Origin of the sequence: Methylobacterium sp. DB0501 (genome assembly GCF_011043735.1) — a bacterium.
Taxonomy (GTDB): domain Bacteria; phylum Pseudomonadota; class Alphaproteobacteria; order Rhizobiales; family Beijerinckiaceae; genus Methylobacterium; species Methylobacterium alsaeris.
The window spans coordinates 114702-169245 of sequence record NZ_JAAKGV010000011.1 but is presented as its reverse complement, the minus strand read 5'-3'; the positions used below and the strand labels follow the sequence as shown (position 1 = coordinate 169245).

The window sequence follows — 54544 nt, the reverse complement described above, 5'->3', positions numbered from 1 at the left end:
AGATGCCCAGCGCCGCCGACAGCTCGGTCTCGACGAGAGCCGCGCCGGCGGGCAGCGTGCCCGCGACGATCAGCGCCCGCAGCCGCTCCGCCGCCTGGTCATGCAGGCCGCGCCGCGGGCCGAGGCCGGCGGGTTCCAGCAGCACGGGCTTGCGCGGGCGCCCGCGGGGGCGCCGGACCGGATCCATGCGTGTCCTCTCCATCACTCGTCGGATCCGGACCATAACCGCCCGGCGCGGCGCCGGGCGCATCAATTCCGGGCAATTCTGCTGCCTGCCTCGGCATTTGGCATGAATTGCATGCAGAGCACCAAAAATGCGTTGCGATGTTTCCCAGGCCGTCCCACCCTGGATCGGACGGCGCTTCCCGCCGCCCGCCCCCAGAGCCGCCGCGGCGCCCGGACCAAGGCCGGCGCCCTTCACGAGCGAGGTCACCGACCATGCGCCGCCCTCTCGGCCCCCTGCTGGCCGCCGCCCTGTGGTTCGTCTCGCCGGCCTTCGCCGAGGATGCGCCGGTGAAGGTCGGCTACGCCAAATGCGCCCATTGCCTGCCGGTCGCCCTGCTGCCGGGGCTCGCCAAGGAAACCGGCAAGGGCGCGACGATCGAGGCCACCGGCTTCAATTCCGGCAACGACGTGCTGACGGCGCTGATCGCGAAAAGCCTCGACGTGGCACAGGTCACCTACCTCCACTACGTCACCGCCCTCGACAAAGGCTTCGACATCGTGGCGGTCGCCGGCGAGGTGAATGGCGGCTCGGAATGCCTGTCCGCGAAGGCGCTGAACCTGAAGGCCGAGGACTGGGCCGGGTTCAAGGCCGCGGTCGAGAAGGCCAAGGCGGCGGGCACGCCGCTCAAGGTCGCGGCCTCCCGCGGCAATGCGCAGGACATCCACATGCGCGGCGCCCTCCTCAAGCAGGGCATCAACCCGAACAAGGACGTGCAGTTCGTCAACATCCCGAACCCGTCCGACCACCTCGCGGCGATGCAGCGGGGCGAGATCGACATGGTCTGCTCGGTCGAGCCCTTCGCCTCGCAGATCCGCATGGCGGGCGCGGCCGCACATTTCGTGCTGCCCTACGACCAGGCCGCCGGCAACCTGACGAACCTCATCGTCACCCGCTCCGACGTGATCGCGAAAAACCGGGCCGGCGTGCAGGCGGTGGTCGATGCCGACGTGGCGTTGGTGGACCGGCTCAAGGCCGACCGGGGCATCTGGGTCGACGTCATCAACCAGAAGACCGGCCTGTCGAAGGAGGTCGCCGCCGAGGCGATCAGGAACGCCGAGCCCGACTACCGGATGCACCGGGGGAAGACCCTGGCCATCGCCGCGATGATGCGGGACCTGAAATACATCGGCCGCGACGTCTCGGCCGACGTGGAGAAGCACATGGACTTCTCGTTCCTCGAGGCCGCCACCAAGAAGACCCGCGATGGCCTCGGCTACTGAGACCGCGCCGCTCACCCCCGCGGCGGCCCCGCCCCGCCGGCTGCCCCGGCGCCTCGTCGCCTTCGCCGAGCGGGCGGCCCTGCCGCTCCTGCTCGTCGCCGGCTGGGAGGCTTTTGCCCGCTCCGGCGCCCTGCCGGCGGCCCTGCTGCCGGCGCCGACCGCGGTCCTGCACGCGCTGGGCGACTGGCTGCTGGGCCTCGACGAGAGCACCCAGACCTATTCCGGCCATTGGGTGCCCGACGCGCTCGCGAGCCTGACCCGGGTCGCCGCCGGCTACGCCATCGCGGCCGTCTCGGCCGTGCTGATCGGGGTCGCGATCGGCTGGTGGCGGCTCGTCGAGCGCACCGTCGAGCCGACCCTGCAGATGCTGCGCCCGATCCCGCCGGTCTCGTGGATCCCGCTCGCCATCATCTGGTTCGGCATCGCCGACAAGCCGGCGATCTTCCTGGTCTTCCTCGGCGCGTTCTTCCCCGTCCTGATGAACACCATCCACGGCGTGCGCGGGGTCGACCGCAACCTGATCCGGGCCGGGGCGATGATGGGCGCCTCCGAGCGCCAGCTCCTCACCGACATCGTGCTGCCGGCCGCCCTCCCGTCGATCTTCTCGGGCCTTCGCATCGCCATCGGCTCGGCCTGGATGCTGACGGTGACCGCCGAGATGGTCGCGGTGAAGAGCGGGCTGGGCTACGTCCTGTGGGATTCCTACTACTTCCTGCGTTACGACATCGTGCTCGCCGCGATGATCTCGATCGGGTTGCTCGGATACCTGTCCGACCTCGGCCTCAAGGCGCTGATGGCCTCGGTGCTGCACTGGCAGAAGGGCACGACGGTGCAGGGGCGGTGATCCGCCCCGCCCCTTCCCCCGGATTCCTTCGCCCACGGAGACTCCCATGAGCGCGATCGACCTCGCCGACGTCCAGAAAGTGTTCCGCGATCGCGACGGGCGCGACCTCGTGGCGGTGGACCGCACCCGGGCCACGATCGAGGCGGGCGAGTTCGTCTGCCTGCTGGGGCCCTCGGGCTGCGGCAAGTCCACCCTGCTCAACATGATCGCGGGCTTCGAGCAGCCGAGCGCCGGCGAAATCCGGGTGGCGGGCCGGCGGGTCGAGCGGCCCGGCGCCGATCGCGGCGTGGTGTTCCAGCAGCCGACGCTGATGCCCTGGCTCACGGTGATCGACAACGTCGCCTTCCACCTCAAGCTGAAGGGCGTCGCAAAGCCGGAGCGGCACGACCGGGCCAAGGCCTATATCGATCTCGTCGGGCTCGCCGGGTTCGAGCGGCACTACCCGGCGGAGCTGTCGGGCGGCATGAGCCAGCGGGTCGGCATCGCCCGGGCGCTGCTAATGAACCCGGCGGTGATCCTGATGGACGAGCCCTTCGCGGCGCTCGATGCCCAGACCAAGATCGAGATGCAGGAGGAACTGGTCACGATCTGGCAGCGGGTCGGCGCCACGGTGGTGTTCGTCACCCATTCGGTCGACGAGGCGCTGGTGCTCGGCAACCGCATCGCCGTGATGAGCCGGCGCCCGGGCCGCATCCGCGAGTTCATCCCCTTCGATCTGCCCCGGCCGCGGGACGTGACGAGTCCCGGGTTCAACGACATGAAGCGCCGGGTGCTCGCGATGATCCGCGAGGAATCGACCAGGAAGGCCGCCGCATGATCCGGCTCGGGATGCTGACCCCGTCGTCGAACACCCGGCTCGAACCGGCGACGGCGGCCCTGCTGCGCGACGCCACCGACATCACCGCGCATTTCTCGCGCTTCCGCGTCACCGAGATCACCCTCTCGGCGGCGGGGCTCGGGCAGTTCGACGAGGCCCCGATCCTGAATGCGGCCGCGCTCCTCGCCGACGCCAGGGTCGATGCCATCGCGTGGAACGGCACCTCGGCGGCCTGGCTGGGCTTCTCCCGCGACGAGGCCCTGTGCGCCCGCATCACGCAAGCCACCGGCATCCCGGCGGCGACCGCGGTGCTGGGCTTCCGCGAGGCCTTCACCCGGGCCGGAATCCGGCGGGTCGGCCTCGTCACACCCTATACCGGCGACGTGCAGGCGAAGATCCAGGCGAATTGGGCTGCTGCCGGGTTCGACTGCGCCGCCGAGCGCCATTGCGGGTTGTCCGACAACTTCTCCTTCGCGGAAGTGCCGGAGCGGGAGGTCGCCGCCATGGCCCGGGCGGTCGCCGCGGAGGGCGCGGAGGCGGTGGCGGTCGTCTGCACCAACATGGCGGGGACGGCGCTCGTCGAGGACCTCGAGGCCGAACTCGGCATCCCGGTCTTCGATTCGATCGCCGTCACCCTGTGGGCGGCCTTGCAGGCGGCGGGCGCCGATCCGGGCCGGATCGCCGGCGGGGGTCGGCTGTTTCGTCTCTGACGGCTACCGATCGGCCTTGCCGCCGCCGAGGGTGAGTTCGAGGTAGCGGCGCGTCGTCGGCCGCACGAGGTCGGCCATCGTCTGGGCCATCGCCAGTTCCTCCTTCAGCGACATCTCGAAGGCCGGAAGCCGGGCGCCTTGGCCGACGGCCTCGGCAAGCGTGATCAGCGCGTCGTAGGCCGCCGCCTCGTAATTCTCGAAGGCGCGGTTGGCGAAGGCGTTCTTCAGGATCTCGTCCTGAGCCGGGGTATGGGCGAGGGCCGCCATGTTGCCGACGAAGCCGAGCACGCCCTCCTTCAGGGTCGAGGGGCTTTCCGACATGGTGGACAAGGCCTCCTCGAGCCGGTCGCGCTGGCCGTGCGTCTCGGTGATGTGCCGGCGCAGCGCCGCCTCCATGTCGGGGTAGCGCTCCAGCCGCTCGACCTGCCGCTCCATGATCTGGAGCGCCTGGAGTTCGAGCGCGTGGGTGTTCCTCAGCGCGGTCACGTACAGCGAGCGGATGTCCTCGGCCATCGGGGGTTCCTTCCGGGTGGGGTGGATCGCGATCCTGGGCAATTACCCCAGGAGGGTATTTGACCCTCGAGCCAACGCCCCCCGCCGACGCCGGTTCGCCGAGACGGTACATACTGTGACAAAGTATCCAGGCGAGGTCTCCAAGGCGGCATGATGAGCCCGGAACGCCGGGTGGGTGCCGACGTTGCCCGCCCCCTCCACGGACGAGGCGCCGTGCCCGCCGCAACTCCGGGAGGACAGCCATGACCGCATTACCGCCTCCCGTGCCGCCGTTCGACCGCTTCGACAAGGGCTACGGCAGCGTCCCGACCGAGACCGGGCCGGACCCGGGATCCCGACAGCAAGGGCCATTATTCGCCGCAGCCGCACCGAACTCTTTTCCGACGACGCGGCGCCCGTCCGGCCGCAGGGGGCATCCCGCCGTTAAGGATGTTTCCCGTGAAACGCCGGATCGGCGCCGCCGTCACCCCGTTCCCGTCACCACCCCAGCGTATTGTCGCCAAGGTCTCTCATCATGAGAGCGTCCCTGACGATCCGTGCGCAGGGAGCCTGTGATGTCCCATCCCGCCCTTCATCAGCCCGTTTCCGGCCTCACCCGCCGCGCCGCCCTGATCGGGACCGCGCTCGCGGCCTGCGCCGTCCGCAGCGCGGCGGCAGCGGAGGATGCGGCGGCGCGGCTGGCGCAGCTCGAGCGGCGCGACGGCGGCATGCTCGGCGTCGAGGTGCGCGACACCGCGACGGGTCGTCGCTTCGGTCACCGGGCCGACGAGCGCTTCCCGATGTGCAGCACCTTCAAGGCGGTCGCCGCCGCCGCGGTGCTGGCCCGGGTCGACAAGGGCCAGGACGACCTCAACCGGCGGATCACCTATGGCCGCAACGCCCTCCTTAGCTACGCCCCGGTGACGGGCAAGCATGTCGAGACCGGCATGACCCTGGCCGAGCTCTGCGCCGCCGCGGTGGTATGGAGCGACAACACCGCCGCCAACCTGATGCTCGACACGCTCGGCGGCCCCGCCGGCATCACCGCCTTCGCGCGTGCCCACGGTGACACCGTCACCCGCCTCGACCGCACCGAGCCGACCCTGAACACGGCGCTTGCCGGCGACCCGCGCGACACGACGAGCCCGGCGGCGATGGTCGGCCTCCTCGACAACGTGCTGCTCGGCCGTGCCCTCTCGGGCGACTCGCGGGCCAAGCTCGTCGGCTGGATGCAGGAGAGCCCGACCGGTCTGAAGCGCGTGCGCGCCGGCCTGCCGGACGGGTGGCGGACCGCGGACAAGACCGGCACCGGCGACAACGGCACCGCCAACGTGGTGGCGCTGATCCACCGCCCGGACGGTGCGCCGATCCTCGCGGCGGTGTATCTCACCGGATCACCGGCCGAGCCCGCCGCGCGCGATGCCGTGCACGCCGAGATCGGCCGGTTGATCGCCCGGAGCTTCCCGGGCGGCGCCTGACCTCGCTCGCACCTCGCACCTCGCACCTGCCCGATGTCGAAGACCACCCGCGCCACGCAAGCCCTGACCCGGGCCGGCATCCCGCACAGCGTCCACGTCTACGACTACGACCCGGACGCGATCCGCATCGGCCTCCAGGCGGCGGAGGCAATGGGCGTCGTCCCGGGCGAGGTGTTCAAGACCCTGATGGCCGCCGTCGACGGCAAGCCGGTCTGCGTGCTGGTGCCCTCGGACCGCGAGATGTCGCTGAAGAAGCTCGCCGCCGCCTTCAACGGCAAGTCCGCCGCGATGATGCGCCCGGCCGACGCAGAGCGGCTGACCGGCTACCATGTCGGCGGCATCAGCCCGCTCGGTCAGAAGCGGGTGGTGCCGACCCTCGTCGATGCCGCCGCCCTCGCGCTCCCCGCGATCTTCGTCAATGGCGGCCAGCGCGGGCTCCAGGTCCGGCTGAAGCCCGACGACCTCGTGCGCGTGCTCGGGGCCCGGAGCGAGGCCGTGACCTGAGCGAAACGCCGCGTTAACCACGACCCCCCAAATGTCTTCCGGGAGCGAGGACAGGATCGGATGGGTGGGTTTGTGAGGCTCCTGGCAGGCATCGTCGCCTTCGGCCTCGCGGGGCCGGCCGCGGCGGCCGACATGCCGGAACCGGGCTACTGGCCGGCACCGCGCCCCGTGCCCGGCCCTGCCCCGGCCCCCCGCTACTTCCCCCGCGGCGACAGCGACGCCTCGACAGCCGCCCGGGTTCCGGCCGCCTGCATCGACTTCGTGCCGACCAACGCGCCCGGCGACCCGACCTATGTCGGCTCGCCCTTCGGCCTCGGCAAGCCAAGCTATTACGGCTTCCCGCCCCCGCGCGGCGTGGACGATCCGTATGGGCGCCGGCTGGCGCGGCGCTGCCTGTAGCGACGAGCGGGTCGCCGGAAGCTTGCCGGCGCGGCACCGCCGGGTTAGCGCGGGCCGCCTGCCCCGGGGCGCCGTCCAGGATCCGCACCGCATGACCCGCATCGCCTGCCTTCACACCGTCGACAGCAACGCCGCCCTCTTCGACGAGGCGCTGGCGGCGACCGGCCTGACCGGGATCAGCCTGCACCACACCGTGCGCACCGACCTGCTCGCCGCCGCCGAGCGGCAGGGACGGCTCACCCCCGAAATCGCCGACGAGACCGCCGCGATCCTGCGCCGCCTGTCGGCGGAGGCCGACGTGGTTCTGCTGACCTGCTCGACCCTCGGGCCGGCCACGGAGGCCGCGGCCGCGGACGCGCCGGTCCCGGTCCTGCGGGTCGACGAAGCGCTCGCCGCCGAGGCGGTGCGGGAGGGCGGCCGGGTCGTCGTGCTCTGTGCCGTCGAGACCACGGTCGAGCCGACCCGGCGCCTCTTCGAGACGGCGGCGCGGGCGACCGGCGCAACGATCGACGTGCGGGCCGTGCCCCAGGCCTGGACGGCGTTCAAGGCGGGCGACCGCGACCGCTACGGGGATCTGGTCGCCGAGGCCGCCGAGGCGGCACGGGCGGAGGGCGCCGCCCGGGTCGCCCTGGCGCAGGCCTCGATGGCCGGCGCCGCCGCGCGGCTGCCCGCGGATAGGCGCCCCCTCACCAGCCCGATGGTCGGCGTCGCGGCCGCCGCCCGGGCCGGGACCGGCGCCTGAAGCGCGAAGCCCGGCCGGCCCGCTCCTGCGCGGGCGAAAGGCGCTTGACCCGGCCCCGGCGGCCGGTCCGATGAAGGATGGGTTCGATCAGTCGAGGTGACCCATGACTTCATCGCTCCGGTGTCTCACGCCCGCGCAGGCCGGCGCGGCGCTCGGCGTCTCCGCCAAGGCCCTGCGCCTCTACGAGCAGCACGGCCTGCTCACGCCCGACCGGACCCGCACGGGCTGGCGCTGCTACGACGCCGCCACGATGGCGCGGGCGGCGGAGATCGTCGCCTTGCGCCGCCTCGGCCTGAGCCTCGCGCAGGTCGCGCGCGTGCTCGACGGCGAGCCGGCAGACCTCGATGCCGGCCTCGCCGCCCACGAAGCCGACTTACGCGCGACCGTCCGGCAGACGACCGCCGCCCTCGACCGCGTGAGGGCCTTGCGCGCCGACCTCGCCCAGGGGCACGCACCGAGTGCTGCAACGCTGGCGCGGGCCCTGGCCGAGCGGGCACCGCTGGGCGTCGGGTTCGCGCTGCCCTGGCCGTGGGGCGGCGAGTGGTTCGCGCTCCCCGACCTTCCCGCCCTGTCCTTCCTCGCCGGGCCGCTCGGGAGCGGCAAGACCCGGCTCGCGCGGCGACTCGCCGAGGCCCTGCCCGACGCCGCCTTCCTGGGTCTCGACCGTCTGCGCGGTTCCGCCATGGCTGACCGCCTCGCCGGTGATGCGGCCCTGGCGGACAGGGTCGAGCACCGGCTGGCCTGGCTCGCCCAGGACGGTGCGACGCGCTCGGAGGCCCTGGCAATCCTCCTCGTCGCGCTGGAATCCGAAGGCCCCGCCGCCCTCGTGATCGACACGGTGGAGGAGGGCCTGGATGCGGCCACGCAGGTGGCGTTGATGGCGCATCTGCGCCTGCGGGGAACCGACCGGCGCGCGCTCGTGCTGATGACGCGGTCCTCCTCCATCCTCGATCTCGACGCGCTCGAGCCTTCGGACCTCGTCATCCTGTGCCCGGCCAATCACAGCGTGCCGCTCCTCGCGGTGCCGCATCCCGGCGGGCGGGGCTACGAGGCCGTGGCGACCTGCCTCGCTCCGCCAGAAGTCAGGGCCCGCACCGCCGGGATCGTCGCGATGCGCCCGGCCTGGGCCGAGGCGTAGGGCCGTCGCGCCCGGGCCCACTACTCGGCAGGCGCCGCCATGCGCGCCCGCGTCTCCTCGTCCAGCACGGCGCGGACCGCCGCCGTCAGCGGGTGGCGGGCGGTGTGCGTCGCGCCGTAGGCGAGGTTGAAGCCGTAATCGAAGCCCGGCGGGTTGAGGCCCCGGTTGTGCTGGAGGATCGTCTCGAGCTTGTCGAAGGCCTTGGCCAGGATCGCCTCCGGCGACGCGGCGGCCTCGTACTCCTCCCACAGGCGCAGGATCTCGTCCCGCCGCGCCGGGGGCAGTTCTGCCGTGAGGGCGTGGAGGTCGCGCCGCTCCTGGGCGGCCTTGTCCGCCGCCCGGGGATCGGTCGCCGGGATGTCGCCGCCGACCGCCTCGCCGAGGTCGTGGATCAGGCACATCTTGAGGAGCTTCAGCCCGTCGATCCCCTCGATGCCGTCGCCCAGCACCATCGCCATCAGGCAGAGCCGCCAGCTGTGCTCGGCCGTGCTCTCCCGCCGGCCGGACGCCGTGGTGCCGCTGCGCAGGGTGCTCTTGAGCGCCTCGGTCCGCCGCAGGAACGCGAGGGTGCCGGCGAGGTCGTCGGGGGTCACGGGTGGCATCTCCTCGATCGCGTCGGGCGGGGGAGCTGCATCCCGGCCTTGCGCTGCGCCGCACATTGCGGGTGTCGATATCACGACCGACATCTCCGCCGCGAGACGGCGGGGCGGGGGGCGGCGCCCCGGTTCGATCTCGGCGACTGCCTGCATCACGCCGCGGCGAGATACGAGGGTGTGCCGATCCTGGGTGTGCCGATCCTGGCAGCTGCCGGCGCGTTTCGGCGGACCGGTCTCGACACCGTTTTGTAGCAGCACCCGAAAGGATGGGACGTAATTTGTTTCAGCACAATTCAGATCGCTTGGCCGTGGTTCATGGCATCTGACGCAAGGAGGCTGAAGGTACGGCCGAGGAACCCCGGCAAGATCAGCCTTCGGATACCAGGGCGACAGACAGCCCCCTCAAGGCGGAAGCGTGCTGCATCTTCGCACAACGTCCCCCTTGGCGCCCCGCCGCCGCCCCGATTACCCTCCCGCCGGCGCAACCGACCGGAGATCGACGATGGCACCATCGCCCACCCCTGCTGCACCGGTTCTCCGGTTCGGCGACGTCGCCGCCCTGCGGGCGCGGATCGGGGCATGGCGGGCGGCGGGCGAGGCGGTGGCTTTGGTGCCGACCATGGGGGCGCTGCACGAGGGGCACCTGTCGCTGGTGCGGCAGGCGCGGGAGACCTGCCGGCGGGTCGTGGTCAGCATCTTCGTCAACCCGACGCAGTTCGGCCCGAACGAGGATTTCTCCCGCTATCCCCGCGTCCTGGAGGCCGACCTCGCGCTCCTGGCCGAGGTCGGGGCGGATGCCGCCTACCTGCCCGACGTGGCGACGATGTACCCGCCGGGCTTCTCCACCACCGTGACGGTGGCGGGGTTGACCGACGTCCTGTGCGGCCCCCTGCGCCCTGGGCACTTCGCGGGCGTCGCCACCGTGGTGACGAAGCTGCTGCTGCAGAGCCTGCCCGACCGGGCGATGTTCGGCGAGAAGGACTTCCAGCAGCTCCAGGTGATCCGCCGCGCGACCCGGGACCTCGACATCCCGGTGGTGATCGAGGGCGTGCCGACCTTGCGCGAGGCCGACGGTCTCGCGATGTCGTCGCGCAACCGCTACCTCTCGGACGAGGAGCGCCGGGCGGCGCCGGCGATGTATCACGTGCTGCGGCAGGTGGCCGAGAGGGTGCGCGGCGGCGCGCCGACCGGCCCCGCCCTGGACGAGGGCCGGGCCGCCCTCGCGACGGCGGGATTCACGCCCGTCCAGTACCTTTCGGTCAACGATGCCGAGAGCCTGGCGCCGCTCGACCGCGTCGGGAGCCCGGCCCGGGTGCTGGCGGCGGCCTATCTCGGTCGCACGCGCCTCATCGACAACGTCGCGGTCTGAGAAGACCGCGACGCGGCGGAGCCTCGCGAGCATTTTCCGGCGAAGGGGATGCAGGTTCGTCTCAGGAAATGCGGCGGAACCAAAGACCGAGAGCACGGCCCGACTGCCACGCGATCGGGCTGTGCCCGACGCAGCTTTCGCAAAGGCGGCCGCCGGTTCCGCGACAAAAATCCGCGACTCAATAAGAGTCTAAGTGGACGCTGCGTTGGCCTGACCAACGTACATGACACAGCAGGTGCGGAGGCGACGGCCACCGCCCCGCCCCCCGCACCCCCCTGTGTCGTGTACCGTGTGGCCTGCCACGCAAGCCTGCTCAATCCCGCAGGAGCTCGTTGATGCCGGTCTTCGCCCGGGTGCCGGCATCGACGCGCTTGACGATCACGGCGCAGTAGAGCGACGGGCCGGGGGTGCCGTCCGGCAGTGCCTTGCCGGGCTGGGTGCCCGACACCACCACCGAGTAGGGCGGCACGCGGCCATACGTGACCTCGCCGGTGGCCCGGTCGATGATCTTGGTCGAGGCGCCGATATAGACGCCCATCGAGAGCACGCTGCCCTCGCCGACGATCACGCCCTCGGCCACCTCGGCGCGGGCGCCGATGAAGCAATTGTCCTCGATGATGACCGGGTTGGCCTGGAGCGGCTCGAGCACGCCGGCGATGCCGGCGCCGCCGGAGATGTGGCAGTTCTTGCCGACCTGGGCGCAGGAGCCGATCGTGGCCCAGGTGTCGACCATCGTGCCCTCGCCGACATGGGCGCCGAGATTGACGAAGGACGGCATCAGCACCGCGCCCGGCGCGATATGGGCGCCCCGGCGCACCACGGCGCCCGGCACGGCCCGGAAGCCGGCGGCGCGGAAGCGCGCGGCGTCCCAGCCCTCGAACTTCGACGGCACCTTGTCCCACCAGCCGCCGCCGCCGGGACCGCCCTCGATCAGCGCCATGTCGTTGAGGCGGAAGGAGAGCAGCACCGCCTTCTTGAGCCACTGGTTGACGTGCCAGTCCTGGTCGCCGGACTTCTCGGCGACCCGGGCCTCGCCGGAATCGAGCAGCGCCAGGGCGGCCTCGACCGCCTCGCGCACCGGTCCGCGCGTATCGGCGCCGACGCCCGCGCGGTCCTCCCAGGCGGCTTCGATGGTCCGGGCGAGATCGGCATGCGACATGGGAGGCGTCCAGGCAGGGAATGCGTTGCGGCGTCCCCTCTACCAAAGCTCCCGGGTTGCTGTCACGCCAGGGCTTTTAGGGTAGGCCGGGCTTTCAGGTCGGGTCGGCGGCGCGGCTGTCGGCGAAGCGGCGGGTCAGGTCGGCGAGTTCGTCGGCGAGCGCGTCGTGGATCACCGCGGCGGTATCGGGAAACACCTCGAGCACCCGGCGCATCACCGCCTGGGTGACGACCATGACCTCGACCGGCTCGGGGCCGGCCCGCGCGGCGGTCGGCCGCTCCCCCGGAAAGAACAAGGCGTTCTGGCCGATCAGCGCGGAGGGACCGGCCTCGATCGCCGCGCCCCGGGGCGAGCGCGGCTCCAGGATCACCCTGCCGCGCATCACCACGAAGCCGCCCTCGGCCGGGTCGCCGCGGGAGAACAGCACGGCGCCCGGCTCCAGCCGCCGGCGCTCGGCCGCGAACGAGATCAGCCGCAGGGCGTCCCGGCCCATCAATCCGAACAGCGGCGCCGCGGCCAGGATCGCGATGTCGTCGTCGAGCGCCAACGGCCCCGCTCTCCCCTGCCGCGGTCACGCGGTCGTCCGCACCTGCGCGGTCTTCCGCAACCGCGCCGCCCGGCCAAGCTCTAGCCGATCGGAAGTCCCCGCACCATGCGCAGGCGCCATCCCTCTTCGGGCAACCTCCTCCGTTTCAGGCGACCTTGACGCCGGCCGGAGCCTCCGGCCCCGCCACCACGCGGTTGCGGCCCTGGCGCTTGGCCTCGTAGAGCGCCGCGTCGGCGGCCGCGAAGCACTGGCCGCCGGCCTCGCCCGGGACCGCCTCGGCGACGCCGAGGCTCACGGTGACGATGCCGCCCTCGTTGCCGACATGCGGGATCTGCAGCCGCGCCAGCGCTTGCCGGATGTGCTCGGCCCGGGCGGCCGCCGGGCGGGCCGAGGCGCCCGGCAGCAGCACGGCGAATTCCTCGCCGCCGATCCGGCAGGCGGCCTCCTCCGGCTCGCGGACCTGGCGCTGCAGCACCCGGGCCACGGCGCGCAGGACCTCGTCCCCGGCGAGGTGGCCGTAGGTGTCGTTGTAGCGCTTGAACCGGTCGGCATCGAGGAGGACCAGCGCCAGCGGCCTGCGGTCGCGCGCCGCCTGCTCGCGGGCCCGCGCGAAGGCCTCGTCGAAGTGGCGTCGGTTCGGCAGGCCGGTGAGCCCGTCGGTATGGGCGAGGCGGGCGAGGTCGTGGTTGGCGGCGAGGGCCATTTCCTCGGCCCGGGCCCGCCGCTCGAGTTCGCGCTGGAGCACCAGGGTCAGGGCGATCATGCCGCCGCACAGGAGCGCCACCAGGCCGGCGATCGCTTCCGCCTTCGGCCGCCACAGGGCGGCGATCGCCGCCGTCGGCACCACCACCGTGGCGACGAGGGACCGGTCGCCGATCCGGCTGTAGGTGAACAGGCTCTCGATCGCCTCGGTGTGGCCGGTCGCCACGAACTGCCCGGCCCGGCGCTCGAAGTAGCGCCGGAAGTGGGCGGCCTTCGTCAGGCTCCGGCCGATCGCCCCCTCCCTCGCCGGGCTGCGGACGAGGAGTTCGCCGCTCTCGCGGAAGACGGCGATGCGGCTCCTGTCGCCGAGGCTGAGACGGGCGAACAGGGCGTTGAGGTAGTCGATGGCGATCGTGCCGACGACGACGCCCGCGAAGGCGCCGTCCGCGTAGGAGAGCCGGCGGCTGAGCGGGATCACCCGGCGCCCGCCCGGCCCCATCCGGAGCGGCTCGCCGATATAGAGCCCGGCATCCTCCCGCGCCTTGTGGACGAGGAAGAAATCCGCTTCGGGAAAGCGCAGCGGACGGGGCACCGGAGACGCCGAATCGACGAAGGCATGCCCCTGCGGGTCGAGGGCCAGGATCGCCCCGAGGCCGTTCGCGGTGGCGGCCCGATCGAACAGCACGAGCTGGCGCAGGTCCGGCGCGATCCCGTCGACCTCCGGGTTGCGCAGGCCCTCGACCACCCCCTGGAGCGACAGGTCGTAGATCTCGATGTTGCGGTCGACCAAGCGCTCGACCGATTCGAGCAGGTTCTGCGAGACGCGGCCGACCTGGTCCCAGGCGCTGCGGCGCATCTGCATGACCATCATTCCGCAGGCGGCTCCGATCACCAGGGTGACGCCGATGATCGACCCGGCCAGCATGCGCGACACGGCGGAGTGCCGCCGGCGGGATCGGGAATGCATCGACGCTCCGTTGCGCGGTGCCAGCGATCCTCCACCGATAGGACTAGAAGTCTAAGATTGGGTTGCACCCGAGCGAGAGCGAGGTGCCGTATGGCGATATGTCCTCGGGCACGAAGCGCGGCGCGGCGTTTCCGTCTATGGTCCGCCGCCGGCCGGGATTCGGCGCCGGAGGTCAGCCGGCGCGGAAAGGCCGGCGCAGGAGGGACGACGATGCGATCGATGCGAGTTTCGGACAGGGCCGGGACGGGCGGCCCGCGATGATCGCCCCCGCGCTCCGCGAGGAGATCGCCCGCCGCCACGGAACGCCGGCGGTCGTCATCGACCTCGATCGCGTCGCCCGCAACATCGCGCGGCTCCAGGCCGCCTGCGACGCCGCCGGCATCGCCAACCGCCCGCACATCAAGACGCACAAGAGCCCGATCCTCGCCCGGATGCAGATCGAGGCGGGGGCCCGCGGCATCACCTGCCAGAAGCTCGGCGAGGCCGAGGTGATGGCGGCGGCCGGGATCGACGACATCCTGGTGAGCTACAACCTCATCGGCCCGCACGTGGTCGGGCGCCTCGGCCGGCTCCTGCGCGAGAGCGCGGCCCGGATCACGGTCGCGGCCGACAACCCGGTGACGGTGGCGGGCCTGCCCGAGGCGGCGCAGGCCGGCGGGCGCACCCTCGACGTGGTGGTGGAATGCGATACCGGCCGCAAGCGCGCCGGCGTCGAGACACCGGGCGAGGCGGTGGCGCTCGCCCGCGACATCGCGAGCCGGCCGGGCCTCGCCTTCGCGGGCCTTCTTCTCTACCCGCCGCCCGGGGGCGTCGCGGTGGCGCAAGGATTCCTCGACGAGACGCAGGCGGGGCTGGCGGCGCACGGGCTCTCGGCCCGCATCGTCTCCACCGGCGGCACGCCGAACCTGCCGGAGATCGGCCGGGTCCGCGGCACCACCGAGCACCGGGCCGGCACGGTGATCTTCAACGACCGCATGATGATCGAGGCCGGCGTCGCGACCCTCGACGACTGCGCCCTGGCGGTGCTCGCCCGGGTGGTGAGCCGGGCGGGGCCGGAGCGCGGCATCCTGGATGCCGGCTCGAAGACGCTGACCAGCGACACCGGCGGCGGCCTCGACGGGCACGGGCTCCTGCCCGACCATCCGGGCGCCCGCATCGCGGGCTTCGCCGAGGAGCACGGCTTCCTGGATCTCGCCGCCTGCGCCGAGCGGCCCCCGGTCGGCACCCTGGTCGAGGTGGTGCCCAACCACGTCTGCGTCGTCGTCAACATGGTCGACGACTTGGTGGCGGTGCGGGACGGCGCGATCGTCGGCACGATCCCGGTCGCGGCGCGGGGGTTGATCGCGTAGGGCGCGTCCCGGAGACGGGACAGGGCCGGCGGCCTTCTCACCCGCAATGTCATCCTGGGGCTCGCCGAGGGCGAGACCCCGGGCCCGACGATGGAGGGTGGTCGAAACCGGCGAGGGTCTCGATCGTGCCTACGGCAACAGCTTGTACCCGCCTCCCTCCGTCACCAGGATCGACGCCGTCGCCGGGTTCGGCTCGATCTTCTGGCGCAGGCGGTAGATGTGGGTCTCGAGGGTGTGGGTGGTGACCTGGGCGTTGTAGCCCCACACCTCGGCGAGCAGCGTGTCGCGCCCCACCACCTGGCGCCCGGCGCGGTAGAGGAAGCGCAGGATCGCGGTCTCCTTCTCGGTGAGCTTCAGCTTCGAGCCGCGCTCGCCGACGAGCAGCTTGGCGCCCGGCCGGAAGGTGTAGGGGCCGATCTGGAACACCGCGTCCTCGCTCGCCTCGTACTGGCGCAGCTGGGCCCGGATGCGGGCGAGCAGGACGGCGAGCTTGAACGGCTTCGTCACGTAGTCGTTGGCGCCGGCATCGAGCCCCTGCACGGTGTCGGTATCCGAGGCCTGGCCGGTCAGCATGATGACCGGGCCGCGAAAGCCGCCCTGGCGCATCTGCCGGACCGCCTCGCGCCCGTCGAGATCGGGCAGGCCGACATCCATCACCACGAGATCCACCCGTTCGGCGGCGACGCGCTCCATCGCCCCCCGGGCGGTCTCGGCGGTGACGACCTCGAACGCGTCCGACAGGGCGAGCTGCTCGGTCAGGGTGTCGCGCAGGGTCGGATCGTCGTCGACGACGAGCAGGCGGTGGGCGTTCGACATCGAACCGGCACTCTCGAGGAAGGCGGACGGGCGCGAGGCCCGCCGCCGGCCGACGCCACGATCCCGGACGGATCGCAGCCTGGCAGGGTGCGAGGCAGAGTAGCGGAGCGACCCGCCGCGGCAAGGGCCGCGCTCCGTCCTGTCCACGGCGTGAGCCCCGGCCCCTGCCTCAGGCACGGGGCGGCAGCGGGCCCTCCGGGCGGGGCGGGGCGGGGCGCAGGTTGCTGGGCGGGGCGAGCATCGGACGGGCGACCGCCACCGGGCAGGCCTGGAGCCAGAGATAGGCCCGGAGCGCCAGCCAGGCATCCTCCAGGGCGCCGTGGCGAGCGCCGACCCTGGCGATGCCGATGCGCCGGCACACCGCATCGAGGGCCGCCCTCCCCTTCTCGCCCCGGCGACGATAGGCCTCCATGGTGCAGTAGACCTTGCCGGCGACCGGCGGCAGACCGGCCTCCCGCAACTCGCGGTTGACGAAGCCGAGATCGAAGGCGGCGTTGTGGGCGACGACGAGGTCGGCCCCGGCGATCAGCGCGGCGAGCGCGGCGGCGTGCAGCCCGGCCGGATCCTGGTGGCGCAGGAGCCAGTCGTCGTAGCCATGCACCGCCTCGGCCATCGGGTGGCTGGCGCGGCCGGGATCGAAGATCAGGTGGTGGCAGGCGATCTCCGGCCGGCCGGCGGCGAGGGAGGCGGTCGTCAGCACGACGGCGCCGAAGCTCACCACCCGGTCGGTCTCGGCGAGGCCCGTCGTCTCGACGTCGAGGGCGACGAGACGCGGCGGCAGCCAGGCGAGCCAGTCGGGATTCGGTTCGGGCGAGGGGTCCGGCTTGCGCATGAGGGTCGGGCGGCTCGTTGGATCGCTCCCGGCATTCTCGGCCGGTCCGGCCCGCCTGTCACGGTCTCGACGGCGACGGCGACGGCGCCCTACAGAGACGTCCCATGAAGCGCACCACCCTCCCGCATCTGCGGGTCCGCCCGAATCCCCTCGACCGCCGCCGCGGCACGCTGATCGCCGGCCCGGTCCTGGTCCCCTGCGCCCTCGGCAAGGGCGGCCAGACCCGCACCAAGCGCGAAGGCGACGGCGCCTCGCCCCGGGGCACGTTCCGCCTGCGCGGCGGCTTCTACCGGCCGGACCGGCTCGGGACCCGGCCCCCGACCGCCCTCCCCCTGCGCCGCATTCGCCCGGGCGACGGCTGGTGCGACGACCCGCGCGACCGGCGCTACAACCGCCCCATCCCCCTGCCCGCGCCCGGCATCAGCGCCGAGAACCTCTGGCGCGACGACGGGCTCTACGACCTCGTGATCGACCTCGACTACAATCGCGGCCCGATCCGGCGCGGGCATGGCAGCGCGATCTTCCTGCACGTCGCCCGCCCGGGCTTCAAACCCACCGAGGGCTGCGTCGCGCTGCGCCGCCCCGACTTGATCCGGCTCCTGCGCCGCCTCGGCCCCGGCACCCGCCTCACGATCTAAGAATGGTCTTGCTGAGCAAGGTCTTCCCCGTTCCAGCGGGCGGATCGCGAAAAATGTTCTCGATTCGTGATGCTGCAAGGCACAATAACATCTTTCATTTTGGTAACGCTACCACGCTCGCATCCCGCGAAAACATGCGCTAGGGTCCGACTGCCACACAAAAGCCTCATCGGACGCAGGGAGAGACGCATGCTCGACGCCTACACCGCGACCGAGATCGTACGCGCACGACAGATCCACGCCGCGGAGGGCGCCCGCGGCACTCTCTGGGACAGCTCCGCCCGCTACCGGGACGGGCTGCCGAATTCACCCGTTCTGCTGACGGACGAGGACCGGGTCCGCTTCCTGGAGCAGGCGCGGGAGGAGATCCGCTGCCTGCACGCGAACTGACGCGAGATCCAACGACGGCGCGTTACCCTTTCGGCTGGCGTGCCCCGAAGATGGCACTGCCGACCCGCACATGGGTCGCGCCTGCCTGGATCGCCGCCGGATAGTCGGCGCTCATCCCCATCGACAGGATCGGCAGGGCGTGGCGGCGAGCGATCGCCGCCAGCAGGCCGAAATGCGCCGAGGGCGGGTCCTCCGCCGGCGGGATGCACATCAGCCCCGAGACGGTTAGCCCGTGCGTCTCTGCGCATTCGCGTAGGAAGGCGTCGACCGCGCCCGGCGCCACGCCGCCCTTCTGCGGCTCCTCGCCGGTATTGACCTGGACCAGCAGGGCCGGATGCCGGCCGCTGCGCTGGATCTCCTTCGCGAGCGCCGCGGCGAGCGAGGTTCTGTCGAGGGTATGGATCACGTCGAACAGCTCGACGGCCTCGCGGGCCTTGTTCGATTGCAATGGGCCGATCAGGTGAAGTTCGACGCCCTCCGCCTCCGCGCGGAGAGAGGGCCACTTGGCTTTCGCCTCCTGGACGTAGTTCTCGCCGAACAAACGCTGGCCGGCTTCTAGCGCCGGCCGGATGCCCTCCGGCGGAATCGTCTTCGAGACGGCGATCAGCGCGACGCCCGCGGGATCGCGCTCGCTGTCCTCGGCTGCCCGGGCGATGGCGTCGCGCACTTCGGCCAGATTCGACGTGACGGTCTGCGGGTCGATCATGACCGGCGCCTCTCCGCTAGATTGGTTGACCCTCGGGACCAAACCGTGTCCTAGTCCGCCGGCGCCGCGCCGAGCAAGCTCAACCGTTTGCGGCCGTGACGTTTTCCCTTTCATCCCTGCCGCCGGTGCTCACGGCGCCGGCGCCGACCGGTCGCAAAGACGCCGCCCATGGCCGAACGTTACAACGCGAAGGATTCCGAGCCCCACTGGCAGCAGGTGTGGGCCGAGCGGGAGATTTTTCGCACCCGCAACGACGATCCGCGCCCGAAATACTACGTGCTCGAGATGTTCCCCTATCCGTCGGGGCGCATCCACATGGGCCACGTGCGCAACTACGCCATGGGCGATGTGGTGGCCCGCTACAAGCGCGCCAAGGGCTTCAACGTCCTGCATCCGATGGGCTGGGATGCCTTCGGCCTGCCGGCCGAGAACGCCGCGATGCAGAACAAGGTCAACCCGCGGGACTGGACCTACGCCAACATCGCGACGATGCGGGCGCAGCTGCAATCGATGGGCCTGTCGCTGGACTGGAGCCGCGAGATCGCGACCTGCGATCCTGAATACTACAAGCATCAGCAGCGGATGTTCCTGGACTTCCTGAAGGCCGGGCTGGTCTCGCGCCGCACCGCCAAGGTGAACTGGGATCCGGTCGACCACACCGTGCTCGCCAACGAGCAGGTGATCGACGGGCGCGGCTGGCGCTCCGGCGCGCTCGTCGAGCAGCGCGAGCTGACCCAGTGGTTCTTCAAGATCACCGACTTCGCCCAGGACCTCGACGACCGGCTCGACACGCTGGAACGCTGGCCGGAGAAGGTCCGGCTGATGCAGCGCAACTGGATCGGCCGCTCGGAGGGGCTGGAGCTGCGCTTCGCCCTCGAGCGCGCGCCCGAGGGCGCGGCCCGCGAAGTCACGGTCTACACGACGCGTCCCGACACGCTGTTCGGCGCGAAGTTCCTGGCGGTCGCCGCCGACCACCCGCTTGCCGCCGCGGTCGCGACGGACAACCCGGCCCTGCAGGATTTCATCGCCGAGTGCCGGCGCATGGGCACCGCCCAGGCGGCGATCGACACCGCGGAGAAGCTCGGCTTCGACACGGGCTTGACGGTGCGCCATCCTCTCGACCCGTCCTGGACCCTGCCGGTCTACGTCGCGAATTTCGTGCTCATGGAGTACGGCACCGGTGCGGTGTTCGGCTGCCCGGCTCATGACCAGCGCGACCTCGACTTCGCCAACAAGTACGGGCTGGGCAACACGCCGGTCGTCTGCCCGCCGGACCAGGACCCGGCCAGCTTCGTGATCACCGACACCGCCTATGACGGCGACGGCCGGATGATCAATTCGCGCTTCCTCGACGGGATGAGCACCGACGAGGCGTTCAAGGCCGTCGCCGATCGCCTGGAGGCCGAGACCCTCGACGGCAACTCGGTTGGCAAGCGACGGGTCCAGTTCCGCCTGCGCGACTGGGGCGTCTCGCGTCAGCGCTACTGGGGCTGCCCGATCCCGGTGATCCACTGCGACTCGTGCGGCGTCGTGCCAGTGCCGGTCGCCGACCTGCCGGTGCGCCTGCCGGAGGACGTGTCGTTCGACGTCCCCGGCAACCCGCTGGAGCGCGATGCGGCCTGGCGCAACGTGCCGTGCCCGTCCTGCGGTGCGCAGGCCCGGCGTGAGACCGACACGATGGATACCTTCGTCGATTCGTCGTGGTACTTCGCCCGCTTCACCGCGCCGTGGCTGGACGACGCGCCGACCGACAAGGCGGTGGCAGACCACTGGTTGCCGGTCGACCAGTATATCGGCGGCATAGAGCACGCGATCCTGCATCTGCTCTATTCGCGCTTCTTCATGCGGGCGATGCGCCAGACCGGTTGGGCCGGCCTCGACGAACCCTTCGCCGGCCTGTTCACCCAAGGGATGGTGGTCCACGAGACCTATCGCGACGAGGCCGGGGCCTGGGTGCAGCCGGTCGACGTCAAGGTCGTGACCGAGGACGGCGCCCGCAAAGCGTTTCACGTGAAAACCGACGCGCCGATCGCCATCGGGGCGATCGAGAAGATGTCGAAGTCGAAGAAGAACGTGGTCGACCCCGACGACATCATCGCCTCGTACGGCGCCGACACCGCCCGCTGGTTCATGCTGTCCGACTCCCCCCCGGAGCGCGACGTGATCTGGACCGAGGACGGCGTGCAGGGCGCCTCGCGCTTCGTGCAGCGCGTCTGGCGCATGGTGAGCGAGGTCGCCGAGGGCGGGTCAAAGCCGGCGGTCGCCGAAAACGAAGCGGTGCTGAAGGCGGCCCACAAGGCCCTGGCGGCGGTCGGCGAGGATATCGAGCGCCTGCGCTTCAACCGCTGCGTCGCACATGTCTACGAGTTGGCGAACAGCCTGCAGGAGGCGGTCAACGCCGAGCGCGGCCGCGCCCCCTCCCCCGCCCTGCGCGAGGCGACCCAGATCCTGGTGCAGCTCATCGCCCCGATGATGCCGCACCTCGCCGAAACCTGCTGGACGGCGTTGGGTCGGGACGGCCTCGTGGCGGAAGCCGCCTGGCCCGAGGTGAAACGCGCCCTCCTGGTCGAGGACAGCGTGACGTTGCCGGTGCAGATCAACGGCCGCAAGCGCGCCGACGTCACCGTGCAGCGCGACGCCGATCAAGCGGCGGTTGAGGCGGCGGTGCTGTCCCTGGAGGCGGTACAGCGGGCATTGGAAGGCAAGGCTCCCCGCAAGGTGATCGTGGTGCCGCTGCGCATCGTCAACATCGTGGTCTGATCGACGCATCTTTGCCTGCCAGAGAAGGGCCCGGCGATCCGACGATCGCCGGGCCCTTCTCGCTTTCATCCCCGTCTTTCACCGGCTCGAAGCAGCACGGCCCTGCTGTCGCCGCAGAGATTCTTTAGATCGCCCCCCCTATCTTGAAGCCCCGAGGGGCACGGCCGAAAGGCCTCTTCATGCCCCCTTGGCAGGACGTCGGTAGAACGGTAACCGCGTCAGCGGAGCGGTGACGAGGCAAGCGGTGGAGAGGCAAGCGGTGGCAGGACGGACCCTCATGGCAGGCCGCACGGCGAAGACGGCGCGGACCCTCACTCTCGTCGCTACCCTGGCGCTCGGCCTCTCGGCCTGCTTCCGGCCGCTCTACGGGCCGACCGCCTCCGGCGCCCCGCTGAGTGCGGTGCTGGCCTCGATCCAGGTCGAGCCGGCGAAGACCGCCCAGGGCCAGGAGCGCCTCGGCCATTACCTGCGCAGCGAGCTGGTCTTCGATCTCGACGGCTCCGGCACGCCGTCGGAGAAGAAGTACCGCATGACGCTCACGGCGACCGAGTCGGTGCAGACGCCGATCGTCAGCTCGATCACCGGCCGGGCCGAAGCGGCGACGCTGCTCGGCGTTGCCTCCTACAAGGTCCAGACCCTGTCGGGCGACCGCACGATCACCGAGGGCGTGGCCCAGGGTACCGCCACCTACGATCGCTCGTCCCAGCGCTTCGCCAGCCTGCGCGCCGCCCGGGATGCCGAGATCCGGCTGGCCAAGCTCCTCTCCGAGCAGATCAAGACCCGCGTCGCCGCGATCCTGGCGACCCAGCCCTGAGGGCATCATGACCGCCGTGAAGGCCGGCGAGGTCGAGGGGCTGCTGCGCCGCGGCCCCGACCCGCGCATCGCCGTGATCCTGGTCTACGGACCCGATACCGGCCTCGTCGCCGAGCGCGCCCGCCTGCTCGCCGAGAAGGCGGTCGACGACCCCGCCGATCCCTTCGCCCTGGTGAAGCTCGACGGCGACGTGCTGGCGAGCGATCCCGGCCGCCTCGTCGACGAGGCCGGCACGGTCGGGCTGTTCGGCGGTAAGCGCGCCGTCTGGGTGCGCCCGGGCAGCCGTAACTACGCCCCGGCCGTCGAGGCCGCGCTGAAGCAGGAGGGCGGCGATACCCGGATCGTGGTCGAGGCCGGCGACCTCGCCAAATCGGCCCCCCTGCGCGTCGTGTGCGAGCGATCGCCCAAGGCGCTGGCGATTCCCTGCTACCCCGACGATGCCGGGACCCTCGCCGACCTGATCGAGCGGACCTTGCGGGCCGACAGTCTACGCATCACCCGCGAGGCACGCGACCTGCTCGCCGGCAGCCTCGGCGGCGACCGGCGGGCGAGCCTCGGCGAGATCGAGAAGCTGGCCCTCTACGCCCGCGGCCAAGCCGAGATCGGGATCGACGATGTCGAGGCGATCGGCAGCGACGTGTCGGGCTCGATGCTCAACGCCCTGATCGATGCCGCCTTCGCGGGCCGGATCGCCGAGACCGAGCGCAGCTATCGCCGCTTCCAAATCGAGGGCATGGACGCCTCGGTGATGCTGGGCGGCGCCCTGCGCCACGCCCTAACCCTGCTCGCGACCCGCCTCGACGGCGAGGGCAAGAGCCCGAGTGCGATGGTGGCGGGCTGGCGCGGCCTGCATTTCCGCCGCCAGCGGATCGTCGAGACGCAGCTCGCCCGCTGGAGCCCGGCTTCGTTGCGCCGGGCGGTGGCTCTGCTGCAGGAGGCGGTCCTCAATGCCCGCCGCGCCGGCGGCGACTTCTCGCACGCGATCGCCGGTGATCTCTTCCTGCGCCTCGCCAACGAGGCCGCAAGGCGGGGCTGATCCCCCTGCCCTACTCGAGGCCGGGCAAAGCCCGGCCGCATCGTCCTACATCTCCAGGCGCCGGCACAGCCCATCGAGCTGATCGAGGCTGGCATAGCGCAGCCGCACCTCGCCGCCGCCGCCCTTGGCCTCGATCGACACCGCGACGCCGAGCGCATCCTCCAGGCGCCGCTCCAGGGCACGGGTATCCGCATCCTTCTCGACCGGGCTTTTACGCGGCCGGCCGGGACGCGGGCCGGTGCCGGCCTGCTCGCCGGCAGCGAGCGCCTCGACCTCGCGCACCGTCATCCCATCCTCGATCACCCGGCGGGCAATACCGTCCGGGTCCTTGACCGACAGGAGCGCGCGGGCATGCCCGGCGGTGAGGCTGCCGGCAATGACGTGATCCTGCACGCTCGGCGGCAATTGCAGCAGGCGCAAGGTATTGGCAAGATGGCTGCGGCTCTTGCCGATGATCTCGGCGAGCTCGGTCTGGGTGTAGCGGAACTCGCTCATCAGCCGCTCGTAGCCCGCCGCCTCCTCGATGGCGTTGAGATCGGCGCGCTGGACGTTCTCCAGGATGGCATATTCGAGCGAGGTCCGGTCGTCGATCTCGACCGTGACCACCGGCACTTCATGCAGCCCGGCCCGCTGCGCTGCGCGCCAGCGCCGCTCGCCGGCAACGATCTCGAACGCGTCCGGCAGATTCGCCAGCGCCCGCACGACGATCGGCTGAATCACCCCGCGGGTCCGAATCGAAGCCGATAATTCCTCGAGCTCGGTCTCGGCGAAGTGGCGACGCGGGTTGCGTGGGTTCGGCCGCAGGAACTCGATCGGCACCCGTCGCTGGCCGGCCTTCGGCTTCTCCGGAGCGGCAGGGGTCTCCTCGCCGAAATCGCCGATCAGCGCCGCCAGACCTCGCCCGAGGCGCGGCCGCGCTCCCTCCTCCGCCATACCCTTCATCCTCTCGTGACTCCCTGATGCGGCTCAAGCCGCGGCCGGCAGGCGGCCTTCGCGTTGGATGACCTCGGAGGCGAGCCGCAGATAGGCCTGCGACCCAGCGCATTTGAGATCGTAGAGCAACACCGGCTTGCCGTGCGACGGCGCCTCGGAGACGCGCACGTTGCGGGGGATCATGGTCTCGTAGACCTTGTCACCCATGAACTCGCGCACATCGGCCACCACCTGGGCCGACAGGTTGTTGCGCGGATCGAACATCGTCAGCACGACACCCTGAATCGCCAGGCGTGGGTTGAGGGCGCCCTTGACCTGCTCGACCGTGCGCAGCAGCTGGCTCAAGCCTTCGAGCGCGAAGAACTCGCATTGCAGCGGCACCAACACCGCATGCGCAGCGGCGAGTGCGTTGAGGGTGAGCAGGTTGAGCGAAGGCGGGCAGTCGATCAGCACGTAGGTGTAGCGCTGGTCTGCCGGCATCTCGCCGCGGTCGAGGGGTTCGAGCGCCCGACGCAGACGCTGGGCCCGATCGGGCGCGCTCGCCATCGCCATCTCGAGACCGAGGAGGTCCATGGTCGAGGGGATCAACGACAGACGCGGCACCGCGGTGACCTGCACTGCCTCGGCCAGCGGAGACTCGCCGGCGAGCACATCGTAGGTCGAAAGACGGCGCTGGCGCCGGTCGATACCGAGACCGGTCGACGCATTGCCCTGCGGATCGAGATCGATGATCAGCACATGCTCGCCGATCGCCGCCAGGGCGGTGCCGAGGTTGATCGCCGTCGTCGTCTTGCCGACGCCACCCTTCTGGTTGGCGAGCGCGATGATGCGCAGGGGCCGCGGGCTGCCGCTCACCTGCGACTCAGGGGGTTCCGCGATCATGGGAGAAGGCCGCTCGCTGTGGAGACGCGGACGATTCTGGCCTCAGAATCGGTCCGGCTCGGGATCAGATCCGCGGTAAATCTCCACCTTTCCTCCGCATCGGTCAATTCGGTTAAGACATCACGCCCTTTGGGAAAAAGCCCTGTGGCACCATTTTTCAACAGGGGTTGGGTCCAGGCGAGGAGCTGGGAGAGGGGCGCAAGGGCTCGGGCGGTCACGACCTGCGAATCAGTGAAGCGCTCGATCACCGTCTCGATCCGGGCGACGTGGATGCGGGCGGGCGCGCCGGTGAGGCGAGCTGTCTCCTGCAAGAACGCACCCTTGCGGCCGTTGCTCTCCACCAGATCGACCCGGAAGCCCGGTCGCTCGCGGCCAGCGATCGCCAGGATCAGGCCCGGAATGCCGGCACCGCTGCCGAGATCGAGCCAGCGCGTCGCCTCGGGAGCGAGTGCCAGGAGCTGCAGCGAGTCGGCGATATGGCGGCGCCAGACCTCGGCGAGGGTCGAGGGCCCGACGAGGTTCTTGATCGACTGCCAACGGGTGAGCTGCGCCACGTAGAGGTCGAGGGCTGCCGCTGTTTCACGTGAAACGCCGGCGTCGCGCAGAACGGTGTCGCGGCCGGGAGCCTGGGTCGTCATTCGGCGGGAACCTGCGCGGGGGCTTGACGGCGAGCGTGGGCGGCGAGGAGCGTGAGGGCGGCTGGTGTCACTCCTTCAATCCGGGCGGCCTGGCCGAGGGTCAGAGGACGGACCTTGTCGAGCTTCAACCGCAGCTCGTTCGACAGACCGGCGATGCTGCCGTAATCAAGCCGAGCCGGCAGCGTCACCGCCTCGTCGCGCCGGAAGGCAGCGATGTCAGCCTGCTGGCGGTCGAGATAGACCGCGTAGGTCGCATCGGTGCAGAGTCGGTCGGCGAGGGCAGGGGGGACGCCGGCAAGCTGCGGCCATACCGCCGCGAGGCAATCCCAGGTGATCTCCGGGTAAGAGAGCAGCTGGAATGCCGAGCGGCGGATACCGTCGCGGTTGAGGGCGATCCCATGGCGCTGCGCCTCGGTCGGGGTCAGGCTCAACTCATCGAGCATCCGCCGCGCCTGCTGCAAGGCCGCCCGCCGACCGGCATCGTGCGCGGCCCGGAACGCGGAGACGCAGCCGAGGGCAAGACCACGACCGGTCAGGCGCTCGTCGGCATTATCGACCCGCAGACTCAGCCGGTATTCCGAGCGCGACGTGAACATGCGGTACGGCTCGCTGACCCCGTGGGTCACGAGGTCGTCGATCATCACGCCGAGATAGGATTCGGCCCGATCGAAGACCGCGAGATCGGCGCTCCCAGCCGATCGGGCGGCGTTCAGACCGGCGACCAATCCCTGGCCCGCCGCCTCCTCGTAGCCGGTCGTGCCGTTGATCTGACCGGCCAGGAACAGGCCGGCGATGCGGCGGGTCTGCAAGGTCGGGTCGAGCTCACGCGGATCGACGTAATCGTACTCGATCGCATAGCCCGGACGCAGGATCACGGCGCGTTCGCAGCCCGGCAGCAGGCGAACGATTCCGCGCTGGACCTCCTCCGGCAGGGAGGTCGAGATACCGTTCGGATAGACCGTCGGGTCGTCGAGGCCTTCCGGCTCGAGGAAGATCTGGTGGCCGTCTCGGTCTCCGAAGCGGACGACCTTGTCCTCGATCGATGGGCAGTAGCGCGGTCCGCGGCTGGTGATACCGCCGGAATACATCGCCGAGCGATGCAGGTTCGCACGGATCAGGTCATGCGCGGTGTGGGTCGTGCGGGTGACGCCGCATTCGACCTGGGGCGTGGTGATGCGCTCGGTCAGGGTCGAGAACGGCACCGGCTCGTCATCGGCTGCCTGCTTGTCGATGCCATGCCAGTCGATGGTGCGACCGTCGAGGCGCGGGGGCGTCCCGGTCTTCAGGCGACCGAGGCCGAATCCGTACCGGTCGAGGGTTGCAGACAGGCCGAGCGCCGGACCTTCGCCCATTCGACCGGCCGGGATCGTCACCTCGCCGATATGGATCAGCCCGCGCAGGAACGTACCGGTGGTAAGGACGACGGCGCGACAGGGGAGGGCGCGCCCATCGGCCAGGACGGCGCCGCCGATCCGGCCGTCGAGAACCGTGAGGTCCGCGACCTCACCCTCGACGATCGTCAGGTTCGCGGTCTCGGCCAGGGCCGCCTGCATCGCGCGGGCATAGAGCTTGCGGTCGGCCTGTGTGCGCGGCCCACGGACCGCGGGACCCTTGCGGCGATTGAGCAGGCGGAACTGGATTCCGGCGCGGTCGGCGACCCGGCCCATCAACCCGTCGAGGGCATCGACCTCGCGCACGAGATGGCCCTTGCCCAGACCACCGATGGCCGGGTTGCACGACATCGCCCCGAGCGTATCGCGGCGATGAGTGACGAGGGCGGTGCGGGCCCCGTAACGGGCGGCAGCCGCGGCCGCCTCGGCGCCCGCATGCCCGCCGCCCACGACGATCACGTCGAAGGAGGATGTCTGGGAGTGCATGAGGTGATTAGGCGGCAGCCCGCACCGGCGTCAATCGGCTGTTCGAGCCGATCGACGTTTCACGTGAAAACTCCCGCAAGGCGCCTCCTACTTGCCGATGCAGAAGCTTGAGAAGAGCCGATCCAGCATGTCCTCGACCCCGACGCGACCAGCGACCTCACCGAGGGCACGAACGGCGAGGCGCAGGTCTTCCGCAACGAGTTCGGCCGGGAGGCGGCTACCTTGAGCAACGACCCGGTCGAGATGGCCAGCGCAGCGTTCGAGCGCCAGGCGCTGCCGCTCGCGCGTGATCAACGCGTCGCCGGCACCGAGCGATGCCGCAGCGTGCCGTTCGATCTCGGCCAGGAGATGGTCGAGGCCAATACCGGCCGCTGCCGAGATGGCGAGGTCTGCGTCGCCGACCGGACCCGAAAGGTCGCTCTTGGTGGCGACTGTGAGAAGAGGGACGGACAGGGGAGGGGGCGGGCCGCCACCGGGCTCGCACAGCCACAGGACGAGGTCGGCCTGATCCATGCGGCGGCGGCTGCGGGCCATACCCTCCGCTTCCACCACGTCGGTACTGTCCCGCAGGCCCGCGGTATCGACCAGAAGGACGGGCAGGCCGCCGAGATCGCAGCGCACCTCGATCGCATCACGCGTCGTCCCGGGGATCTCCGAGACGATCGCCGCGTCGCGTCGGACGAGGGCGTTGAGCAGGGTCGACTTGCCGGCATTGGGCGCACCGGCGAGCACCACCGTGAAGCCGTCCCGCAGGCGCTCGCCGCGCCGGCCATCGGCGAGGGCGACGCGGATCTGGTCGCGCACCCGTGCCGACGCGGCATGGCCGGCAACGCTGAGCGCCTCGTCGTCGACATCACCCTCATCCGAGAAATCGAGCGCAGCCTCCGTTCCGGCGAGCACGTCGAGGAGGGCGTCCCGCCATCCCTCGACGGCGCGGCCGAGGGCACCGTCGAGCTGGCGCACGGCCTGACGCCTTTGCGCCTCCGTTTCCGCCTCGATCAGGTCGGCGAGGCCTTCGACCGCGGTCAGGTCCATGCGGCCATGGAGAAAGGCGCGGCGTGTGAAGGCCCCAGGCTCTGCCAGCACGAGGCCCGGCCTGTGGCCCAAGCTGCGCAACACCGCTTCCCGCACCGCTGGACCGCCATGGAGATGCAGTTCCGCCATGTCCTCGCCGGTGGCGGTAGCAGGGCCGGGCAGCCAGGCGACCAGGGCATGGTCGAGCATCTCGCCGGTACTCGGCTCGCGCAGGGTGCGCAACGACAGCCGCCGTGCCGGCGGCAGCGGCGCCCCGATCAAAGCGGAGAGGGCAGGGCCGGCCTGCGGGCCGCTGATCCGCAAGACCGCGACGGCCGTGCGGCCATAGCCGGTGGCGGGGGCGAAGATGGTATCGGGGGAGTGCATCGGAACGGGAGAGCGCAGCCGGAGGGATGTCGGGGCGACGTCGCTAGCACGTTCCGGCGGCGGTGCCGAACAGGATGCGACGGCCGACCTGCTGCCTTGGACGCAACAGGGAATGTCGACTGGGCCGGTCGTGAAGTGCCGGCGCGGCCTCGGGGCGGCTGGACGAGGAGGGGGTGAAACCAGGCTCTATCGATCGACGTCGCTCGGAGGAGTCCATTCAGTTGGAATTGCGCGGTGGTACACTTGGCTATGACGATTGAGGAGTGCGATTCCGCTTGGCAGCAAGACGGGTCGTCCGGCACCGGCCGCACGACACCCGTCCAAGCGGCGTTCTCACCCGGGATGCCGACGTCAACGAGCCTCGGCGGAGAGTTCCCCAAAAAGGCAGGAGCATCCGGAGGCCGCCCGCGCGACGCGCATCGGGCCCACCCCGGAACCGGGTTATGCTTCGGGGAACGGAGGCCTTGCGGGCTTGGCCATTCAATGCACGGCGGTCACCTAGGCCGACGCGCCAGGCGACGCCATACCCCTAATCGGGATAGGGGGTAGTTCTTTTCGAACTGTCCCCCGTCCCGCACCACCCGGCATGCAGGTCCGCCCCGGGCGGTTCGAGGAGTTTAGGTCAGGCGAGGCGGGTCGGGCCGAGCTTGTCCATCCAAGCCACGGTCGGCACGCCGTTGAGCGCCATCTCGCTGTTGCGCCACCAGCAGCGGCGGCCGTTGGCTGTCACCGGTAGAGCGACATCGAGCTTGGCACCCAGGGCCAGCAGCGCCCGGTAGACGGTCGAGCCACGCTTCCACTGCTTGAGCTGGATGGCTCGCACCCGGTGGCGCACCCACCCGTCCAGCTCGCGCCAGACCTTGGGCGTCTGCGCCAGGCGGTAGTAGCCCTTCCAGCCCAGCAGGCAGGTCCGCAACCGATCCACCGCCGGCAGGCTTGCGCCCGCCCGAGCGACGCGTCAGCTTCCGCAGCCGATGCTAACCGGCCAAGCGACGACAATGCGACCCGACGCTTGAACCACGCTGCCCTGGAGCCAACCCAGAAGGTGAATCCCAGGATCGTGCTGCCGAACGCACTGCGCACCCCGCTCTTGGTCTCGTTCAGCGACATTGTCAGCCGGCCGAACAGACCCCGCATCTCAGCCAGTACCCGCGCCCCCGCCTTGCGGCTGCGCACGTAGACCGTCACGTCGTCCGCACCGCGCACGAAGTGATGGCCGCGCCGCACCAACTCTCGGTCCACCTCGTCCAAAAGCACGTTAGCCAGAAGCGGCGACCGAGGTCCGCCCTGCCGCCTCCCCGAGCCGCGCTCCTGCACCACGCCCATCCTCCAGGATCCCGCTCGCCAGGTACGCCCGGATCAGCCGGATCATGCCGGCATCCCCGATCCGCTTCCGCTGAAGTCAGGGTTCGGGAACGGCTGCAGCGCCTGCTAGATCAGGCGATCCGTCACCGTCGGGATGCCGAGCTCGCGCTCGCCACCCCCCGTCTTGGGGATCGCCCCCCAACGCACCGGCTGGGGACGGTACGTCCCCGACACCACCTGATCTCGAATCGCCGGCCACGCCGTGCGCAGGAGGGCCGCCGTCTGGGCGATGTCCAGACCGTCGATCCCCGCCGCGCCCCTGTTGGCCTTCACCCACCTCCAGGCGCGCTGAACGTCCTCGCGGGCCAGGGCCGCGTCCAGCAGCCCGGCCCCGTGGCACCCGGTGCGCAACGCGGGCCGTCGGCTTCGTCGCGGCCGGACCGCGCGAGGCGTTACCCCGTACCGGCTCCGACCGCCCCGCTCGCGCGGGGTTCCGACGCCTTGCCGACCGCATCGTCACGGCCGCGGCCACTCCTCCTCGTTCGGTCCTTCGGGAGCAAACCGCACCCTACTACGACCTCAGTTGACTTCTCGCTCCGGCTCGACACCGTCGCCCTTTCAGGCGCAAGGCGAGATTTCCCGAGGCACGAACACATCCCGTCCCTGCACGACCGCCGGATCTACCCGCTTCGCCTAGGTCATGAGAGCTTCGCGGTCTGTTGTCCGCTCGCCCTGCCCCGCAGCGCCTTCCATCCGGTTCTTGTTGATCGGCCCGCAGGCGCGCTCCACGCTTCCTCCCCACGGTCGGTCACCCAATCGCAGTTGCGCTTCGCTTCGCTCGCCGTGACCAGCTCACGGAGGGACTTCCACCTTCAAGAACGCGGCCATGCTGGGCGCATAACAAAAAACGGCGCCCCTCTCGGGGCGCCGTGCAACGTGCAGATCGACGAATGTCGGCCGCGTCAGGTGTTCATGGAGTCGAAGAAATCGCCGTTGCTCTTGGTCTGACGCAGCTTGTCGAGCAGGAACTCGATCGCATCGGTGACGCCCATCGGGTTGAGGATGCGGCGCAGCACATAGGTCTTCTTAAGCGCGTCCGGCGGGACCAGGAGCTCCTCCTTGCGGGTGCCGGAGCGGGTGATGTCGATCGCCGGGAAGATCCGCTTGTCGGACACCTTGCGGTCCAGGATGATCTCGGAGTTGCCGGTGCCCTTGAACTCCTCGAAGATCACCTCGTCCATGCGCGAGCCGGTATCGATCAGCGCGGTCGCGATGATGGAGAGCGAGCCGCCCTCCTCGATGTTGCGGGCGGCACCGAAGAAGCGCTTCGGCCGCTGCAGGGCGTTGGCGTCGACGCCGCCGGTCAGCACCTTGCCGGACGACGGCACCACGGTGTTGTAGGCGCGGCCGAGGCGGGTGATCGAATCGAGCAGGATGACGACGTCGCGGCCGTGCTCGACCAGGCGCTTGGCCTTCTCGATCACCATCTCGGCGACCTGGACGTGACGGGTCGCCGGCTCGTCGAAGGTCGAGGCGATCACCTCGCCCTTCACCGAACGCTGCATGTCGGTGACCTCTTCCGGCCGCTCGTCGATGAGCAGGACGATGAGGTAGCATTCGGGGTGGTTCAGGGTGATCGACTGGGCGATGTTCTGCATCAGCACCGTCTTGCCGGTGCGCGGCGGCGCCACGATCAGGGCGCGCTGGCCCTTGCCGATCGGCGCGACGATGTCGATGATCCGGGGCGAGAAGTCCTTGCGGGTCGGCTCCGACAGTTCGAGCTTGAAGCGCTGCGTGGGGAACAGCGGCGTCAGGTTGTCGAAATGGACCTTGTGCTTGATCTTGTCGGGGCTCTCGAAATTGATGGTGTTGACCTTGAGCAGCGCGAAGTAGCGCTCGCCGTCCTTCGGGCCGCGGATCGGACCCTCGACGGTGTCGCCGGTGCGCAGACCGAAGCGGCGGATCTGCGTCGGCGAGATGTAGATGTCGTCGGGGCCCGGCAGGTAGTTCGAGTCGGAGGAGCGCAGGAAGCCGAAGCCGTCCTGGAGCACCTCGACCGTGCCGGCGCCGATGATCTCGACGTCCTTGGCAGCGAGCTGCTTCAGGATCGCGAACATGAGTTCCTGCTTGCGCATGGTCGAGGCGTTCTCGACCTCGACCTCCTCGGCGAAGGCGAGAAGCTCGGTCGGCGTCTTCGACTTGAGATCCTGCAGCTTCACCTCGCGCATGGCGGGGCCGGCCGGGGTCTCGAGCGGGGCGAGAGTGTCTTCGATCATGGGATATCGGGGTGCGGGGGCGAAGCGGGGAGCGTCATGTCCGGGAAGATCCGGCCGCCGCGCGGCGCGGCGGTGAGCGGAAGCAACGGGGTGGCCGAAGCGGGCACCGGTCGCAAAGTCGTCGCCTGATATGTCCCGGAGGTCGCGAGGGGGAGCCGATGGCCCTGGCTGCGACGTGACGTGACGATGGAGGAGGGAACGACTTTATGTAACGGGTCCTCGTCGTCGACTCAAGTCCCCGGTGGGGAAAAGTGGGGAGAGGCGTGGCGCGGCGGCAGGGGAAGTGACGGCGGGACCCGGCGCGGATGCTTCGGCCGCGCCCAAAGGCACGGTCGAACTATCGGCGCCCGGAACGCAGGCTTGCATTAACATTTGGAACATCCCGCCTCGAATATACAACCGATGATCATCAATCCCGCCGCCGGGACGGAGCAATTCAGGACTGGGCGCCGGCCCTCGTTGCAGTACGGCGCAGTATCCGGCACGAGCGAAGAGGATGTGATGCATCGAATGGCCCGCCGGTCGGGTGCCGACGGCGCGATCACCGGTGCGACACCCCGACTCGCGGCGGTCAGCGCCGGCGGAGACGAATGTAGAGCGCACCGCCGCCGCCGTGATGATGCGCGGCCTCCTCGAAGCCGACGACCAGGGGGCGCAACTCGGGCATGCGCAGCCAGTGCGGCACGCTGCGGCGCAGCACGCCGCGCTCGGCGTAAGGGTCGTCGCCTCCCGCCCCCTTGCCGGTGACGACCAGCACCACCGCGTGGCCGGAGGCCCGGGAGCGGTGCAGGAAGCCGATCAGGGCGGCATGGGCCTCCGCCTGGCGCATCCCGTGCAGGTCGATCACCGCGTCGACGCTGCGGGAGCCGCGGCGCAGGCTCGTGCGCACCCGGCGCTCCAGGGGGGCGAGGGGCGGCAGGGTGGGCGCGGGCGGCGGGGCGGGATTCTTCGGAGCGATGCTGTGTGGAAGGCCGCTCTTCGGAATGCCGTTCTTCGCCGGGATGCGCGGCGCCGGGCGAGCCGGCCGCGCCGCCGGTTTCGGCGGCGCGGGCTCCGGTGCCGGGGGAGGGGAGGGCGCGACGGGGGTCGGCGCCCGCCCGCGCAAGGGGGTGATCAGGCGGGAGATCTCGGCCCAGAGCCGGCTTTCCTCGGAGGAGAGCCGGCGCAACCTTCGGGGACGGCGCGGCTCGGTCACGGAGCGACGCCTGCGCCGGAATTGCCCTGCTTCGGCAGCAGCACGACGAAGCGCGCGGGATCGCGCAGCAGGCCCGCCACGGCGCCGGCCCGGGCGCCGGTGCCGAGATAGAGGTCGCCGCGGGCCGGGCCCAGGATCGCCGAGCCGGTATCCTGCGCCACCACCAGGCGGCGGAACGGCGTGCTGCCGCCCTCCGGCTCCGGCACCGATCCGTCGAGCCAGAACGGCAGCCCGTAGCGCCACAGCGAGGCGTCGACCGCGAGGCTGCGGCCGGCGGTGAGCGGCACGCCGGCCCCGCCCTTCGGGCCGACGCCCGCGGGCGTGCCGTCGTCGAGGCGAAAGAAGATGTAGGAGGCGTTGCGGCGGATGAGGTCGCGGGCGAGATCGGGATGGGTCCGCAGCCAGCCGGTCCAGCGGGCAAGCGTCAGACCTTCGAGCGGCAGGTGGCCGCCGGTGACGATCAGGCGGGCGACCGAGGTGTAGGGCCGGCCGTTGCGGCCGTCATAGGCGAGGCGCACCGAGCGGCCGTCGGTCAGGCGCACCCGGCCGGAGCCCTGGACCTGCAGCACCAGGAGGTCGACGGCGTCGCGCAGCCAGACCAGGGGACGGGCCCGGGAGCCGAGCGCCCCGTCCTCGATCGCCGCCCGGTCCGGGTAGGGCCGGAAGCCGTCGCCGTCCTGGCGCGCGGCGCGCAAGGACGGGTCGAGACCGGGTCGGGTCTCGCCGGGTTCGAGGGAGACGAGGTCGTCGGGGCGGGCGAGCGCCGGCACGGTGAAGTCCGGCGTCGGCACCGGTGAGCCGTCGAGCTCGGGCTCGAAATAACCGGTGAGGAAGCCGGCCGTGCGCTCGGGAACCGCGTCGCGGTTCGGCCGCAGGACGCGGTAGGCGGCGAAATTCCGCTCGAAGAAGGCGCGGGCCCCCTCCGGCGCCACGCCGGCGGCGGCGGCGCAAGGCGCCGCGAGATCCTGGCTCGGCGCACCCATGGCGGCCTCGGCGAGGACCGGGCCGGCGGGCGCCGCGCAGGTCGCCCGGAAGGTCGCCAGGGAGGCCGCGAGATCGTCCTCGGCAAAGCCCGGCAGGGCGGAGAACGGAACGGGCTCGAGCATGGCCTCGCCGATTCTCAGGGGCGCGGCACCGGACGGGCCGGCGGCGCAGCCGAGCAGGAGGGCGGCGAGGCAGCGAGCGGGGACAGTGAGGCCGGGAGCCGGCGGCATGGGCTTGATGGGCTCCGGCCCCGGAAGGTTCAGCGATTGGGTCGAGCCGCGCAGGTCACGGATCCCGGCGGCGCGCCATTGTCTCCGATGCCCGGCGGCCGATCAAGCCGCCGGGTGTTGCCGTTACTGCCCGGCTTCGGTGGCGACGAGCTGCCAGTTGGGGTCGCGGCTGCCGAGGGTGCGGGCGAAGGTCCAGACGTCGGTCACGTCGACGACCTTCTCGGGGCTGCCGTCGACGACCTGCCCTTGCGGCCCGCGGGTGGCGGTGATCAGCTTCGAGAGATAGCGCACGGTGACCTGGGCGACGCGGTTGCGCACGTCAACCCCGACGATCTCAGCCCGGTCGATCGACACGAACGTGGTCTCGACCGTCTGGCCGGCGCGCTCGCGGCCCTGGATCGCCCGCTCGAACCCGTCCGCGACCTCGCGCGAGAGCAGGGTCTTGAGGGTCTTGCGGTCGCCCTTGGCGAAGGCGGTCACGATGGTCTCGTAGGCGACCTTGGCGCCGTCGGTGAAGGCGCGGGGGTCGAAGTTCGGCTCCTGCTGCAGGATCAGGTCGAGGCCGCGGGCGGCGGGCGAGTTCGGCTCGACCACGCCCTTCCAGTTGCGCGGCACCGCGGTGGCGACCGGCGCGGCGGCGCCGCGCTCGGGCCCGGCACCGGGCAGCCGCACGACGTTGTCGCCGTCGCGGGAGGCTGCCGGCGGCTCCTCGCGCCGGGCCATCGGGTTGAACGGCGGCCGCTCGTTCCCGGTCTTCTGGCCGAGGACCGAGCGCAGCTTCCAGATCACGAAGACCGCAAGCCCGAGGAAGATGAGGGTCGTAAGGTCGAGGGAATCCTGCATCATCGATCCGATCGTGGCGGCATTACGCGGAGCATCCCTGACCGCGCCGGCACAGCTTGCGACGTCTCCGGTACCCGCGACGGCTGTGGCACCGGGACCGGGACGACGCAAGCGCCCGGCCGGCGCCGCATCGCGGGCCCACTCCACGATATGGGGCTGGAACCCCGCCGTATCCAGCCATCGTCGTCCAGGCATCGTCGCGCGACGACGCGCCGGCCCGGGCGCACGGTGCGGCCGCCGTTCGGCAGAGGAGGGATATCGCCGGGTGGGATATCGCTGGGTCAGGGAAGCGGGAGATGATTGACGGCTCTGCTTGTTCGCGCAGTGTGGGCATGATAGCCGCAACGCCGCCGTCGCGCGCGCCGATTTGCGCGCCAGCGTGCGACGGTTCGTCGTTACGTCCAGCCCTCGAAGGAACCCTCCGCCATGGCCGATTCCCCGGTCCCGAACGGTAACGGTGGCGCCGCGGCGCAGCCCGACGACTTCACTCCGACCCTCAACGCGCTGGCGCAATACGCCAAGGATCTCTCCTTCGAAAACCCGAATGCGCCGCGCTCGCTGCAGCCGCAGCAGCAGGGCCCCCAGATCAACATCCAGGTCAACGTCAACGCCAAGCAGCTCGCCGAGGAGGATTTCGAGGTCGACCTGCGCCTCGAGGGCGACGCCAAGATCGGCACCGAGGTGCTGTTCGCGTTCGAGCTGACCTATGCGGGCATCTTCCGCCTGCGCAACATCCCGCAGGACCAGATGCACCCGGCGGTGATGATCGAGTGCCCGCGACTGCTGTTCCCGTTCGCCCGCCAGATCATCGCCGACGCGGTGCGCAACGGCGGCTTCCCGCCGCTCTACATCGACCCGATCGATTTCGTCGGCCTCTACCGCCAGAAGGCCGCCGAGGCCCAGGCCCAAGGTGGCATCGCGTAGCAGGGCGGCCTCACTGTAGGGACGAGCGGCGCGGGCCCCGTCACGGGTCCGCGCCCCGTTTGCCACCCGGCTCCCGGGTGTTTCACGGGAAACGCGGCCGTTTCCCTCACTCGCGCAGGGCGGGCACCAGCGAGGCCACCAGCAGCCCGGCCATCGCCAGGTTGAACAGCCGCACGGCGCGGCGCGTCCGCAGCACCCGTGCGGTACCGACGCCGACCAGCGTCCAGAGGCCGATGCAGGGCAGGGCGACGATCCCGAACAGCACAGCCAGCGCCAGCGTGGCGGCGAGCGAGGCTCCGTCCGCCCCGGCCGTGTAGGTGGCGAGCGCCCCTGCGGCGATGACCCAGGCCTTCGGGTTCACCCACTGGAACAGGGCCGCCTGGACGAAGCCGAGAGGCCGCCCCCCCGCGCCCGCCGCCTTGGCAACCGGATCGGCCGGGTCCGGATCGGCCGTGGCGATCTTCCAGGCGAGCCAGAGCAGGTAGGCCGCACCGACCCATTTCAGCACCGCATGGACCCGCGGATCGGTCAGCAGCGGCAGGCCGACGGTGCCCAGCACGATCAGCATCGCCGGAAAGCCCACCGAGATGCCGAGCATGTGCGGCACCGTACGGGCAAAGCCGTAGGTGGCGCCGGAGGCCACCACCATGGTGTTGTTGGGGCCGGGCGTGGCCGACATCGCGACCGCGAACGCACTCGCCGAGAGAAACCAGGTCCAGTCCACGTCCATTCCTCCGGCCGCAGCCCGGCGGCCCTCGGCGCGAGGATACACGGTTCTTCGTCCGGTCTGCCCGGCGAGCAGAAAAACCCGGATCGATCCCGGTCTCCGCTGCCGGGCGCCCGTCCGTTCGCCCCGCGAGCCCCTGTCGCCTCGCCGAACCCTGGGGCAGGCGACCGCAGGAGCGTCGGGCTTCTGCCCCTGGACTCCCGCCCCCGGATCGGGTGATGGGGGCCATCGCAGCGCGTGTGACGAGTGGGAAGACGACGGGATGGCGTACTGGCTCTACAAGTCCGAGCCCTCGGTGTGGTCGTGGGACGATCAGGTCGCCGCGGGCGAAGCGGGGACGTCCTGGAACGGGGTCCGCAACCACGTCGCCCGCAAGAACCTCGAGGCGATGCAGCTCGGTGAGCAGGGCTTCTTCTATCACTCGAACGAGGGCAAGGCGGTGGTCGGCATCGTCGAGGTGATCCGTACCTACTATCCCGACCATACCGACGAGACAGGCCGCTTCGGCATGGTCGACCTGAAGGCGGTCGCCTCCCTGCCCAGGCCGGTGACCCTGGAGGCGATCAAGGCCGAGACGGCGTTGCGCGAGATGGTGCTCGTCAACAACTCGCGCCTGTCGGTGCAGCCGGTGACCGAGGCGGAGTGGGCGCTGGTGCGCCGCATGGGTGGGTTGTGACGCGGCCGGCGGGAGTTCGCGCGTGACGCGTGTCCTGGCCCGGTCCTGTCTCCTCCTCGGGCTGCTCGCCGGTCCGGCGGTGGCGCAAAGGGCCAGGCCTTCGGCTCCGGCCCCGGCGAAGGCCGTTCCCGAGAAGGTCGTGACCTGCGGGGCCCTGGCGAACCTGAGGATCCTGATGGCCGAGACCGGCGGCGATCCGGCGGCGATCAGGACCCGGCTCGCCGACCCGAAGGCGGACCACCTCGGCTGCACCCGGGTCGGCCGCGACCGGATCGACGGCAATGCCGAGCGGGTGGTGATCGGCGGCACGGCCTACGACTGCCTGAAGGTCAAGGACTCGAGCCTGTGCCGCTGGACCCTGTCGGGCGTGCCGGCGGAGGCGCCGTGAGGGCGCCGTCCGCCGGGGAAGGTCATACGACATCCGATGGATTGCTTCCGGCGATCCTGTCGGATCGCCTTCGCAAGGCGGATCTCGCCCTCGCTCAGGCCCTGCGCGGGCCGGCGATACCTTTTCCGGACGGGATCTCCGGCAAATCCATCAAACGCTCCAGTACGGCGTGGCGTTGAAGTAGCGGTGGACGTGCTCCTCCCAGTTCCGGTCGTAGGAGGGGTCGTTGCCCTCCGCCGAGGCCGGCGGGGCGGCGCGAAGCTGCTCGTCCGAGACGTCGAGCACGTAGGCGTCCAGCTCGGGTGCGAAACGCAGGGTCGACCACGGGATGGTGTAGTAGCCCTCGCCGATGCCGAGGAAGCCGCCGAAGCTCATCACGGCGTAGACCACCTGGCCGGTGGCCTTCTCGATCATCAGGCGCTCGATGCGGCCGATGCCGTCGCCGTTGGGGCGGCGCACGGCGGTGCCCTCGACACGGTCGCTGGCGATCAGCGCCTTGGTCTCGTTGGTGGTGGTGCTGCCCATGTCGGAACGGTCGCCGATGGTCGGTGCAACGGTGGTCATCGGATGTCCTCCGGGTCGGTTGTCTTCCAGATGGGTATCGTCTCGAGGGAAACGCTGCCGTAGCGGAGCCGTTCCGAGCGCCGGCACTGCGGCGAATGGCGGAGGCAGCGGGGCAGTTCCCCCCGGGCACGGAGGGCGCTAGCCTGTGCATCATGCTCCTGCGCCCGATGCCGATTCGCTGCACCGCCGTCCTGACGGTCCTCCTCGCGCTCGCCGCTCCCGCCTTCGCGCAGGATCGCGGCACCCTCAACCCCAAGCCGCTGCCGCCGCTCGCCAACCCGGACGATCCGTCCACGCCGGCCAAGGCCCTGTTCGGCCGCGCCACGACGCCGGCAGCCCTGCCGTCGCAATCGATCGGCGGCTATGCCCGGGGCTGCGTGGCGGGGGCCGAGGCGCTGCCGATCGACGGCGACACCTGGCAGGTGATGCGGCTGTCGCGCAACCGGAACTGGGGTCATCCGCGGCTCGTCGCCTTTTTGGAGAAGCTCGCCGCCGACGCGCCGCGCAAGGCGGGCTGGGCCGGGCTCCTCGTCGGCGACATGTCCCAGCCCCGCGGCGGGCCGATGCTGACCGGCCACGCCTCGCACCAGCTCGGCCTCGACGCCGATATCTGGCTGACGCCGATGCCGGACCGGCGCCTGAGCCGGGCCGAGCGCGAGGAGATGTCGGCCACCAACGTGGTGCGGCCGGATCGTCGCGACATCGACCCCTCGGTCTGGCGGCCCGAGCACCTGCGGCTGATCAGGATGGTGTCGCGCGAGCACGAGGTGGCGCGGATCTTCGTCAACCCGGCGATCAAGCGGGCGCTCTGCCGCGAGGCCGGCTCGGACCGCGGCTGGCTGACCAAGGTGCGGCCGATCTATGGCCACAACTATCATTTCCACATCCGGCTCGAATGCCCGGCGGGCGATGCGGCCTGCCACGACCAGGACCCGCCGCCGTCCGGCGACGGCTGCGGCTCCGAGCTCGACTACTGGTTCACGGACGCGATCCTGAACCCCAAGCCCCGGCCGCCCGGCAAGCCGCGCCCGCCGATGACCCTGGCGGGCCTGCCCGACGCCTGCCGCACGGTGCTGAAGGCGCGCTGACTTCTCGTCGGGACCGGTCCCCGGGCCGGTCCCGCGTACCGCTGCATCCGCGGCTCAGGATGCGGACCGATCTCGAACTGTCGATGCGAAGCCCGGACGTCCGGATCCTCGGGCTTGGCGGAAATTCGAGAACGGGACCACAGGTCGATTTCGACGACCGTTGGTATCACTCGGCCGCGACGCCGATCCCGACCGGGCAGGACACGCCGGTACCGCCCAAGCCGCAATAGCCGCCGGGATTCTTGGCCAGGTATTGCTGGTGGTACTCCTCGGCGAAGTAGAACGGGCCGCCGTCGCGGATCTCGGTGGTGATCGGACCGTAGCCCTGCGCCTTCAGGGCCGCGGCGTAGGCGTCGCGGGAAGCTTCGGCCTCGGCGCGGCGCGGGTCGCCGTCGGGCAGGTAGATGCCGGACCGGTACTGGGTGCCGACGTCGTTGCCCTGGCGCATGCCCTGGGTCGGATCGTGGCTCTCCCAGAAGGTCTTGAGCAGGGACCCGAACGGGATCACCCGCGGATCGTAGGCGACGAGCACGACCTCGTTGTGTCCGGTCAGGCCCGAGCAGGTCTCCTCGTAGGTCGGGTTCGGCGTGGTGCCGCCGGCATAGCCCACGGCGGTCACGTACACGCCGTCGCCGAGCTGCCAGAACTTGCGCTCGGCGCCCCAGAAGCAGCCGAGGCCGAGCACGACCGACTCGATGCCGTCCGGATAGGGACCCTTGAGCGGGTGACCGTTGACGAAGTGCCGCTCCGCCGTCGGCAGGGGTGTGGACCGCCCCGGCAGGATCCGCTCGGGGCTGGGCATCTCGGCGCGCTTGCGGAAGAACAGCATCGGGTCGCTCCGGTCTCGGAACGGAGCCTCGCGGCTCCGGAGGCGAGGGGGCCTCTCTGCGATACGATGTGGGGTGACGGGCGCGCTTGCTGAAGGGGAGGGGACCTGAGCCAGTTGGGCGCAGGAAAGAGCCGGGCGAGGGGGCTTCAGCGCAGGACGGTCGCGTCCTTGGCGGCAACGCGGGCAGGGGCGTCGGGCCCGAAAGCGGTGCTGGGATCGAAGAAGGCGCCGCGGGCCGTGATCAGCCCGGCCGCCAGGGCCCAGAACAGCACGGCCGCGACGATCCGGCGGGTCCGGATCGGCCGTCGGCGCGACGCCGACGGGGCGTCCTGCCCGGCTCGCAGGTCGAGGCGCTCGCCGAACGGATCGAAAGTGGCAGGACGCATGGTTGGACCCGGCATGACGCACGGCTCCGGAGACCGGAGCGTTATGACCATAGATAGGTCCGGCGCGGGCATCGCAGCAATAGACGTGGTTTTCTATTTTCCGTCGCGCAGGAGAAGATATTTGCTGTGATATAGCTCATGGATAGAAATTTTATCTTTGTTCCCCGCAACCGCCATGGTCTTCTGCCGCGTGATGACGCAGCGGGGTCCCACCGCCGGCCCGATGCCGCCCATTCGCCTCCCGCGACGGGCCCGTCGGCCATCGGCCGAGCCGGCGCCGCCGCCGTCGCGTCCGCCCGCGGGGCTGGCTTGAAGCAGACGCCGGTTGATCCCCAGGTATTCGGTGGCGTACAACCGAATGTCCCTGCGGCAGAGAGCAGTCGCAGCGGAATGCGAAGCTTGACCTAGGAATCTGTACCTTGTTGTTCGGAACACGGACGCACGGAATGCGGGCGCGTGCCGGCCTGCGGCACCGGCCCGGCGCGGAGATGCGGCCGGCCCCGTCGCGGGGCAGGGCGCGCGGCACGGCACGGGGCGTCGCCCGATGACCGCGTTCGTGCCCAATCCCCATCCCGGCCCACGCCCGGCGGATCCGTCCTCCGACGATTTCATGCGGCTGATCGAGGCGTTCGGCCTGACCGGCGCCTGGCGCTGGGATTTCGTCACCGGCCGCCAGGTGTGGTCGTCGGGCCTGTATCGCCTGCTCGGCCTGCCGGAGACCGAGCCGGCGAGCTACGAGCGGCTGCTCGGCCTCGTCCACCCGGCCGATCGCGACGTGCTGGAGGATGCCGCCCAGATCGTCCAGGCCGGAATCTTCGGCAGCCACACGGTCCGGCTGATCCGGCCGGACGGCACCGCCCGCACGGTGGTGAGCCGCGGCGAGGTCTTCTTCAGCGCCGACGGGCGCCCGGTCGCGGTGACCGGCGTGCTCCTCGACGTGACCGACCGCGAGCGCCTCGCCGAGATGCACCGCCTGGAGCAGCAACGCCGGGTGAGCCTGGCGCGTCAGGCGCAGGTCTTCATCTACACCGAGCCGACGCTGCCGCTGACCGAGTACGGCCCCGACTTCCTCGCCCTGGTCGGCCTGCGCCGCGAGGAGGTGCGGGCGAACTGGCTCAGCCCGATCGTGCCGGAGGAATGGTCGCGCTGGCGCGACGAGCTGCCGCGCCTCGCCGCCCAGGGGCGGCCGTGCTGCATCACGCCCACCCTGCGGCTCGCCGCGGGCGGTGCGGCGCCGTTCCGCATGACGCTGGTGCCCCTGCGCGAGGGGGCAGGCGATCCGGTCTGCTGGACCGCCGTGATCACGCCGCTCGAAGCCGAGATCGCGCCGCGCGAGGCCCTGCCGCGGCAGGTCGCCCAGGCGATCGAGGGCTGCCACCTGCGGGCGGCGCGCGGCCTCCTGGACTGGACGCTCAACGACCTCGCGCGGGCGAGCGGCCTGTCGCTCTCCACCGTCCGGCGTCTGGAGGAGGAATCCGAGGGTCCGTCCTCGCGCTCGCGTCCCCATGTCCTCGCGGCGTTGCGCGACGCCGGGATCGTCTTCACGCTGGTGGAAGGCGGAACGGTGGCGGTCTCGCGGCCGGAGTGACCGGCTCGCTCAGCCGACCCGGTACACGCTCAACGCCACGTGGTCGGGGGCCCGGGCGCCGGTGGCGAGAAACAGGCTGGTCTGCATCCAGGCAAGGGGCGGGCACGCGGTCTCGAAGACGGGTGCGGTGCGGAAGTAGATCAGTCCGGGATCGACGGGCTCGCCCCGGCGCAGGCGCTCGAGCGCCTCGGGCGGGCCGAAGCGCAAACCGGTATTCTCGACATAGACGAGCGCGCCGCCTTCGGCCTCGATCACGTAGCGGGCATGCAGCCGAGTGAGCCCGTCGCCCGCGATGGTCTGGTAATCGGCCCCGCCGGGCACGATCCGGCCGGTCAGGCCGGGGCCTGCCACGGTGCCGCCCGTGATGGCGATGACCCGCCGGGCGCCGGCGGCCGTGACGCCGACCTCGACCGGCACCGCGACATCGATGCGCGCGTCGAAGACGTGGGTCAGGGTGGGGGCGGGAATGGTCACGGACGAAATGGTCACGGCTTGGCCCTCACCAGCGGGCAGTCGCTCTCGGAGAGCGACCGGAACGCCTCGTCGCCGGGGAGCGTCGCGACCCGCTCCATCACGTCCCAATCGCCCGTCGAGTCCTCCGGCCGCTTGACCCGGAACAGCGAGACCTCGCGGATCACCCGCCCGTCCGGCCGCAGGCGCCCGCCCTTGGTCATGACGTCGTCGATCGGCATCTCGCGCATCTTGGCCATCACGGGCTCGGCCGCGTCGGTGCCCGCCGCCTTCACGGCCTTGAGATAGTGCATCACCGCCGAGTAGACGCCCGCCTGGTAGCTGTTCGGCATCGCCTTCTGGCGCTCGTAGAAGCGCCTGGCGAAGGCGCGGGTGGCCTCGTCGGTGTCCCAGTAGAACGCCTCCGCCAGGTAGAGCCCGCCGGCGACGGGCAGCCCGAGCGCGTGGACGTCGACCGCCGTCATGTAGAAGCCGGCGAGCTTCTGCCGGCCGCCCAGCACCCCGAATTCCGAGGCCTGCTTGACCGCGTTGATCGCGTCGCCGCCGACGTTGAAGAGCGCGATCACCCCGGCGCCCGACGCTTGCGCCTGGAGGATCTGCGACGACAGGTCGGGCGAGAGCAGGGGGTGGAAGACCTGACCCACCACCTTGCCGCCGCCACCAGCCACCACCGGCGTCACGTCGGCGACAAAGGATTTTCCCAGCGTGATGTCGGCGACGACGTAGAACCAGGTTGTCTCGCCCGATTCCACCAGGGGCTTGGCGATGGCGCGGGAGAGCGCGTGGGTGTCGATGACCCAGAGCGCGCCGTTGGGCGAACATTGCGCCCCGGTGATCACCGTCGAGCCGGATCCGGTGATGAGGGCGAGCCGCCCCTTCTCCCTGGCGAGGGCCTGGACGCCGAGGGCGACCGCCGAGTTGCCAAGGTCGGTGATCATGTCGACCCCCTCGACGTCGTACCAGCGCCGGGCGAGCGCGCTCGCCACGTCGGGCTTGCTCTGGTGGTCGGCGGCGACGATCTCGACCGGCTTGCCCAGGACGGTCGGGCCGAAATCCTCGACCGCGAGGCGCGCCGCGGTGACGCTGCCGGTGCCGTAATTGTCGGACATCGCCGTCGACATGTCGGCGAGCACGCCGATCTTGACGCGGTCGCCGGAGACGGCGCCCTCCGCCCGGACCGACGCGGGGGCGAAGGCGATCAGGCCCGCGAGCAGGGCGGAGCGGAGGGCGCGCATCGTGATCCCTCCCGTCAGACGGCCTTGAGGCCGAGGATCTCCCGGGCCTCGGCCGGGCTCGCCGGCTCGTGGTTCAGCTCCTTGACGATCCGCACCGTGCGGGCCACGAGCTGCTCGTTGGTGGCGAGCTGGCCGCGGGAATAGTAGTTGTTGTCCTCGAGCCCGACCCGGACATGGCCGCCGAGCAGGATGGCCTGCGTGGTCGCCGGCAGCTGCGCCGGACCGATGCCGGAGACGCAGAAGATCGATTGCGGCGGCAGCATCCGGATCATCGCCGCCAGGATGTCGTGCGAGTAGGGCATCGCGCCCTGGAAGCCCTTGTCGGCGCCGAGCACCATGTTGATGTAGTAGGGCGGCTTGTCGTAGCCCTTCTCGATCAGCCGGGTCACGTCCTGCAGGATGTGCTGCGGCCCGAACACCTCCCATTCCGGCTTGATGCCGCGCTCCTGCATGCGCTTGGCCAGGGCCTCGCAGCGGCTCGGCGTGGTGACCACCAGGATCTCGCGGCCGCCATGCACGTCCGCGAAGGTCATGCCGTCGAAGGTCGCCATCTCGGCGCCGGCCTCGCAGCCCTTCAGCCGCTCCTCGAAGCTCGATTCGAACAGCCCGTCGGGGCGGGGCACCAGCATGTCGCCGCTCGATCCGCCGCCGGTCGAGTTGTTGAGGATGATGTCGCAGCGCTCGCGGATACGGCGGTTGATGTCGCGGTAGATCTCGGCGTTGCAGGTCGCCTCGTCGTCGGGCCGGCGGGCGTGGAGCGCCGCGACGGCCGCCCCCTCCTTCCAGGACTTGTGCACCGACTCGGCGATTTCCTGCGGCTGGGTCGGCAGGTTGTGGTTCTGCGCCTTCGACGCCATGCCGCCCGTCGGCGCCACCGTCACGATCACCTTGGCCATGTTGTCCTCCCTGGGTTGGTCGACGAGTGATTACGGCAGGTCCGGCGCCTCGCGCTTCTGCCGGACGAGGTCGACGAGGAGCCGGTCGCGCTGCGCCACCATGGCGTCCCGGTCGCGCTGTCCGAGCGCCTCTTCGAGGCCCTGGACGAGGGTCGCCTTGAGTTCGGGCGTCAGGCGCGGGTCGCCGAGATCGGCCCACATCGCCTCCATCAGCGGCCCGAGATGGTCGAGCGTGTGGGCCAGCCCCCCGGGCCCGCCCGACAGGTGGTTGAGCAGGCACGGCCCCATCAGGGCCCAGCGCAGGCCCGGCCCGTGGGCGATGGCGGCGTCGATGTCGGCCACCGTGGCGGCTCCCGTCCCGACGAGGTGGAACGCCTCGCGCCACAAAGCCGCCTGGAGCCGGTTGGCGACGTGGCCGACGAGTTCGCGCCGCAGGCGGATCGGCCGCTTGCCGATGCGCGCGTAGAACGTCGTCGCGGCGGCGATGGCGCCCTCGTCGGTCCGCTCTCCCCCCAGAACCTCGACCAGCGGCACCAGGTGGGGCGGGTTGAAGGGGTGGCCGAGCACCACCCGGCCCGGGAAACGGCAGGCGGTCTGGACCGCGCTCGGCGTCAGGCCGGAGGAGCTGGTCGCCAGCACCACGTCGGGCGCGGCCGCGGCGTCGAGGCGGGCGAAGGTCTCGCGCTTGATCTCCAGGCGCTCGGGCCCGTTCTCCTGCACGAAATCGGCTTGGGCCGCGGCCTCTTCCGGCCCGGCGACGAAGGTCAGGCGGTCGGGCGAGGCGCCGGCGCCCAGGCCGATCTGTTCGAGGACCGGCCAGTGCCGGGCGACCGTCCCGCGCAAGGCGTCTTCCGCGCCGGGGGCCGGGTCGGTGGCGACGACGTCGAGGCCGTGGGCCAGACACAGCGACACCCACGACGCCCCGATGACGCCGGTGCCGACCACCGCCACCCGTCCGATGGCCGTGCGGTACCCGGGGCCTGGGTCTCTCGCCTGCCCGCTCGCGTCATCCATCGCGGCGCCCTCCCTGATCGGGCCTCTGTCAGGGCTTGTCGCCCGATTGACCCGTTGAGATAGTTATATCACATTACAAATCAGGTTTGGCAATCCGGTGCGAAACGGCCGGAGCGAGAATCGGAGGAACGCCGATATGGCGGAGGACCTGTCGGGCCTCGGTACCGAGTCCCTGGTCGTCACCCGGCGGGATGCCGTGGCGATCGTCACCCTGAACCGCCCGCACAAGCGCAATGCCCTCGACGACGGCATGGTGCTGGGGCTCGAGCGCATCGCCCGGGGCCTGCCCGACGACGTGCGCGCCCTCGTCATCGCCGCGGAGGGCCCGCATTTCTGTGCCGGGCTCGACCTCGCCGAACTGACCGAGCGCGACGCGCCGGCCGGGATGCTGCACTCGCGGATGTGGCACCGGGCCTTCCACGAGATCGAGTTCGGGCGGGTGCCGGTGGTGGCGGCGCTGAAAGGGGCGGTGATCGGCGGCGGTCTGGAACTGGCGCTGTCGGCCCACCTGCGGGTGGCCGAGTCGTCCGCCTTCTACGCCCTGCCGGAGGGCCAGCGCGGCATCTTCGTCGGCGGCGGCGCCTCGGTGCGGCTGCCGCGGCTGATCGGCGTGTCGCGGATGCGCGACATGATGCTGACCGGCCGGGTCCACGATGCCGAGAGCGGCGAGCGGCTCGGCCTGTCGCACTACGTCATGCCGCCGGGGGAGGGGCTGGAGCGCGCGATCCAGCTCGCCGCCCGGGCGGCCGAGAATGCACCGCTCACCAACTACGCCCTGATCCACGCCCTGCCGCGCATCGCCGAGGCCGACCCGGCGACGGGATACCTGACGGAGGCCCTCATGACCGCGGTGGCGCAGAGCGACGCCGAGGCGAAGCGGCGATTGGCGGAGTTCCTGGAGGGGCGGGCGAAGAAGGTGAGGGAGTAGGCGCCCTATCACCCGCCGGCGCCGTGAATCCCTCCGCGTCGTTCCGGAGCCCCGGGACGACCCTGAGCGGTGGAAACGCAGCGAATAAAAGTAAAACGCGATTCCCCCTCTCCCACACGGGAGAGGGGATCCCGCGACTGATCTTTGATCGGCAAGACAAAGACGACGCGCCGATTTCCCCACACCGAATTCCACGAGCCGACACCAAGACCGGCCCCACTCCTCCGGAGGAACCATGCCCCGTCGCCCCATCCGCCGGCTCGCCCCTGCGCTCGCCGCCCTCCTGTCCCTGCTCGCTCCCGCCTTCGCCGCCGAGCGGCCGGTGAAGATCGGCGTCCTCAACGACATGTCGGGTCCTTACGCCGACTACCAGGGCCAGGGCTCGGTCATCGCCGCGCAGCTCGCCATCGAGGATTTCGCGAAACAGGCCGGGCGCCCGGTCGAGCTGGTCTCGGCCGACCACCAGAACAAGACCGATATCGGCGCCTCGATCGCCCGGCGCTGGTTCGATCAGGACGGCGTCGACCTGATCGTCGACGTGCCGAACTCCGCCGTGGCGCTCGCGGTGTCGAACCTGGCGCGGGAGAAGAACAAGGTGTTCATCGGCTCGGGCGCCGGCACCGCCGAGCTCACCGGCAAGCAATGCTCGCCCAACACCGTGCACTGGACCTACGACACCTGGTCGCTCGGCCATGCTCTCGCGAAGGCCCTGGTGCAGCAGGGCGGGAAGTCCTGGTACTTCCTCACCGCCGACTACACCTTCGGCAAGGACCTCGAAGGCTCGGCCGCCGAGGAGGTGAAGGCCATGGGCGGCAGCGTGAAGGGGACGTCGCGCCATCCCCTCGGCACCGCCGACTTCTCGTCCTTCCTGCTCCAGGCCCAAAGCTCGGGCGCCGACGTGATCGGGCTGGCGAATGCCGGCGACGATACCTCCAACGCCTTGAAGCAGGCGGCGGAGTTCGGCATCGCGCCCGGGCAGCGCCTCGCCGGGCTGATCCTCAACATCACCAACATGCCGGCACTCGGCCTCAAGGCGACCCAGGGCGTCTACATCGTCACGCCGTATTACTGGGACCTCAACGACGGCACCCGGGCCTTCGCGGCGCGCTATGCCGCCCGCCACCCGCGCCACGCCATGCCGAACGACATGCAGGCCGGCGTCTACTCGGCGGTGGAGCATTACCTGAAGGCGCTGGGCACCGTGAAGGACGCGGGCGACGGCCGGGCGGTGGTGGCGGCCATGAAGGCGATGCCGACCGACGATCCGATCTTCGGCAAGGGCCGCATCCGCGAGGACGGGCGCAAGCTCCACCCGATGTACCTGCTGACCACCAAGACGCCCGCCGAGAGCAAGGGCGGCTGGGACTATTTCAAGCCGGTCCGCACCGTGCCGGCCGAAGAGGCCTGGCGCCCGCTCTCCGAGGGCGGCTGCCCGTTGGTGAAGGGGTGAGGCGATGGACACGCATCGTTTCGTCGCGCGCGCGGACGGCAGCTTGCTCGTCACCGCCAGGGCCGCGCTGCCGCCCTACCCGGAGCGCCTGACCGCGCACCTGACCCGCCACGCCGCCGAGGCGCCGGACAGGCCGTTCCTGGTCCGGCGCGGCCCGGAGGGCGCCGAGTCCCTGACCTACGGGGCGGCGCTCCAGACCGTCGAGCGGATCGCCGCGGCGCTGCTGACGCGCAACCTCTCGGCCGAGCGGCCGGTGATGATCCTGTCCGGCAACGGCTTCGAGCACGCGCTGCTCTCGCTGGCCGCGCTCCATGTCGGCATCGCGGTGGCGCCGGTCTCGCCGGCCTATTCCACCGTGTCGCAGGACCATGCCCGCCTGCGGGCGATCGTGGAGCTGCTCACCCCCGGCCTCGTCTTCGCGGCGGAAGGGGCCACGTACGCTCCTGCCATCGCAGCCGCGGTCCCGGCCGGGACCGAAGTGGTGATCGGCGACGGCGCGGCGATCGGCCGGGCCGCGACACCGTTCGCGGACCTGATGCAGGCCCACGATCCTGGAGCCGTAGCCGCCGCCCACGCGGCGGTGGCACCGGAGACGGTGGCAAAGCTCCTGTTCACCTCCGGCTCCACCGGCGTGCCGAAGGCGGTGGTGAACACGCACCGGATGCTCGCCGCCAACCAGGCGATGCTGCAGGCGCGCTTCCCCGCGCTCACGGCCGAGCCGCCGGTGATGGTCGACTGGCTGCCCTGGCACCACACCTTCGGGGGCAACCACAACTTCAACCTGGTGCTGGCGAATGGCGGCACCCTGCACATCGACGAGGGCCGGCCGACCCCGAGCGGTATCCGCGAGACGGTGCGGGCCCTGCGCGAGGTGGCGCCGACGCTCTACCTCACGGTGCCGAAGGGCTTCGAGGCGCTGGTGCCGCACCTGCGCGACGATGCCGAATTGCGGCAGAACTTCTTCAGCCGGCTCCAGGTCACCTTCTTCGCCGCCGCCGGCCTGCCGCAGCCGGTCTGGGACGCGATCGACGACCTCGCCCGCCGGACCATCGGCCGGACGGTGCCGATGGTGACGGGTCTCGGGGCCACCGAGACCGCCCCCCTCGCCCTCGTCACCGACGACCGCCCGGCCAAGGCCGGCCAGGTCGGCCTGCCGGCTCCCGGCGTCGAACTGAAGGTCGCGCCCGTCGGGACGAAGCGCGAGGCGCGGGTGCGCGGGCCCAACGTCACCCCCGGCTACTGGCGCCGGCCGGACCTGACGGCGACGGCCTTCGACGAGGAGGGATTCTACCGGCTCGGCGACGCGCTGGTGCCGGTCGATCCCGACGATCCCCACCGCGGCTTCACCTTCGACGGGCGCCTGAACGAGGATTTCAAGCTCACCACCGGTGTCTGGGTCAGCGTCGGGCCGTTGCGCGCCGCCTTCCTCGACGCGTTCCAGCCGCTGGTGCGCGACGTCGCCATCGCCGGCGAGGCGCGGGACGAGGTCACGGCCCTGGTCTTCCCCGACCTCGCCGCCTGCCGGGCCCTCTGCGGCGAGACCGGCGGCGACGACGCCGTCCTCGCCCATCCGGCCCTGCGGCGCGAATTCGCCCGGCGCCTCGGGGCCTTCGCGCAACGGGCGACTGGCTCGTCGAACCGCATCGCCCGCCTGCTGCCGCTCGCCGAGCCGCCGGCCCTCGATCGCGACGAGGTGACCGACAAGGGCTCGATCAACCAGCGCGGCGTGCTGCGCAACCGGGCCGAGGCGGTCGCCCGCCTCTACGCCGCGCCTTTTTCCCCCGACATCATCCTGCCGGAGACCGCATGACCTCGCCGCAAGAGCCCGTCACGGACCACGAGGGCTTCACGCATACCCGCACCCTGACGGTGGAATGGGGCCATTGCGACCCCGCCGGCATCGTGTTCAACCCGCGCTTCTTCGACTTCTTCGACTGGTCGACCGCGATGCTGTGCGAGGCGGCGACCGGGCTGCCGAAGGCCGGGATGCTGGCGCGCTACGACCTTCTCGGCATCCCGCTGGTCGAGACCGGGGCGCGCTTCCTCAAGCCCTCGCGCTACGGCGACCGGGTCGAGATCGTCTCGACGGTGGTGGATGTGGGCCGTTCGAGCTTTGCCGTGCGCCACCGCCTGCTCAATGCCGGCGACCTCGCCGTCGAGGGCCGCGAGCGCCGGGTCTGGGCCGGCCGCCACCCCGACGACCCGGCCCGGATGAAGGCGGCGCCGATTCCGGAGGAACTGGTCGGGCGGTTCCGGGGGGAGTGATACGAAGTCCGGACGACCCCTTGCGGACTTCGTCTCACCAGCCCGCGCGGCGGAGCCGGAGCCGCCACACGCTCGAGCGAAGCCGGCGTCCGCACGGCGAACGCGATTGCGCAACCATCGCCGGGCCATCGATCGGACGTCGCATGGGGCTCAATCCGTCTCTTCCGCCACCTCGTCCTCCGCCACGTCCCGCGCCCCCTGCTCCAGACGCCGCAGCAGGCCGAGGAGCGCGCTCCGCTCCTCGGCGCTCAGGAAGGCGGCGATGCGCTCCTCGTGGGCGGCCTCGCGGCGGTGCAGCTCGGCCATCAGGGCCTCGCCGGCCTCGGTCAGGAACAGGGAATGCGAGCGGCGGTCGGAGGGGTCGGGCGCGCGGCGCACCAGGGCGCGGGCCTCCAGCTCGTCGAGGAGCGGGCCGATATTGGCCCGCTTGATCCCGATCGCCGCGCCGACTTGGCTCGGCCGCAGGCCCGGGCTGCCCTCGATGACGGTGAGCACGCCGAGCTGGCTCTGGCGCACGTCGAGATCGGCGAACAGCTCGACGAAGCTGCGCGACACCGCGACCTGCGCCCGCCGCAGGGTGTAGCCGATCAGGCCTTCGAGGCGGGCGAGGCCCGGGGAATCATCGCGCGGCACCGCTGGACGGGTCCTTGTTCGACCGTGGACATCGTCCCGCCACCTGCCCGCGATCGGGCCCGGGCGCAAGCCGGCGGCGCGCCAGGACCCGAACGATCGGCCCCGCCCGATCAGCCGTTCGCCCGCGCCTCCCGGTCCCACGCCGCCTCGGTCTCGAGCGAGTGCTTGTCCCGCTTGCAGGTCGCGAGCGCGGCATCGCGGCCGGCCTCCCGGTAGATGACGGCGAAATCGCCCTTCGCCACGTCACCCTCGATCCGGGGATCCTCCGCCGACCCGGCATGGCCCACGTAGCGCAGACTGGTGCCGTAATGCCCGCTCCAGAAGAACGGCGTCTCGGAAAACGGCGCCGCCTCGCCGAGCAGCGCGCGGGCGACGTGCTGGCCCTGGCGCTGGGCATGGACCCAGTGCTCGACCCGCAGGCGCCGCCCGCTGCGCGGATCCGGATAGGCGGCGACGTCGCCGATCGCGTAGATCCCGGGGGCGGAGGCGCGAAGCGTGCCGTCGACCGCGATGCCGCCGCCCTCGTCCTTGCCCGCCAGCGCCAGGCCCGCCCCCTCGGCGAGGTCGATGCGGGGTGCCACGCCGGTGCCGAGCACGACGAGGTCGGCCTCGATCCGGCTGCCGTCGTCGAGGGTGAGGGCGCTGCCGTCGAAGCCCGTCACCTCGCGGCCGAGGCGGAAGGTCACGCCCTTCTCCTCGTGCAGGCCCTGGACGAAGCGGCCGACCGCCTCGCCGAGGATTTTTTTCAGCGGCACCGCGTCGGGCGCCACCACGGTCACCGTCTTCTCGCGGGCCACCATCGCGGCGGCGACTTCGAGGCCGATGAAGCTCGCCCCCACCACGGCGACGCTCCGGGCGGTCTCCGCCGCGGCGATCAGCGCGTCGGCATCCCGGAGGCTGCGCAGGGTGTGGACCTCGGGCCGGTCGAAGCCCGGCAGGTCGGGCCGCTGCGGCGCGGCGCCGGTGGCGATCACCAGGGCGTCGTAAGGCAGGCGCTCGCCGCCCGCGGTGACGGCCTCCTCGGCCCCGAGATCGAGGGAGACCACCCGGTCGCGCAAGTAGCGCGGGCCCTCGCCCCGGTCGAAGCCCTTCGGGGCGAGCAGGGTCGCCTCGCGCTTGGCCTTGCCGGAAAGATACTGCTTCGAGCAGAAGGTGCGGTCGTAGGGCGGATCGGGATCGTCGCTCACCAGGGTCACGGCGGCGCCGTGGCCGGCCCGGGCGAGCCACTCGGCGCAGGCATGGCCGCCGGCACCGCCGCCGACGATCACGATCCGGCCGGGATCTCGGCCGGCGGACTTCGCGGGGGCGTGGCGCCGCCCGGTCACCGTGATGCGGCCGTCGCGCTCCTCGGCGCGGTAGCACGGCAGCGGATCGAAGGCCGGTGCGCCGACCGCCTCGCCGGTCTCGAGGCTGAAGCGGGCATGGTGCCAGGGGCAGCGCACCTCTCCCTCTACCACGATCCCCTTGGCCATCGGCGCGCCGAGATGGGTGCAGCGCGCGCCGATCGCCCGGACCCGGCCGTCGCGGCGCAGGAGCAGCACCTTGTCCTCGCCGAGCACGCCCTCGAGCATCGCCCCCTCGGGCAGGTCGGCCACCGGGATCCCGCGGGCGAAATCCGGCTTCTGTTCGGAATCCTTGTCGGCCATGGCCTGCCTCTTCGTCAGTCGGCGTAGTCGTCGGCAGGCAACGCGTCTGTGCCCCAACGGTGCCGTCAGCCGATCCCGTCGACGATAGGTCGCAGTCGCTTCGGGAAATGAAGGCGCTTGGGTGAGCCGCAAGCGCCTGGACGAACCTCAGGCGCTTGGACGAGCCGCAGGCCCCTGGACGAGCCGCAGGCGCTTGGGCCCCCGGAGGGACGAGCCGTCCCGGTAGGGCGGCGGATCCTCGGCGAGGCGGGGGGCCCGGAGCCGGGCCGCGAGGGCCGTCAGCGCCGCCTCGGCCTCGATGCGGGCGAGCGGCGCGCCGATGCAGTAATGCAGGGCGCCGCCGAAGCCGAAATGCTGGTTGTCCTCCCGGTCGGGATCGAACCGGTCGGGGTGGGGGAAGCGCGCGGGGTCGCGGTTGCCGGCCGCGAAGAGCAGCACCAGGGGCGCGCCCTCCGGGATCACCGTGCCGGCGACGGGAATCGGCGCCCGGGCGAGCCGGGTGCGGAAATGCACCGGCGGGTCGTAGCGCAGCACCTCCTCGATCACCCGCGGCGCCCGCTCCGGATCGGCCCGCAGGCGCGCGAACTCGTCGGGGTGGCGCAGCAGCGCCAGCATGCCGTTGGCGATGAGGTTCACGGTGGTTTCGTGGCCGGCGATCAGCAGCAGGATCGCGGTGGCGATGAGGTCGGGGTCGCTCATCCGCCCGACCTCCGGGTCCTTGGCGGTGGCGAGCCCCGACAGCATGTCGTCGGCCGGCGCCCGGCGCTTCTCGCGGATCAGGTCGCGCATGTAATCGGCGATGGCGTCGAAGGTCTCGGTGTTGCGGGCGCGCAGGGCCTCGTCCTTGCGGCTCTCGGGCTCGAGCGCGGTGGCGAGCTGCGTCGCCCAGGCATGGAAACGCGTCTCGTCTTCCCGCGGCACGCCGAGCAACTCGCAGATCACCGTGACGGGGAGCGGATAGGCGAGGTCGTCGACGAGATCGAAGGTGCTCGCCCCGGCGCACCGGTCCAGGCACTCCGCC

Annotated in this window: 57 protein-coding genes and 1 pseudogene (2 of these 58 only partly in view); 25 read left to right on the top strand and 33 right to left on the bottom strand. The window is 71.2% G+C overall.

The features are described from left to right. On the bottom strand, window positions 1-187 hold the beginning of the coding sequence (locus tag G4G93_RS17815; protein ID WP_165085957.1) for a GntR family transcriptional regulator. Its footprint begins 536 nt before the window's first position; 187 of the gene's 723 nt are visible here — the first part of the coding sequence; its start codon is at window positions 185-187; its stop codon lies off the left edge, out of view. A gap of 251 nt (window positions 188-438) precedes the next feature. Here G4G93_RS17815 and G4G93_RS17810 point away from each other — a divergent pair, with 251 nt between their 5' ends. Genes G4G93_RS17810 through G4G93_RS17795 form a run of 4 tightly spaced genes read left to right on the top strand, consistent with a single transcriptional unit; the run spans window position 439 to window position 3817 of the window. Next, window positions 439-1446, top strand: coding sequence for an ABC transporter substrate-binding protein (locus tag G4G93_RS17810; protein WP_165085956.1), 1008 nt, complete (start codon window positions 439-441; stop codon window positions 1444-1446). Beyond that, a complete protein-coding gene (locus tag G4G93_RS17805; RefSeq protein ID WP_165085954.1) occupies window positions 1430-2290 on the top strand; it encodes an ABC transporter permease in 861 nt (286 codons plus the stop codon). The genes G4G93_RS17810 and G4G93_RS17805 overlap by 17 nt, the downstream gene beginning before the upstream one ends. 46 nt (window positions 2291-2336) lie before the next feature. Further along, complete coding sequence (locus G4G93_RS17800) at window positions 2337-3107, top strand: ABC transporter ATP-binding protein (RefSeq protein WP_165085952.1); 771 nt, start codon at window positions 2337-2339, stop codon at window positions 3105-3107. After that, on the top strand, window positions 3104-3817 hold the full coding sequence (locus G4G93_RS17795; protein ID WP_206289846.1) for an aspartate/glutamate racemase family protein: 714 nt from the start codon (window positions 3104-3106) through the stop codon (window positions 3815-3817). The genes G4G93_RS17800 and G4G93_RS17795 overlap by 4 nt, the downstream gene beginning before the upstream one ends. A 3-nt stretch (window positions 3818-3820) precedes the next feature. Here the strand turns inward: G4G93_RS17795 and G4G93_RS17790 are convergent, their stop codons facing one another. Further along, the gene (locus G4G93_RS17790; RefSeq protein ID WP_165085950.1) at window positions 3821-4330 is read right to left on the bottom strand and encodes a ferritin-like domain-containing protein; all 510 of its coding nucleotides are present in this window, start codon (window positions 4328-4330) and stop codon (window positions 3821-3823) included. A 554-nt stretch (window positions 4331-4884) separates the two neighbouring features. Here G4G93_RS17790 and bla point away from each other — a divergent pair. The 5 genes from bla to G4G93_RS17765 all read left to right on the top strand — a co-directional run bounded on the left by bla (window position 4885) and on the right by G4G93_RS17765 (window position 8570). Next, window positions 4885-5787: a class A beta-lactamase gene (gene bla / locus G4G93_RS17785; RefSeq protein ID WP_165085948.1), complete on the top strand. Its 903-nt coding sequence runs from the start codon at window positions 4885-4887 to the stop codon at window positions 5785-5787. 33 nt (window positions 5788-5820) lie between these two features. After that, window positions 5821-6291 (top strand): Cys-tRNA(Pro) deacylase, encoded by a 471-nt coding sequence (ybaK, locus tag G4G93_RS17780; protein ID WP_165085946.1) that lies wholly within the window; start codon window positions 5821-5823, stop codon window positions 6289-6291. A 60-nt stretch (window positions 6292-6351) separates the two neighbouring features. Beyond that, window positions 6352-6690 carry a hypothetical protein gene (locus G4G93_RS17775; protein ID WP_165085944.1) on the top strand — a complete coding sequence of 113 codons (339 nt, stop codon included), beginning with the start codon at window positions 6352-6354 and terminating at the stop codon, window positions 6688-6690. Window positions 6691-6781: 91 nt separating this feature from the next. Then, window positions 6782-7432 carry an aspartate/glutamate racemase family protein gene (locus tag G4G93_RS17770; RefSeq protein WP_165085942.1) on the top strand — a complete coding sequence of 217 codons (651 nt, stop codon included), beginning with the start codon at window positions 6782-6784 and terminating at the stop codon, window positions 7430-7432. 103 nt (window positions 7433-7535) lie between these two features. Next, window positions 7536-8570, top strand: a complete 1035-nt coding sequence (locus G4G93_RS17765) for a MerR family transcriptional regulator (protein WP_165085941.1) — start codon at window positions 7536-7538, stop codon at window positions 8568-8570. Window positions 8571-8590: 20 nt separating this feature from the next. Here G4G93_RS17765 and G4G93_RS17760 read toward each other — a convergent pair whose 3' ends face one another. Continuing rightward, window positions 8591-9172, bottom strand: coding sequence for an HD domain-containing protein (locus G4G93_RS17760; protein ID WP_165085939.1), 582 nt, complete (start codon window positions 9170-9172; stop codon window positions 8591-8593). Between the two features lie 496 nt (window positions 9173-9668). Here G4G93_RS17760 and panC point away from each other — a divergent pair, with 496 nt between their 5' ends. Further along, entirely contained in the window at window positions 9669-10535 is an 867-nt protein-coding gene (gene panC, locus G4G93_RS17755; protein WP_165085937.1) for a pantoate--beta-alanine ligase, read from the top strand. A gap of 313 nt (window positions 10536-10848) precedes the next feature. Here the strand turns inward: panC and dapD are convergent, their stop codons facing one another. From dapD to G4G93_RS17740, 3 genes are all read right to left on the bottom strand, one after another. After that, window positions 10849-11694, bottom strand: a complete 846-nt coding sequence (dapD, locus tag G4G93_RS17750; protein ID WP_165085936.1) for a 2,3,4,5-tetrahydropyridine-2,6-dicarboxylate N-succinyltransferase — start codon at window positions 11692-11694, stop codon at window positions 10849-10851. Window positions 11695-11788: 94 nt separating this feature from the next. Next, complete coding sequence (locus G4G93_RS17745) at window positions 11789-12241, bottom strand: Crp/Fnr family transcriptional regulator (protein ID WP_165085935.1); 453 nt, start codon at window positions 12239-12241, stop codon at window positions 11789-11791. A gap of 145 nt (window positions 12242-12386) precedes the next feature. Continuing rightward, a complete protein-coding gene (locus G4G93_RS17740; RefSeq protein ID WP_165085933.1) occupies window positions 12387-13910 on the bottom strand; it encodes a sensor domain-containing diguanylate cyclase in 1524 nt (507 codons plus the stop codon). 260 nt (window positions 13911-14170) lie between these two features. On the opposite strand from G4G93_RS17740, the gene G4G93_RS17735 reads away from it, so the two are divergent. After that, window positions 14171-15259 carry an alanine racemase gene (locus G4G93_RS17735; RefSeq protein WP_395413777.1) on the top strand — a complete coding sequence of 363 codons (1089 nt, stop codon included), beginning with the start codon at window positions 14171-14173 and terminating at the stop codon, window positions 15257-15259. 129 nt (window positions 15260-15388) lie between these two features. Here the strand turns inward: G4G93_RS17735 and G4G93_RS17730 are convergent, their stop codons facing one another. Together G4G93_RS17730 and G4G93_RS17725 are read right to left on the bottom strand one after the other, a co-directional pair. Next, the gene (locus G4G93_RS17730; RefSeq protein ID WP_165085929.1) at window positions 15389-16075 is read right to left on the bottom strand and encodes a response regulator transcription factor; all 687 of its coding nucleotides are present in this window, start codon (window positions 16073-16075) and stop codon (window positions 15389-15391) included. A 169-nt stretch (window positions 16076-16244) separates the two neighbouring features. After that, window positions 16245-16907 (bottom strand): 3'-5' exonuclease, encoded by a 663-nt coding sequence (locus tag G4G93_RS17725; protein ID WP_165085928.1) that lies wholly within the window; start codon window positions 16905-16907, stop codon window positions 16245-16247. 104 nt (window positions 16908-17011) lie between these two features. On the opposite strand from G4G93_RS17725, the gene G4G93_RS17720 reads away from it, so the two are divergent. Together G4G93_RS17720 and G4G93_RS17715 are read left to right on the top strand one after the other, a co-directional pair. After that, complete coding sequence (locus G4G93_RS17720) at window positions 17012-17545, top strand: L,D-transpeptidase (protein ID WP_165085926.1); 534 nt, start codon at window positions 17012-17014, stop codon at window positions 17543-17545. A 189-nt stretch (window positions 17546-17734) separates the two neighbouring features. Continuing rightward, the gene (locus tag G4G93_RS17715; protein ID WP_048434578.1) at window positions 17735-17935 is read left to right on the top strand and encodes a hypothetical protein; all 201 of its coding nucleotides are present in this window, start codon (window positions 17735-17737) and stop codon (window positions 17933-17935) included. A 22-nt stretch (window positions 17936-17957) separates the two neighbouring features. On the opposite strand, the gene G4G93_RS17710 is transcribed toward G4G93_RS17715, so the two are convergent. Next, the gene (locus G4G93_RS17710; RefSeq protein WP_165085924.1) at window positions 17958-18641 is read right to left on the bottom strand and encodes a YggS family pyridoxal phosphate-dependent enzyme; all 684 of its coding nucleotides are present in this window, start codon (window positions 18639-18641) and stop codon (window positions 17958-17960) included. 168 nt (window positions 18642-18809) lie between these two features. On the opposite strand from G4G93_RS17710, the gene leuS reads away from it, so the two are divergent. From leuS to holA, 3 genes are all read left to right on the top strand, one after another. Then, entirely contained in the window at window positions 18810-21401 is a 2592-nt protein-coding gene (leuS, locus tag G4G93_RS17705) for a leucine--tRNA ligase (protein WP_165085922.1), read from the top strand. A gap of 277 nt (window positions 21402-21678) precedes the next feature. Next, window positions 21679-22215 (top strand): LPS assembly lipoprotein LptE, encoded by a 537-nt coding sequence (locus G4G93_RS17700; RefSeq protein WP_165085920.1) that lies wholly within the window; start codon window positions 21679-21681, stop codon window positions 22213-22215. 7 nt (window positions 22216-22222) lie between these two features. Further along, window positions 22223-23251 (top strand): DNA polymerase III subunit delta, encoded by a 1029-nt coding sequence (gene holA, locus G4G93_RS17695; protein WP_165085919.1) that lies wholly within the window; start codon window positions 22223-22225, stop codon window positions 23249-23251. A gap of 45 nt (window positions 23252-23296) precedes the next feature. On the opposite strand, the gene G4G93_RS17690 is transcribed toward holA, so the two are convergent. The 12 genes and pseudogenes from G4G93_RS17690 to G4G93_RS17645 form a co-directional block, all read right to left on the bottom strand. After that, window positions 23297-24184 carry a ParB/RepB/Spo0J family partition protein gene (locus G4G93_RS17690; RefSeq protein WP_165085917.1) on the bottom strand — a complete coding sequence of 296 codons (888 nt, stop codon included), beginning with the start codon at window positions 24182-24184 and terminating at the stop codon, window positions 23297-23299. A 33-nt stretch (window positions 24185-24217) separates the two neighbouring features. Further along, complete coding sequence (locus G4G93_RS17685) at window positions 24218-25066, bottom strand: ParA family protein (protein WP_165085915.1); 849 nt, start codon at window positions 25064-25066, stop codon at window positions 24218-24220. Next, window positions 25063-25704 carry a 16S rRNA (guanine(527)-N(7))-methyltransferase RsmG gene (gene rsmG, locus G4G93_RS17680; protein ID WP_165085914.1) on the bottom strand — a complete coding sequence of 214 codons (642 nt, stop codon included), beginning with the start codon at window positions 25702-25704 and terminating at the stop codon, window positions 25063-25065. The genes G4G93_RS17685 and rsmG overlap by 4 nt, the downstream gene beginning before the upstream one ends. Beyond that, window positions 25701-27581 (bottom strand): tRNA uridine-5-carboxymethylaminomethyl(34) synthesis enzyme MnmG, encoded by a 1881-nt coding sequence (mnmG, locus tag G4G93_RS17675; RefSeq protein ID WP_165085912.1) that lies wholly within the window; start codon window positions 27579-27581, stop codon window positions 25701-25703. The genes rsmG and mnmG overlap by 4 nt, the downstream gene beginning before the upstream one ends. An 87-nt stretch (window positions 27582-27668) precedes the next feature. Beyond that, window positions 27669-28982: a tRNA uridine-5-carboxymethylaminomethyl(34) synthesis GTPase MnmE gene (gene mnmE, locus G4G93_RS17670; protein ID WP_165085910.1), complete on the bottom strand. Its 1314-nt coding sequence runs from the start codon at window positions 28980-28982 to the stop codon at window positions 27669-27671. Between the two features lie 622 nt (window positions 28983-29604). Further along, window positions 29605-29907, bottom strand: a complete 303-nt coding sequence (locus G4G93_RS35980; protein WP_312892083.1) for a group II intron maturase-specific domain-containing protein — start codon at window positions 29905-29907, stop codon at window positions 29605-29607. Window positions 29908-30089: 182 nt separating this feature from the next. After that, a pseudogene (locus tag G4G93_RS35975) lies at window positions 30090-30308 on the bottom strand (reverse transcriptase domain-containing protein); the annotation flags it as partial. A 105-nt stretch (window positions 30309-30413) separates the two neighbouring features. Continuing rightward, the gene (locus G4G93_RS35970; protein WP_246736846.1) at window positions 30414-30698 is read right to left on the bottom strand and encodes a hypothetical protein; all 285 of its coding nucleotides are present in this window, start codon (window positions 30696-30698) and stop codon (window positions 30414-30416) included. A gap of 551 nt (window positions 30699-31249) precedes the next feature. Continuing rightward, window positions 31250-32563, bottom strand: coding sequence for a transcription termination factor Rho (rho, locus tag G4G93_RS17660; protein ID WP_165085909.1), 1314 nt, complete (start codon window positions 32561-32563; stop codon window positions 31250-31252). 571 nt (window positions 32564-33134) lie between these two features. Continuing rightward, window positions 33135-33758, bottom strand: a complete 624-nt coding sequence (locus G4G93_RS17655) for a Smr/MutS family protein (protein ID WP_165085907.1) — start codon at window positions 33756-33758, stop codon at window positions 33135-33137. Beyond that, on the bottom strand, window positions 33755-34972 hold the full coding sequence (locus G4G93_RS17650; RefSeq protein ID WP_165085906.1) for a murein transglycosylase A: 1218 nt from the start codon (window positions 34970-34972) through the stop codon (window positions 33755-33757). The genes G4G93_RS17655 and G4G93_RS17650 overlap by 4 nt, the downstream gene beginning before the upstream one ends. 123 nt (window positions 34973-35095) lie before the next feature. Further along, window positions 35096-35815: a Tim44/TimA family putative adaptor protein gene (locus G4G93_RS17645; RefSeq protein ID WP_206289857.1), complete on the bottom strand. Its 720-nt coding sequence runs from the start codon at window positions 35813-35815 to the stop codon at window positions 35096-35098. A gap of 426 nt (window positions 35816-36241) precedes the next feature. Between G4G93_RS17645 and secB the strand changes: the two genes are divergently transcribed. After that, entirely contained in the window at window positions 36242-36739 is a 498-nt protein-coding gene (secB, locus tag G4G93_RS17640) for a protein-export chaperone SecB (RefSeq protein WP_165085903.1), read from the top strand. Between the two features lie 106 nt (window positions 36740-36845). Here secB and G4G93_RS17635 read toward each other — a convergent pair whose 3' ends face one another. Further along, window positions 36846-37463 carry a LysE family translocator gene (locus tag G4G93_RS17635; protein ID WP_312892082.1) on the bottom strand — a complete coding sequence of 206 codons (618 nt, stop codon included), beginning with the start codon at window positions 37461-37463 and terminating at the stop codon, window positions 36846-36848. Between the two features lie 265 nt (window positions 37464-37728). Between G4G93_RS17635 and G4G93_RS17630 the strand changes: the two genes are divergently transcribed. After that, window positions 37729-38142, top strand: coding sequence for an EVE domain-containing protein (locus G4G93_RS17630; RefSeq protein ID WP_165085899.1), 414 nt, complete (start codon window positions 37729-37731; stop codon window positions 38140-38142). 22 nt (window positions 38143-38164) lie between these two features. Then, window positions 38165-38530, top strand: coding sequence for a hypothetical protein (locus G4G93_RS17625; protein ID WP_165085897.1), 366 nt, complete (start codon window positions 38165-38167; stop codon window positions 38528-38530). 150 nt (window positions 38531-38680) lie between these two features. Here G4G93_RS17625 and G4G93_RS17620 read toward each other — a convergent pair whose 3' ends face one another. Beyond that, entirely contained in the window at window positions 38681-39055 is a 375-nt protein-coding gene (locus G4G93_RS17620; RefSeq protein ID WP_246736862.1) for a PRC-barrel domain-containing protein, read from the bottom strand. 206 nt (window positions 39056-39261) lie between these two features. On the opposite strand from G4G93_RS17620, the gene mepA reads away from it, so the two are divergent. Further along, on the top strand, window positions 39262-40182 hold the full coding sequence (gene mepA, locus G4G93_RS17615; RefSeq protein ID WP_165086089.1) for a penicillin-insensitive murein endopeptidase: 921 nt from the start codon (window positions 39262-39264) through the stop codon (window positions 40180-40182). Between the two features lie 166 nt (window positions 40183-40348). Here the strand turns inward: mepA and msrA are convergent, their stop codons facing one another. The 3 genes from msrA to G4G93_RS17600 all read right to left on the bottom strand — a co-directional run bounded on the left by msrA (window position 40349) and on the right by G4G93_RS17600 (window position 41751). Beyond that, window positions 40349-41011, bottom strand: a complete 663-nt coding sequence (msrA, locus tag G4G93_RS17610) for a peptide-methionine (S)-S-oxide reductase MsrA (protein ID WP_165085894.1) — start codon at window positions 41009-41011, stop codon at window positions 40349-40351. Window positions 41012-41157: 146 nt separating this feature from the next. After that, a complete protein-coding gene (locus tag G4G93_RS17605; protein ID WP_165085892.1) occupies window positions 41158-41397 on the bottom strand; it encodes a hypothetical protein in 240 nt (79 codons plus the stop codon). A gap of 93 nt (window positions 41398-41490) precedes the next feature. Continuing rightward, window positions 41491-41751: a hypothetical protein gene (locus G4G93_RS17600; protein WP_165085890.1), complete on the bottom strand. Its 261-nt coding sequence runs from the start codon at window positions 41749-41751 to the stop codon at window positions 41491-41493. A 190-nt stretch (window positions 41752-41941) separates the two neighbouring features. Between G4G93_RS17600 and G4G93_RS17595 the strand changes: the two genes are divergently transcribed. Continuing rightward, entirely contained in the window at window positions 41942-42985 is a 1044-nt protein-coding gene (locus G4G93_RS17595; protein WP_165085889.1) for a PAS domain-containing protein, read from the top strand. Window positions 42986-42994: 9 nt separating this feature from the next. On the opposite strand, the gene G4G93_RS17590 is transcribed toward G4G93_RS17595, so the two are convergent. The 4 genes from G4G93_RS17590 to G4G93_RS17575 are packed head-to-tail and all read right to left on the bottom strand — an operon-like array spanning window position 42995 to window position 46601. After that, entirely contained in the window at window positions 42995-43474 is a 480-nt protein-coding gene (locus G4G93_RS17590; protein WP_206289845.1) for a DUF3237 domain-containing protein, read from the bottom strand. Beyond that, complete coding sequence (locus tag G4G93_RS17585; protein ID WP_165085887.1) at window positions 43471-44691, bottom strand: ABC transporter substrate-binding protein; 1221 nt, start codon at window positions 44689-44691, stop codon at window positions 43471-43473. The genes G4G93_RS17590 and G4G93_RS17585 overlap by 4 nt, the downstream gene beginning before the upstream one ends. A 14-nt stretch (window positions 44692-44705) precedes the next feature. Continuing rightward, window positions 44706-45587 carry a 3-keto-5-aminohexanoate cleavage protein gene (locus tag G4G93_RS17580; protein ID WP_165085885.1) on the bottom strand — a complete coding sequence of 294 codons (882 nt, stop codon included), beginning with the start codon at window positions 45585-45587 and terminating at the stop codon, window positions 44706-44708. Between the two features lie 30 nt (window positions 45588-45617). Then, complete coding sequence (locus G4G93_RS17575; protein WP_165085884.1) at window positions 45618-46601, bottom strand: 3-hydroxyacyl-CoA dehydrogenase NAD-binding domain-containing protein; 984 nt, start codon at window positions 46599-46601, stop codon at window positions 45618-45620. Between the two features lie 136 nt (window positions 46602-46737). On the opposite strand from G4G93_RS17575, the gene G4G93_RS17570 reads away from it, so the two are divergent. From G4G93_RS17570 to G4G93_RS17555, 4 genes are all read left to right on the top strand, one after another. Continuing rightward, window positions 46738-47529: a crotonase/enoyl-CoA hydratase family protein gene (locus tag G4G93_RS17570; RefSeq protein ID WP_165085882.1), complete on the top strand. Its 792-nt coding sequence runs from the start codon at window positions 46738-46740 to the stop codon at window positions 47527-47529. Window positions 47530-47764: 235 nt separating this feature from the next. After that, entirely contained in the window at window positions 47765-48979 is a 1215-nt protein-coding gene (locus G4G93_RS17565; RefSeq protein ID WP_165085881.1) for an ABC transporter substrate-binding protein, read from the top strand. Between the two features lie 4 nt (window positions 48980-48983). Continuing rightward, the gene (locus tag G4G93_RS17560; protein ID WP_165085879.1) at window positions 48984-50789 is read left to right on the top strand and encodes a feruloyl-CoA synthase; all 1806 of its coding nucleotides are present in this window, start codon (window positions 48984-48986) and stop codon (window positions 50787-50789) included. Then, window positions 50786-51244 carry a thioesterase family protein gene (locus tag G4G93_RS17555; RefSeq protein ID WP_165085877.1) on the top strand — a complete coding sequence of 153 codons (459 nt, stop codon included), beginning with the start codon at window positions 50786-50788 and terminating at the stop codon, window positions 51242-51244. Before G4G93_RS17560 ends, G4G93_RS17555 begins: the two co-directional genes overlap by 4 nt. Window positions 51245-51394: 150 nt before the next feature. On the opposite strand, the gene G4G93_RS17550 is transcribed toward G4G93_RS17555, so the two are convergent. The 3 genes from G4G93_RS17550 to G4G93_RS17540 all read right to left on the bottom strand — a co-directional run. Then, a complete protein-coding gene (locus tag G4G93_RS17550) occupies window positions 51395-51877 on the bottom strand; it encodes a MarR family winged helix-turn-helix transcriptional regulator (RefSeq protein WP_165085876.1) in 483 nt (160 codons plus the stop codon). 110 nt (window positions 51878-51987) lie between these two features. After that, window positions 51988-53523, bottom strand: a complete 1536-nt coding sequence (locus tag G4G93_RS17545) for an apoptosis inducing factor family protein (protein ID WP_165085874.1) — start codon at window positions 53521-53523, stop codon at window positions 51988-51990. A gap of 147 nt (window positions 53524-53670) precedes the next feature. Further along, window positions 53671-54544: the 3' portion of a cytochrome P450 gene (locus G4G93_RS17540; RefSeq protein WP_165085872.1), read on the bottom strand. Its footprint extends 380 nt past the window's final position; the window shows 874 of its 1254 coding nt (coding positions 381-1254); its start codon lies off the right edge, out of view; its stop codon occupies window positions 53671-53673.

Coding starts and splice junctions, on each gene's coding strand:
- G4G93_RS17810 (WP_165085956.1), top strand. CDS start 439: ATGCGCCGCCCTCTCGGCCCCCTGCTGGCCGCCGCCCTGTGGTTCGTC.
- G4G93_RS17805 (WP_165085954.1), top strand. CDS start 1,430: ATGGCCTCGGCTACTGAGACCGCGCCGCTCACCCCCGCGGCGGCCCCG.
- G4G93_RS17800 (WP_165085952.1), top strand. CDS start 2,337: ATGAGCGCGATCGACCTCGCCGACGTCCAGAAAGTGTTCCGCGATCGC.
- G4G93_RS17795 (WP_206289846.1), top strand. CDS start 3,104: ATGATCCGGCTCGGGATGCTGACCCCGTCGTCGAACACCCGGCTCGAA.
- G4G93_RS17790 (WP_165085950.1), bottom strand. CDS start 4,330: ATGGCCGAGGACATCCGCTCGCTGTACGTGACCGCGCTGAGGAACACC.
- bla (WP_165085948.1), top strand. CDS start 4,885: ATGTCCCATCCCGCCCTTCATCAGCCCGTTTCCGGCCTCACCCGCCGC.
- ybaK (WP_165085946.1), top strand. CDS start 5,821: ATGTCGAAGACCACCCGCGCCACGCAAGCCCTGACCCGGGCCGGCATC.
- G4G93_RS17775 (WP_165085944.1), top strand. CDS start 6,352: ATGGGTGGGTTTGTGAGGCTCCTGGCAGGCATCGTCGCCTTCGGCCTC.
- G4G93_RS17770 (WP_165085942.1), top strand. CDS start 6,782: ATGACCCGCATCGCCTGCCTTCACACCGTCGACAGCAACGCCGCCCTC.
- G4G93_RS17765 (WP_165085941.1), top strand. CDS start 7,536: ATGACTTCATCGCTCCGGTGTCTCACGCCCGCGCAGGCCGGCGCGGCG.
- G4G93_RS17760 (WP_165085939.1), bottom strand. CDS start 9,172: ATGCCACCCGTGACCCCCGACGACCTCGCCGGCACCCTCGCGTTCCTG.
- panC (WP_165085937.1), top strand. CDS start 9,669: ATGGCACCATCGCCCACCCCTGCTGCACCGGTTCTCCGGTTCGGCGAC.
- dapD (WP_165085936.1), bottom strand. CDS start 11,694: ATGTCGCATGCCGATCTCGCCCGGACCATCGAAGCCGCCTGGGAGGAC.
- G4G93_RS17740 (WP_165085933.1), bottom strand. CDS start 13,910: ATGCATTCCCGATCCCGCCGGCGGCACTCCGCCGTGTCGCGCATGCTG.
- G4G93_RS17730 (WP_165085929.1), bottom strand. CDS start 16,075: ATGTCGAACGCCCACCGCCTGCTCGTCGTCGACGACGATCCGACCCTG.
- G4G93_RS17725 (WP_165085928.1), bottom strand. CDS start 16,907: ATGCGCAAGCCGGACCCCTCGCCCGAACCGAATCCCGACTGGCTCGCC.
- G4G93_RS17720 (WP_165085926.1), top strand. CDS start 17,012: ATGAAGCGCACCACCCTCCCGCATCTGCGGGTCCGCCCGAATCCCCTC.
- G4G93_RS17715 (WP_048434578.1), top strand. CDS start 17,735: ATGCTCGACGCCTACACCGCGACCGAGATCGTACGCGCACGACAGATC.
- G4G93_RS17710 (WP_165085924.1), bottom strand. CDS start 18,641: ATGATCGACCCGCAGACCGTCACGTCGAATCTGGCCGAAGTGCGCGAC.
- leuS (WP_165085922.1), top strand. CDS start 18,810: ATGGCCGAACGTTACAACGCGAAGGATTCCGAGCCCCACTGGCAGCAG.
- G4G93_RS17700 (WP_165085920.1), top strand. CDS start 21,679: ATGGCAGGCCGCACGGCGAAGACGGCGCGGACCCTCACTCTCGTCGCT.
- holA (WP_165085919.1), top strand. CDS start 22,223: ATGACCGCCGTGAAGGCCGGCGAGGTCGAGGGGCTGCTGCGCCGCGGC.
- G4G93_RS17690 (WP_165085917.1), bottom strand. CDS start 24,184: ATGGCGGAGGAGGGAGCGCGGCCGCGCCTCGGGCGAGGTCTGGCGGCG.
- G4G93_RS17685 (WP_165085915.1), bottom strand. CDS start 25,066: ATGATCGCGGAACCCCCTGAGTCGCAGGTGAGCGGCAGCCCGCGGCCC.
- rsmG (WP_165085914.1), bottom strand. CDS start 25,704: ATGACGACCCAGGCTCCCGGCCGCGACACCGTTCTGCGCGACGCCGGC.
- mnmG (WP_165085912.1), bottom strand. CDS start 27,581: ATGCACTCCCAGACATCCTCCTTCGACGTGATCGTCGTGGGCGGCGGG.
- mnmE (WP_165085910.1), bottom strand. CDS start 28,982: ATGCACTCCCCCGATACCATCTTCGCCCCCGCCACCGGCTATGGCCGC.
- rho (WP_165085909.1), bottom strand. CDS start 32,563: ATGATCGAAGACACTCTCGCCCCGCTCGAGACCCCGGCCGGCCCCGCC.
- G4G93_RS17650 (WP_165085906.1), bottom strand. CDS start 34,972: ATGCCGCCGGCTCCCGGCCTCACTGTCCCCGCTCGCTGCCTCGCCGCC.
- G4G93_RS17645 (WP_206289857.1), bottom strand. CDS start 35,815: ATGCAGGATTCCCTCGACCTTACGACCCTCATCTTCCTCGGGCTTGCG.
- secB (WP_165085903.1), top strand. CDS start 36,242: ATGGCCGATTCCCCGGTCCCGAACGGTAACGGTGGCGCCGCGGCGCAG.
- G4G93_RS17630 (WP_165085899.1), top strand. CDS start 37,729: ATGGCGTACTGGCTCTACAAGTCCGAGCCCTCGGTGTGGTCGTGGGAC.
- G4G93_RS17620 (WP_246736862.1), bottom strand. CDS start 39,055: ATGGGCAGCACCACCACCAACGAGACCAAGGCGCTGATCGCCAGCGAC.
- mepA (WP_165086089.1), top strand. CDS start 39,262: ATGCCGATTCGCTGCACCGCCGTCCTGACGGTCCTCCTCGCGCTCGCC.
- msrA (WP_165085894.1), bottom strand. CDS start 41,011: ATGCTGTTCTTCCGCAAGCGCGCCGAGATGCCCAGCCCCGAGCGGATC.
- G4G93_RS17605 (WP_165085892.1), bottom strand. CDS start 41,397: ATGCGTCCTGCCACTTTCGATCCGTTCGGCGAGCGCCTCGACCTGCGA.
- G4G93_RS17595 (WP_165085889.1), top strand. CDS start 41,942: ATGACCGCGTTCGTGCCCAATCCCCATCCCGGCCCACGCCCGGCGGAT.
- G4G93_RS17585 (WP_165085887.1), bottom strand. CDS start 44,691: ATGCGCGCCCTCCGCTCCGCCCTGCTCGCGGGCCTGATCGCCTTCGCC.
- G4G93_RS17580 (WP_165085885.1), bottom strand. CDS start 45,587: ATGGCCAAGGTGATCGTGACGGTGGCGCCGACGGGCGGCATGGCGTCG.
- G4G93_RS17575 (WP_165085884.1), bottom strand. CDS start 46,601: ATGGATGACGCGAGCGGGCAGGCGAGAGACCCAGGCCCCGGGTACCGC.
- G4G93_RS17570 (WP_165085882.1), top strand. CDS start 46,738: ATGGCGGAGGACCTGTCGGGCCTCGGTACCGAGTCCCTGGTCGTCACC.
- G4G93_RS17565 (WP_165085881.1), top strand. CDS start 47,765: ATGCCCCGTCGCCCCATCCGCCGGCTCGCCCCTGCGCTCGCCGCCCTC.
- G4G93_RS17560 (WP_165085879.1), top strand. CDS start 48,984: ATGGACACGCATCGTTTCGTCGCGCGCGCGGACGGCAGCTTGCTCGTC.
- G4G93_RS17555 (WP_165085877.1), top strand. CDS start 50,786: ATGACCTCGCCGCAAGAGCCCGTCACGGACCACGAGGGCTTCACGCAT.
- G4G93_RS17545 (WP_165085874.1), bottom strand. CDS start 53,523: ATGGCCGACAAGGATTCCGAACAGAAGCCGGATTTCGCCCGCGGGATC.